62 protein-coding genes and 1 pseudogene (2 of these 63 only partly in view) are annotated in these 53956 nt (G+C 67.1%); 27 read left to right on the forward strand and 36 right to left on the reverse strand.

All coding sequences use genetic code 11. From position 1 onward, the window contains the following. Window positions 1–871, forward strand: the 3' end of a protein-coding gene (gene leuS / locus NKJ34_RS07375; RefSeq protein ID WP_253737649.1) for a leucine--tRNA ligase. 2015 nt of this gene lie to the left of the window's left edge; 871 of the gene's 2886 nt are visible here — the last part of the coding sequence; its start codon lies off the left edge, out of view; it ends in the stop codon at window positions 869–871. A gap of 13 nt (window positions 872–884) precedes the next feature. Here leuS and NKJ34_RS07380 read toward each other — a convergent pair whose 3' ends face one another. Both NKJ34_RS07380 and NKJ34_RS07385 read right to left on the reverse strand, forming a co-directional pair. After that, window positions 885–1166 carry a DUF7536 family protein gene (locus NKJ34_RS07380; RefSeq protein WP_253737650.1) on the reverse strand — a complete coding sequence of 94 codons (282 nt, stop codon included), beginning with the start codon at window positions 1164–1166 and terminating at the stop codon, window positions 885–887. A gap of 50 nt (window positions 1167–1216) precedes the next feature. After that, window positions 1217–2566, reverse strand: coding sequence for an MFS transporter (locus NKJ34_RS07385; RefSeq protein ID WP_253737651.1), 1350 nt, complete (start codon window positions 2564–2566; stop codon window positions 1217–1219). Between the two features lie 109 nt (window positions 2567–2675). Between NKJ34_RS07385 and NKJ34_RS07390 the strand changes: the two genes are divergently transcribed. Further along, the gene (locus NKJ34_RS07390; protein WP_253737652.1) at window positions 2676–3635 is read left to right on the forward strand and encodes a succinylglutamate desuccinylase/aspartoacylase family protein; all 960 of its coding nucleotides are present in this window, start codon (window positions 2676–2678) and stop codon (window positions 3633–3635) included. Here the strand turns inward: NKJ34_RS07390 and NKJ34_RS07395 are convergent, their stop codons facing one another. Then, window positions 3636–4991, reverse strand: a complete 1356-nt coding sequence (locus tag NKJ34_RS07395; protein WP_253737653.1) for a tRNA(Ile)(2)-agmatinylcytidine synthase — start codon at window positions 4989–4991, stop codon at window positions 3636–3638. A 154-nt stretch (window positions 4992–5145) separates the two neighbouring features. Here NKJ34_RS07395 and NKJ34_RS07400 point away from each other — a divergent pair, with 154 nt between their 5' ends. Then, window positions 5146–6114: a transcriptional regulator gene (locus NKJ34_RS07400; RefSeq protein ID WP_253737654.1), complete on the forward strand. Its 969-nt coding sequence runs from the start codon at window positions 5146–5148 to the stop codon at window positions 6112–6114. Between the two features lies 1 nt (window position 6115). Here NKJ34_RS07400 and NKJ34_RS07405 read toward each other — a convergent pair whose 3' ends face one another. The 6 genes from NKJ34_RS07405 to NKJ34_RS07430 all read right to left on the reverse strand — a co-directional run bounded on the left by NKJ34_RS07405 (window position 6116) and on the right by NKJ34_RS07430 (window position 10629). Continuing rightward, window positions 6116–6361, reverse strand: a complete 246-nt coding sequence (locus NKJ34_RS07405; protein WP_253737655.1) for a glutaredoxin family protein — start codon at window positions 6359–6361, stop codon at window positions 6116–6118. A 64-nt stretch (window positions 6362–6425) separates the two neighbouring features. Continuing rightward, window positions 6426–7139 carry a phosphoribosyltransferase family protein gene (locus NKJ34_RS07410; protein ID WP_253737656.1) on the reverse strand — a complete coding sequence of 238 codons (714 nt, stop codon included), beginning with the start codon at window positions 7137–7139 and terminating at the stop codon, window positions 6426–6428. Between the two features lie 180 nt (window positions 7140–7319). Further along, on the reverse strand, window positions 7320–8162 hold the full coding sequence (locus NKJ34_RS07415) for a polyprenyl synthetase family protein (protein ID WP_253737657.1): 843 nt from the start codon (window positions 8160–8162) through the stop codon (window positions 7320–7322). Between the two features lie 64 nt (window positions 8163–8226). Beyond that, window positions 8227–9399: a helix-turn-helix transcriptional regulator gene (locus NKJ34_RS07420; protein WP_253737658.1), complete on the reverse strand. Its 1173-nt coding sequence runs from the start codon at window positions 9397–9399 to the stop codon at window positions 8227–8229. Window positions 9400–9490: 91 nt separating this feature from the next. Then, entirely contained in the window at window positions 9491–9802 is a 312-nt protein-coding gene (locus tag NKJ34_RS07425) for a hypothetical protein (protein WP_253737659.1), read from the reverse strand. A 74-nt stretch (window positions 9803–9876) separates the two neighbouring features. Continuing rightward, complete coding sequence (locus NKJ34_RS07430; RefSeq protein ID WP_425491805.1) at window positions 9877–10629, reverse strand: DUF5806 family protein; 753 nt, start codon at window positions 10627–10629, stop codon at window positions 9877–9879. Between NKJ34_RS07430 and NKJ34_RS07435 the strand changes: the two genes are divergently transcribed. Further along, window positions 10630–10998: a universal stress protein gene (locus NKJ34_RS07435; protein WP_253737661.1), complete on the forward strand. Its 369-nt coding sequence runs from the start codon at window positions 10630–10632 to the stop codon at window positions 10996–10998. Beyond that, window positions 10995–11540, forward strand: a complete 546-nt coding sequence (locus tag NKJ34_RS07440; protein ID WP_253737662.1) for a GNAT family N-acetyltransferase — start codon at window positions 10995–10997, stop codon at window positions 11538–11540. Before NKJ34_RS07435 ends, NKJ34_RS07440 begins: the two co-directional genes overlap by 4 nt. Before the next feature lie 35 nt (window positions 11541–11575). Here the strand turns inward: NKJ34_RS07440 and NKJ34_RS07445 are convergent, their stop codons facing one another. Further along, a complete protein-coding gene (locus NKJ34_RS07445) occupies window positions 11576–12025 on the reverse strand; it encodes a universal stress protein (protein ID WP_253737663.1) in 450 nt (149 codons plus the stop codon). A gap of 88 nt (window positions 12026–12113) precedes the next feature. Here NKJ34_RS07445 and NKJ34_RS07450 point away from each other — a divergent pair, with 88 nt between their 5' ends. Together NKJ34_RS07450 and NKJ34_RS07455 are read left to right on the forward strand one after the other, a co-directional pair. Then, complete coding sequence (locus NKJ34_RS07450; protein ID WP_253737664.1) at window positions 12114–12548, forward strand: universal stress protein; 435 nt, start codon at window positions 12114–12116, stop codon at window positions 12546–12548. A gap of 77 nt (window positions 12549–12625) precedes the next feature. Further along, a complete protein-coding gene (locus NKJ34_RS07455) occupies window positions 12626–13867 on the forward strand; it encodes a DHH family phosphoesterase (protein ID WP_253737665.1) in 1242 nt (413 codons plus the stop codon). A 30-nt stretch (window positions 13868–13897) separates the two neighbouring features. Here the strand turns inward: NKJ34_RS07455 and NKJ34_RS07460 are convergent, their stop codons facing one another. After that, entirely contained in the window at window positions 13898–14932 is a 1035-nt protein-coding gene (locus NKJ34_RS07460) for a PAS domain-containing sensor histidine kinase (RefSeq protein WP_253737666.1), read from the reverse strand. A gap of 291 nt (window positions 14933–15223) precedes the next feature. Between NKJ34_RS07460 and bioB the strand changes: the two genes are divergently transcribed. After that, window positions 15224–16294 carry a biotin synthase BioB gene (gene bioB, locus NKJ34_RS07465; RefSeq protein WP_253737667.1) on the forward strand — a complete coding sequence of 357 codons (1071 nt, stop codon included), beginning with the start codon at window positions 15224–15226 and terminating at the stop codon, window positions 16292–16294. Between the two features lie 62 nt (window positions 16295–16356). Here the strand turns inward: bioB and NKJ34_RS07470 are convergent, their stop codons facing one another. Continuing rightward, window positions 16357–17148: a bacteriorhodopsin gene (locus NKJ34_RS07470; protein ID WP_256488650.1), complete on the reverse strand. Its 792-nt coding sequence runs from the start codon at window positions 17146–17148 to the stop codon at window positions 16357–16359. Between the two features lie 225 nt (window positions 17149–17373). Then, window positions 17374–17556, reverse strand: a complete 183-nt coding sequence (brz, locus tag NKJ34_RS07475; protein ID WP_253737668.1) for a transcriptional regulator Brz — start codon at window positions 17554–17556, stop codon at window positions 17374–17376. Window positions 17557–17663: 107 nt separating this feature from the next. Between brz and NKJ34_RS07480 the strand changes: the two genes are divergently transcribed. The 3 genes and pseudogenes from NKJ34_RS07480 (at window position 17664) to NKJ34_RS07490 (ending at window position 22319) form a co-directional block, all read left to right on the forward strand. Further along, a complete protein-coding gene (locus NKJ34_RS07480) occupies window positions 17664–18734 on the forward strand; it encodes a Brp/Blh family beta-carotene 15,15'-dioxygenase (RefSeq protein ID WP_253737669.1) in 1071 nt (356 codons plus the stop codon). Window positions 18735–18783: 49 nt separating this feature from the next. Beyond that, window positions 18784–20313, forward strand: a pseudogene (locus NKJ34_RS07485) (phytoene desaturase family protein); the annotation flags it as partial. 23 nt (window positions 20314–20336) lie between these two features. Further along, entirely contained in the window at window positions 20337–22319 is a 1983-nt protein-coding gene (locus tag NKJ34_RS07490) for a bacterio-opsin activator domain-containing protein (protein WP_253737671.1), read from the forward strand. 3 nt (window positions 22320–22322) lie between these two features. On the opposite strand, the gene NKJ34_RS07495 is transcribed toward NKJ34_RS07490, so the two are convergent. Continuing rightward, entirely contained in the window at window positions 22323–22754 is a 432-nt protein-coding gene (locus NKJ34_RS07495; RefSeq protein WP_253737672.1) for an SRPBCC family protein, read from the reverse strand. Window positions 22755–22881: 127 nt separating this feature from the next. Here NKJ34_RS07495 and NKJ34_RS07500 point away from each other — a divergent pair, with 127 nt between their 5' ends. Together NKJ34_RS07500 and NKJ34_RS07505 are read left to right on the forward strand one after the other, a co-directional pair. Beyond that, window positions 22882–24951 carry an AAA family ATPase gene (locus NKJ34_RS07500; protein WP_253737673.1) on the forward strand — a complete coding sequence of 690 codons (2070 nt, stop codon included), beginning with the start codon at window positions 22882–22884 and terminating at the stop codon, window positions 24949–24951. An 87-nt stretch (window positions 24952–25038) separates the two neighbouring features. Beyond that, window positions 25039–25206 (forward strand): DUF7533 family protein, encoded by a 168-nt coding sequence (locus NKJ34_RS07505; RefSeq protein WP_253737674.1) that lies wholly within the window; start codon window positions 25039–25041, stop codon window positions 25204–25206. On the opposite strand, the gene NKJ34_RS07510 is transcribed toward NKJ34_RS07505, so the two are convergent. Further along, the gene (locus tag NKJ34_RS07510; protein WP_253737675.1) at window positions 25185–25958 is read right to left on the reverse strand and encodes a bacteriorhodopsin; all 774 of its coding nucleotides are present in this window, start codon (window positions 25956–25958) and stop codon (window positions 25185–25187) included. The genes NKJ34_RS07505 and NKJ34_RS07510 overlap by 22 nt on opposite strands. Before the next feature lie 207 nt (window positions 25959–26165). Between NKJ34_RS07510 and NKJ34_RS07515 the strand changes: the two genes are divergently transcribed. Both NKJ34_RS07515 and NKJ34_RS07520 read left to right on the forward strand, forming a co-directional pair. Further along, entirely contained in the window at window positions 26166–26498 is a 333-nt protein-coding gene (locus NKJ34_RS07515; protein WP_253737676.1) for a hypothetical protein, read from the forward strand. Window positions 26499–26638: 140 nt separating this feature from the next. Continuing rightward, a complete protein-coding gene (locus tag NKJ34_RS07520; protein WP_253737677.1) occupies window positions 26639–27460 on the forward strand; it encodes a lycopene cyclase domain-containing protein in 822 nt (273 codons plus the stop codon). A gap of 14 nt (window positions 27461–27474) precedes the next feature. On the opposite strand, the gene NKJ34_RS07525 is transcribed toward NKJ34_RS07520, so the two are convergent. Further along, on the reverse strand, window positions 27475–27927 hold the full coding sequence (locus tag NKJ34_RS07525; protein ID WP_253737678.1) for a DUF5807 family protein: 453 nt from the start codon (window positions 27925–27927) through the stop codon (window positions 27475–27477). Between the two features lie 271 nt (window positions 27928–28198). Here NKJ34_RS07525 and NKJ34_RS07530 point away from each other — a divergent pair, with 271 nt between their 5' ends. Continuing rightward, on the forward strand, window positions 28199–28765 hold the full coding sequence (locus tag NKJ34_RS07530; protein WP_253737679.1) for an archaellin/type IV pilin N-terminal domain-containing protein: 567 nt from the start codon (window positions 28199–28201) through the stop codon (window positions 28763–28765). Between the two features lie 166 nt (window positions 28766–28931). Here the strand turns inward: NKJ34_RS07530 and NKJ34_RS07535 are convergent, their stop codons facing one another. From NKJ34_RS07535 to NKJ34_RS07550, 4 genes are all read right to left on the reverse strand, one after another. Beyond that, on the reverse strand, window positions 28932–29366 hold the full coding sequence (locus NKJ34_RS07535; RefSeq protein ID WP_253737680.1) for a DUF7112 family protein: 435 nt from the start codon (window positions 29364–29366) through the stop codon (window positions 28932–28934). Between the two features lie 16 nt (window positions 29367–29382). Continuing rightward, window positions 29383–29772, reverse strand: a complete 390-nt coding sequence (locus NKJ34_RS07540) for a 30S ribosomal protein S6e (protein ID WP_253737681.1) — start codon at window positions 29770–29772, stop codon at window positions 29383–29385. 139 nt (window positions 29773–29911) lie between these two features. Continuing rightward, a complete protein-coding gene (locus tag NKJ34_RS07545; RefSeq protein WP_253737682.1) occupies window positions 29912–30442 on the reverse strand; it encodes a hypothetical protein in 531 nt (176 codons plus the stop codon). Window positions 30443–30498: 56 nt separating this feature from the next. Next, complete coding sequence (locus tag NKJ34_RS07550) at window positions 30499–31083, reverse strand: cupredoxin domain-containing protein (RefSeq protein WP_253737683.1); 585 nt, start codon at window positions 31081–31083, stop codon at window positions 30499–30501. Window positions 31084–31333: 250 nt separating this feature from the next. Between NKJ34_RS07550 and NKJ34_RS07555 the strand changes: the two genes are divergently transcribed. The 4 genes from NKJ34_RS07555 (at window position 31334) to NKJ34_RS07570 (ending at window position 33839) form a co-directional block, all read left to right on the forward strand. After that, window positions 31334–32242: a decarboxylating 6-phosphogluconate dehydrogenase gene (locus NKJ34_RS07555; RefSeq protein WP_253737684.1), complete on the forward strand. Its 909-nt coding sequence runs from the start codon at window positions 31334–31336 to the stop codon at window positions 32240–32242. A 71-nt stretch (window positions 32243–32313) separates the two neighbouring features. After that, complete coding sequence (locus NKJ34_RS07560) at window positions 32314–32895, forward strand: 2Fe-2S iron-sulfur cluster-binding protein (RefSeq protein WP_253737685.1); 582 nt, start codon at window positions 32314–32316, stop codon at window positions 32893–32895. A gap of 141 nt (window positions 32896–33036) precedes the next feature. Continuing rightward, window positions 33037–33309 (forward strand): helix-turn-helix domain-containing protein, encoded by a 273-nt coding sequence (locus NKJ34_RS07565; protein WP_253737686.1) that lies wholly within the window; start codon window positions 33037–33039, stop codon window positions 33307–33309. A 47-nt stretch (window positions 33310–33356) separates the two neighbouring features. Then, window positions 33357–33839, forward strand: a complete 483-nt coding sequence (locus tag NKJ34_RS07570) for a dihydrofolate reductase (RefSeq protein WP_253737687.1) — start codon at window positions 33357–33359, stop codon at window positions 33837–33839. Window positions 33840–33867: 28 nt separating this feature from the next. Here the strand turns inward: NKJ34_RS07570 and sufS are convergent, their stop codons facing one another. From sufS to uvsE, 5 genes are all read right to left on the reverse strand, one after another. After that, window positions 33868–35145: a bifunctional cysteine desulfurase/selenocysteine lyase SufS gene (sufS, locus tag NKJ34_RS07575; RefSeq protein ID WP_253737688.1), complete on the reverse strand. Its 1278-nt coding sequence runs from the start codon at window positions 35143–35145 to the stop codon at window positions 33868–33870. 158 nt (window positions 35146–35303) lie between these two features. Continuing rightward, window positions 35304–35603, reverse strand: coding sequence for a DUF424 domain-containing protein (locus NKJ34_RS07580; protein ID WP_253737689.1), 300 nt, complete (start codon window positions 35601–35603; stop codon window positions 35304–35306). Further along, window positions 35603–36346: a tetratricopeptide repeat protein gene (locus tag NKJ34_RS07585; RefSeq protein ID WP_253737690.1), complete on the reverse strand. Its 744-nt coding sequence runs from the start codon at window positions 36344–36346 to the stop codon at window positions 35603–35605. Before NKJ34_RS07585 ends, NKJ34_RS07580 begins: the two co-directional genes overlap by 1 nt. A 71-nt stretch (window positions 36347–36417) precedes the next feature. Next, window positions 36418–36846, reverse strand: a complete 429-nt coding sequence (locus NKJ34_RS07590; protein ID WP_253737691.1) for a universal stress protein — start codon at window positions 36844–36846, stop codon at window positions 36418–36420. A 76-nt stretch (window positions 36847–36922) separates the two neighbouring features. Continuing rightward, the gene (gene uvsE, locus NKJ34_RS07595) at window positions 36923–37879 is read right to left on the reverse strand and encodes a UV DNA damage repair endonuclease UvsE (RefSeq protein ID WP_253737692.1); all 957 of its coding nucleotides are present in this window, start codon (window positions 37877–37879) and stop codon (window positions 36923–36925) included. A gap of 122 nt (window positions 37880–38001) precedes the next feature. On the opposite strand from uvsE, the gene radA reads away from it, so the two are divergent. After that, a complete protein-coding gene (gene radA / locus NKJ34_RS07600) occupies window positions 38002–39036 on the forward strand; it encodes a DNA repair and recombination protein RadA (protein WP_253737693.1) in 1035 nt (344 codons plus the stop codon). Here the strand turns inward: radA and NKJ34_RS07605 are convergent, their stop codons facing one another. Next, window positions 39037–39906 (reverse strand): CheF family chemotaxis protein, encoded by an 870-nt coding sequence (locus tag NKJ34_RS07605; RefSeq protein WP_253737694.1) that lies wholly within the window; start codon window positions 39904–39906, stop codon window positions 39037–39039. 173 nt (window positions 39907–40079) lie between these two features. On the opposite strand from NKJ34_RS07605, the gene fer reads away from it, so the two are divergent. From fer to NKJ34_RS07630, 5 genes are all read left to right on the forward strand, one after another. After that, on the forward strand, window positions 40080–40469 hold the full coding sequence (gene fer / locus NKJ34_RS07610; protein ID WP_253737695.1) for a ferredoxin Fer: 390 nt from the start codon (window positions 40080–40082) through the stop codon (window positions 40467–40469). A gap of 126 nt (window positions 40470–40595) precedes the next feature. Next, complete coding sequence (locus tag NKJ34_RS07615) at window positions 40596–41585, forward strand: A24 family peptidase (protein WP_253737696.1); 990 nt, start codon at window positions 40596–40598, stop codon at window positions 41583–41585. Between the two features lie 56 nt (window positions 41586–41641). Continuing rightward, window positions 41642–42010: a phosphoribosyl-AMP cyclohydrolase gene (hisI, locus tag NKJ34_RS07620; RefSeq protein WP_253737697.1), complete on the forward strand. Its 369-nt coding sequence runs from the start codon at window positions 41642–41644 to the stop codon at window positions 42008–42010. Window position 42011: 1 nt separating this feature from the next. Beyond that, a complete protein-coding gene (locus NKJ34_RS07625; protein ID WP_253737698.1) occupies window positions 42012–43199 on the forward strand; it encodes a DUF7118 family protein in 1188 nt (395 codons plus the stop codon). Window positions 43200–43235: 36 nt separating this feature from the next. Then, on the forward strand, window positions 43236–43388 hold the full coding sequence (locus NKJ34_RS07630) for a hypothetical protein (RefSeq protein ID WP_253737699.1): 153 nt from the start codon (window positions 43236–43238) through the stop codon (window positions 43386–43388). An 11-nt stretch (window positions 43389–43399) separates the two neighbouring features. Here NKJ34_RS07630 and glmM read toward each other — a convergent pair whose 3' ends face one another. The 5 genes from glmM to NKJ34_RS07655 form a co-directional block, all read right to left on the reverse strand. Further along, complete coding sequence (glmM, locus tag NKJ34_RS07635) at window positions 43400–44767, reverse strand: phosphoglucosamine mutase (RefSeq protein ID WP_253737700.1); 1368 nt, start codon at window positions 44765–44767, stop codon at window positions 43400–43402. Window positions 44768–44892: 125 nt separating this feature from the next. After that, window positions 44893–46302 carry a dihydrolipoyl dehydrogenase gene (gene lpdA / locus NKJ34_RS07640; protein WP_253737701.1) on the reverse strand — a complete coding sequence of 470 codons (1410 nt, stop codon included), beginning with the start codon at window positions 46300–46302 and terminating at the stop codon, window positions 44893–44895. Window positions 46303–46339: 37 nt separating this feature from the next. Continuing rightward, entirely contained in the window at window positions 46340–47587 is a 1248-nt protein-coding gene (locus tag NKJ34_RS07645) for a dihydrolipoamide acetyltransferase family protein (RefSeq protein ID WP_253737702.1), read from the reverse strand. 90 nt (window positions 47588–47677) lie between these two features. Continuing rightward, complete coding sequence (locus tag NKJ34_RS07650) at window positions 47678–47917, reverse strand: hypothetical protein (RefSeq protein WP_253737703.1); 240 nt, start codon at window positions 47915–47917, stop codon at window positions 47678–47680. 50 nt (window positions 47918–47967) lie between these two features. Beyond that, window positions 47968–49503: a GAF domain-containing sensor histidine kinase gene (locus tag NKJ34_RS07655; RefSeq protein ID WP_253737704.1), complete on the reverse strand. Its 1536-nt coding sequence runs from the start codon at window positions 49501–49503 to the stop codon at window positions 47968–47970. Between the two features lie 138 nt (window positions 49504–49641). On the opposite strand from NKJ34_RS07655, the gene NKJ34_RS07660 reads away from it, so the two are divergent. Then, window positions 49642–50169, forward strand: a complete 528-nt coding sequence (locus NKJ34_RS07660) for a GNAT family N-acetyltransferase (RefSeq protein WP_253737705.1) — start codon at window positions 49642–49644, stop codon at window positions 50167–50169. Window positions 50170–50244: 75 nt separating this feature from the next. Here NKJ34_RS07660 and lysA read toward each other — a convergent pair whose 3' ends face one another. The 5 genes from lysA to dapB all read right to left on the reverse strand — a co-directional run. Further along, the gene (gene lysA / locus NKJ34_RS07665; protein ID WP_253737706.1) at window positions 50245–51480 is read right to left on the reverse strand and encodes a diaminopimelate decarboxylase; all 1236 of its coding nucleotides are present in this window, start codon (window positions 51478–51480) and stop codon (window positions 50245–50247) included. Window positions 51481–51549: 69 nt separating this feature from the next. Continuing rightward, window positions 51550–52449 carry a diaminopimelate epimerase gene (gene dapF / locus NKJ34_RS07670; protein WP_253737707.1) on the reverse strand — a complete coding sequence of 300 codons (900 nt, stop codon included), beginning with the start codon at window positions 52447–52449 and terminating at the stop codon, window positions 51550–51552. Window positions 52450–52632: 183 nt separating this feature from the next. Beyond that, window positions 52633–53475 (reverse strand): 2,3,4,5-tetrahydropyridine-2,6-dicarboxylate N-succinyltransferase, encoded by an 843-nt coding sequence (locus NKJ34_RS07675; RefSeq protein WP_253737708.1) that lies wholly within the window; start codon window positions 53473–53475, stop codon window positions 52633–52635. Window positions 53476–53549: 74 nt separating this feature from the next. Then, window positions 53550–53747 carry a hypothetical protein gene (locus tag NKJ34_RS07680; protein WP_253737709.1) on the reverse strand — a complete coding sequence of 66 codons (198 nt, stop codon included), beginning with the start codon at window positions 53745–53747 and terminating at the stop codon, window positions 53550–53552. 101 nt (window positions 53748–53848) lie between these two features. Next, window positions 53849–53956, reverse strand: partial view of a 4-hydroxy-tetrahydrodipicolinate reductase gene (gene dapB, locus NKJ34_RS07685; protein WP_253737710.1) — the 3' portion only. It continues 657 nt past the right edge of the window; the window shows 108 of its 765 coding nt (coding positions 658–765); its start codon lies off the right edge, out of view; it ends in the stop codon at window positions 53849–53851.

Genomic DNA, 53956 nt, shown 5'->3' on the forward strand with positions numbered 1-53956 from the left:
CGATCAGGTCGCGGGTGTCGAAAACCAGCTCCGACGGTTCTGGAACCGCGCCCAGGAGCTGATCGACGGCGACGAGCCCGATGTCGACCCCGATACCGACCTCAAACACATCGACCGCTGGCTGCTGTCGAAGCTCCAGTCGACCATCGAGTCGACGACCGACGCGCTCGACAACGCCGAGACGCGGAGCGCCTCGCAGGCGGCCTTCTACGGCTTCGAGGAGCACCTCAAATGGTACCGTCGTCGGGCCGACCTTGATCGTTCGGGTGCCCAGTGGACGCTCCGACACGTCCTCGAAACGCGGCTCCGGCTGCTGGCTCCGTTCATCCCCTTCATGACGAACGAGCTGCACGAACAGCTCACCGGGACGCCGGCCGAGGACGCGCCGTGGCCCGAGGTCGACCCCAAGTGGCAGTCGACACGCACCGAAACCGAGGAGCGACAGATCGAGCGGCTCACCGACGACATCCAGGACATCCTCAACGTCACCGAACAGGACCCCGAGACGATTCGCGTCTACGCCGCTGCCAACTGGAAGCAGTCGGTCTTCGAGACGGTCCGAGAGACCGGCACCAACGTCGGCGACGTGATGAGCGAGGTCATGCAGGACCCCGACCTCCGGGAGCGCGGCAACGAGGTCAACGACCTCGTCGGGGATCTGGTCGACCTCGTCCGGAGCCTTGACGACGAGACGCTCGCCGTGCTCGACGAGGTAGACGAGATCTCGACCTACGAGACGGCCGTCGAGTTCCTCGAACGGGAGTACGACGCCACCGTCGAAGTGTACGCCGAGGACGACGAGGGGATCGTCGACCCAGAGGGTCGGGCCGCCAAGGCGGTACCGTTCCGGCCGGCGATCCACATCGCCTGATTCTCGACGTCTCTCAGACGGATCGGGCCAGCCGCGCCGCCCGAATGGCGGTCAACACGAGGATAACCAACAGTGCCGTCGACACCGCGAAGACGACCGCCAGCAGCAGGAACCACCCTTCGGGCCCGACCACCGGGTACTCGCGTGTAGTGACGACGGGACCGAGCAGTTCGAACACCCGCACGGCGTAGGCCACTGCCGCCACCAGTACCCCGACGACGAGTCCGACAGTCACGTTTCGTCGCACTCCGAGGGCGTCGATCAGCGTCTCCGGTCGGTTGTCAGCGTCGCTCACACCCTACGTAGTCACCGACTAACTAAATCGACTCCGACTTGCCGCCGTCATCATTGGTAGGCCCCGAACTCTTCGCCTTCGAGGAGGAAGTAGCCGGTCCCGACGAGACCGATGGCACTCGCCAGCCCGAAGGCCACAAGCGGGCTTTCGGGGACCAACTGGCCCGGGCCGAACGGGTCCGCGAGGCCGCCGTAGATCGCGCCGCCGACCGCACCGCTGGGGATCACGATCAGGTTCCGAAGCAGATAGTAGGTGCCGGTGAGTCGGCCGCCACCGCCCGATTCGGCCGGGCCGACGATCAGCGCTTTGTGCGCCGGCAGTCCCGCAAACCGGAGCCCAGAGAGCGCGAAGAGCGCGACCATCGCGGCCGCGCTGGCCGGGGCCGAAATCAACAGGATCGGGAAGATCGCGTACACCGCGAATCCGGTTGCGACCACCGGCTTGAGGCCGACCCGCTCGGCGGCGGCCGCCGCTGGAGCCATCACCAGTAGGGCGACCGCCATCTCGACGCCCAGCAGCAGTCCGAAGAAGGCGTCCGGCGAGAGGTCGACACCGCCGACGACCGGGAGGGTGACCGCGAGGCCGACCCCGCGGAGGTCGGTGACGACGATGATGAAGAAGACGTACACCATCCCGTTGGCGAACCGAACCAGCGTGTCGCCGATCAACAGCGGCCGCAGTGCCGACGGCATGCGTCGCAGATCCGCCCGGATCCGTGCGAGGCCGGCAAAGGAGTCGCCGAACGAATCGTCGCCCGCGTCGTACGAGCGGTGCTGGACGAGGGTTGCGACCGCGCCGAAGACGAGGGCTACCCCCAGCACGTAGCGGAAACTCACCGCGAACTCGGGATGGAGGGTCAGCAGCCCGGCCGCAATTATGGGACCCAGTAGGAACGCACTCCGGCGGAAGGTTTCGGTGCTGGCGAAGCCGCGAGCCAAGCGGTCGGGTTCGACGCTCTGTTTGACGATCGCGAACGTCGCTCCCAGCCCGAACGATTTCCACGCCTGAGCGAGGACGAGGCCGACGAACACCCAGAGCCACGCCGGGATCGCCACGCCGCCGACGGTGAGCGTTCCCAGCGAGGGAGCGACGAGCCACAGGCCGAACCCCAGCGTCGACGCCAGCCCGAAGACAGTCAGGGCGTACCGCGAGCCGATCCGATCGGAGACCACCCCGCCGGGGTACGGGTAGACGGCGCTGATCAGGTTGCCGAAGGTGCCGAAAAGGCCGATGACGAACGCGCTCGCGCCCAGCACCTCCAGATAGCGCGGTAGGAACCGTGTGGTCATCTGGAAGCCGAGGCTGAAGGCGAACATCGCCACCGAGAGTACGAGTACGTCGCTGTCGAGTCGGAGGAACTGCCGGTAGCCGGCCAGCGGTCCGGACGACCGATCGCTCATTGGGTTGACATCGGCCAACGGGGGAAAAACGCTACCGAAACCCCCGCTGGGGATGGCTGGTTCGCCCGGATCGAACCCCTAAAGGTCGGCCCGTCCGTCAGTGCGAGCAATGACGATCTCGCTCGGTACCGCGAGTGCAGCCCCCGGTGAGTCCGACACCGGTCGACTCGACGTCGGCGACACCCGCGACGGTAGCAGCGTCGGCCTCCCAGTGGCGGTGATCAACGGTGCCGACGACGGCAAGCGGCTCTATCTCCAGGCAGTCAGCGACGGCGACGAACTCAACGGGCTCGGCGTGATCCGCCGGGTCGTCCCCAAGATCGATCCGACCGAGCTTTCGGGGTCGATCCTCGTCGTCGGCATCGTCAACTACTTCGGCTTCCAAGTGGCCGAACACCGCAACCCGATCGACGACCGGAAGCTGAACCGCACGTTCCCCGGCGACCACAACGGCAGTTCCAGCGAGCGCATCACGGCAGCGGTCTTCGATGCCGCCAAGACCGCCGACTACATTCTCGACCTCCACCAGGGCTCGACCAGCCGGATGATCGACGAGGTCAGGGTGCGGTGTGGCCGCCGCCACGGCCTCCACAGCGAGTGTCTCAAGCTGGCGAAGGTGTTCGACTGCGGCCACGTGCTTGACCAGAAGGGCCCCGAGGGCCAGCTCGCTCGCGTCGCCCCCGACGAGGGCGTTCCGACGATCGACCCCGAGCTCGGTGGCGCGGTCGGCTTCGACGAGACCAGCATCCAGCGGGGCGTCGACGGTGTGTTCAACGTGCTCCGGTACTACGGCTTTCTCGACGGTGACGTCTCGACCAACCGCCAGACGCGAGCCAAACGGTTCGACCAGTACGGCGCGCCAGCCGGCGGCATCGTCGACTTCCGTGTCGAGTTGGGGGCCCGCGTTTCCGCGGGCGATACCCTCTTCGAGGTGACCGATCCCTTCGGCCGGATCGAGGCCAGCGTCACTGCCGACACCGACGGCGTCTTCTGGCGCTCCCGGCGGCTCCCGCAGGTCGCTACCGGCGAGTACGTCTGTTCGGTCGGCACCAACGTCGACAGCTACTGATCAGCGTTCGGGATGGGTCGCCGCGTCGAACCCGCCCCGAACGAGGGGTTTGGCGATGTGGCGGCGGGCGACCGGCGGCACCTCGTACCAGCCGGCTTCGAGCTCGCGATCGACTTCGCGGTCGACTTTCGCCGGCTCCGTGGTCCCACAGTCCCGACACCGATAGCCCTGGCCGCGGCCCGCGGATTTCATCCGTCGACCGCAGTCCGGACAGGTCGGTGTGACCCGTTCGGTATGGTTCAGTTCGCGGACGGCGAACTTTTCGAGCTTGATCGTCCCCTCGCTGTGCTCGCCGCAGACGGTTAGCCGGTCGCCGATCCGGAGGGCCCGCACCCGGTCGCGGAACCGCTTGGTCGGCTCGAAGGCCACGCAGTCGACCGTCTCGACGTCGGTTGTCCCGGTCGACGCCGCCATATCGGCCGTCTCCATCGACGCCGCCGTATCGGCCGCGGCCAGTTCGAAAAAGACGTGGCCGCCCTGTCGGGTTTCGGGCGGCGATTCGACCACGCCGTCGACCCGGTAGCCAGCACCCTCCCGGAGCGCGCCGATCGAGCCGGCGGCGAGGTGGGCGTCGGTCCCCTGATTGGTCAGGAAGGTCGACCAGCGGTCGACGGTCTCGGTCCCTGCGGCATCGGCGATCCGGTCGGCGACCCGCCGGGTCGCCGCCGGGTCGTCGCCCCGGATCCCATATAGGATCGGCCCCGGTGCGTTGGGGACACAGACCGCCGCGCCCGCCTCGCGGTCGACGGTGTCCCACACCTCGGGGTAGCCGTCTTCGGCGGCCGCGAAGACGGCCTCGCGGTCGACCGCCCGCGGCGTCCCACAGCGGTCGAAGGCACGGTAGGCGATCGTCTCGTGGGTCCATGCCTCGAAGGCCGCCCACGCGCCGACAGCCGCCAGCGCGCCGATCCGCCCCCGCCCTCGGACGTCACAGCCGGTTCCTGCCCAGCCGCGGTGGCGGTAGCCCGCCGCGTCGATAGTTGCGCGGGCCTCCTCGAGTATGAGCCGGTGGCGGATCGCCCGCCGGGCGTGGTCGACGACCGCTTCGGGTACCGCCTCGGGGCTGCCCGGTGCGACCACGACCCCCGGACTGGTGCGGCTGTCGGCGTTGATCGCCAGCGACTCCAGCCGGTCGCAGGCGAGTTCGAAGGCGCGGTCGGCCGCAAGGTCGGTGTGGAGTGCGAGGGCGGCGTTCCCCCGCGTTTTGTGTTTCACTGCAGGATTCAGACGAATCAGCAGGCGGCGGTCGACGCGGCCGCCGGCGTCGGCGATGGCCTCGGCGAGCCGGGTTGCGAGGTAGGTCGTACACATCCCCTCGCTGCGGGAGTCGGTGTCGTCGAGGCCGATGACGGTCATCGACCGCGGTAGTCGGCGGCCGCGAAAACCGCTTTCGGCTCCAACCGGGTACAAAAACCTGCCGACGGCATTGGCGACGAATCAGGAGACGGAGGCCGGATGGGAAACGCAGTCGACGCAACACATATATGGCTGAAATCGCCTAGAACCCGGTATGTCACGGACAGCACTGGTCGGCAACATCACCGCGATGCTGGAGGATGCGGGGTTCCTCGTCAGCGACCGGTGTTCGGTCCGGCCCAAGAGCTTCGACCTTGCGGCGCGGCGCGGCGAGGACCTCGTGCTCTTGAAGATCCTCGGCAATATCGACGCCTTCACCGGCGAAACGGCTGCCGAGTTGCGGCGACTGGGCGACTACCTGTCGGCGACGCCGCTGGTGATTGGCCTGCGGACGCGGAACGAGGACCTCGAACCGGGGGTCGTCTACTTCCGCCACGGGGTGCCCGTGTTCAACCCCGACACCGCCTACGACCTGTTCATCGAGGAGGTACCACCCCTCATCTACGCCGCGCCGGGCGGCCTCTATGTCAGTATCGACGGCGACCTGTTGGCCGACGAACGCGAGGAACGCGGCTGGAGTCTCGGCCGGCTGGCCACCGAACTCGGCGTCTCCCGGCGCACGGTGTCGAAGTACGAAGACGGGATGAACGCCTCTATCGAGGTGGCGATCAAGCTCGAAGAGCTGTTCGACCAGCCGTTTTCGAACCCCGTGTCGGTGTTCGAGGGGGCCGAGGACGTCCGGGACGCCGATCCCATCCCCGAGGGGCCGGACGTCGACCCCGACGACGAGGACGTGTTGACGCGGCTCACCAACGCCGGCTTCGACGTCCACCCCACCAACCGCTCGCCGTTCAAAGCCGTCAGCGAGGACAACGACGGCCGCGAGCGGACCGTCCTGACCGGCCACTCGCCGTTCACGCCGAGTGCGAAAAAGCGCGCCCGGCTGATGAGTTCGATCGGCCGCGTCACCGAAACCCGGTCGATCTACTTCACGACCGACCGGGTCAAACAGGAGTCGGTCGACGGCACCGCCATCGTCTCGACCGAGGAGTTGGCGGCGATCGACGACCCCGATCGTATCCGCGAACTGATCCGCGAGCGGGCCGCCGAGCCCGAGGCCTGAGTTAGGCGTAGTGGGTTTCGAGGTGGTCGACGATGTCGGTGCTCTCGGCCATCCCGTTGACGTCGTTGGCCTCGTCGATCAGCACCGGCACACCGGTCTGACCGCTTACTTCCTCGACTTCCGTGCGCTCGCTGTGGGCGCGTGGGACCTCTCGGGACTCGTAGTCGAGACCGAGTTCGTCGAGTTTGGTGATCACTTTCGCGCAGTACGGACAGCCGGGCAGTTCGTACAGAACGAGCTCTGACATACGCCGTTGTAGAACTGCCGTATAGAAGAATCCCGTGATCCGGTGTGTCGGTCCCACATAACTGCTACTCGAACGCCGATAGTGCCCCGACCGGCGCGTCGGTCAGCTCCCGGGCCCGCGACAGTCCCCGGTCGCCAACCGCGATGAGTGCGAAGACGCCGGCGACGCGGGCCTCGGCTCGGTGGGCAATATCCAACAGCAGCTCTTGGGTCTCCCCGGACCGAATGAGGTCGTCGACGATCAACACCGAGTCGCCCGCCGAGAGCGCCCCGGCAGGGAGGTAGTAGGTGAGTTCGATCCCCGAGGCGAGCCGTTGGCGGGACTCGATGAACTCCTCGACGGCGGTCTCTTTGGATTTCTTCGCATACGCGAGCCGGGCGTCGAAGTAGGATGCCATCGCCGCGCCGGTCGTAATGCCGTCGGTCGCCGCCGTCAGCACTACGTCGGGGCGCTCGAAGCCGAAACTGTTGGCCGCGACCGGGGCGACGAGGTCGAGAAACGACTGATCGAAGACGACTGCCGAGTTGTCGACGTATCCTTCGTCGTCGAAACTAACTCGGGCGCGGAGTTCGTCGGCCAGCGCCTCCCGGCCGATCCCCTCGACGACCTCACGGGCCCGCTCGGCCCCCGGCAGCACGTGGCCGTTGACGTAGCGGTTGAGATCCCCCGCCGGCAGGCCGGTGACCTCGGAGAGTTCCTCGTAGGTCCGGGTCTCTTTGAGCATCCGGAGAACCGCCACGGCCTGTAGCTGGAGTGCGGCCTTCTCTGCTCTGTTCATAAACAGATAATCGCTGTTGTGCAAGTATGAGGATGTCGATCCATGGATCTCGCCGAGATACACAGCTCCGTGGATAGCTTCTGGGACCCCTCCTGGTCGTTGCAGCCACCGTCGTACCTATTGGTGGTCGACGATTACCGTCCAGTAGCCACCGTCTACTGTCGCTTCCCGTGGCCGCGATCAGCGGTCCCGGACCACGACGAACTCCGCGAGATCCCGAAGATAGGCTTTGGCGTCGGTATCGTCGACGCCGGTTCGGTCCAGCGCCTCTAAAGCGAGCGTCGACTGCTCGCGGGCGCGGGCGTCGGCCTCCTCGGGGGTGAGGTCGGTGATCTGGACCAGCGAGGGGCGGTCCATCACCTCGTCTTGGCCTGCGGGTTTGCCGAGGTCGCCCGACTCGGCGGTCGCATCCAGCACGTCGTCGCGGATCTGGAAGGCGACCCCGACCCGTTCGGCGTACTCGCCGAAGGCCTCGACGGTCGCGGCGTCGGCCCCTCCGGCGACCGCGCCGAGTTCGGCGGCCGCCCGGAACAGCGCGCCCGTCTTTCGGCGGGCGAGGGTCATATACTCCTCTTCGGTGGTCGGGCGGTCGACCAGCTCGGTCGCTTCGCCCTCCCCAAGTTCGACCATTGATTCGGCGACGATCCGCATCGCGCGGTCGTTGCCCAAAAAGAGGCCGAAGGCCTCGCCGAGCAGGCCGTCGCTGGCGATGATCGCCGGGCCGTAGCCGTAGGCCGCCCACGCGCTGGGGGTGCCGCGGCGGACTTCCGAGCGGTCGATGATGTCGTCGATCACCAGCGAGGCGTTGTGGACGAACTCGATCCCCGCCGCGAAGTCGACCGCGTCTTCGGGCTCGCCGCCGAGGGCCTCACAGGCCAGCAACGTCACTGCCGGTCGGACGCGTTTGCCGCCGGCCAGCACCACGCTTTCGAGCTGGGCGGCGAGCTCGTCGGGCTCAGTCGACTCGATCAGCGCCTCGAGCCGACTGTTTACCAGCCCGACCCGACGCTCCAGATACTCCATCGATACTCCGTAAGAACTCTCGGCGCAAGTAGGTGACGGAACGGTGGTTGTACGTTGCCGGCGACTACTCCTCGTCGTCCCGGGAGCCGTCGAGGGCGTCGACGTCGGGCAGCGAGATCAGGTTCTCCCGGCCGATTCGGAGCTTGGTGATCGCGTCGTCGTCGGCCATCGACGACAGCAGTTGGGAGACCTTGGCGTCCGACCAGCCGGTCGACTCGACGATGTCGGCCTGCCGCATCCGGCCGCCGTTGCGCTCCAACAGGCGGAGCACGCGCTCGTCGTCGGCCAAAAGCGAGAGGTCCTCCTCGGGGCGGTCGTCCTCGGCCGGCGCCTCCGACGGCTCGTCGGCGTCGGCTGGCTCGGGGTCGTCGACTTCGCTGTCGGCCGTATCGACGCCGCCGTTGGTGTCGACGGCGGGGGGTTGGGTGTCGGCCGTTTCCTCGCTCCGACGGAGGAGGAACGCCCCGCCGATGATGGCGACACCGACGACGATCGCCGCGGCCAACAGCTCCCACGAGGGACCGGTGATCGCCGACTCTTCGAGGGTGATCTGGATGTACTCGTCGTCCGCGAACGTGTGGGGACCGGTGACGACGACGGTGTTGTCGGAGAAATCGACGTTGGCGCTGGTGATGGCGTACCCCTGTGGGGTCGTGATCCGCACTTCCTGTCGCTCGGAGAGCGTGGTGAGCCACGCGTTTTCGTCGCCGGCGGCGATCGCGTCGTCGAAGATCAGCCGCTCGCCGTCGGCTTCGAGGAACCCCGTCCAGCGGAACGAGAGGACGAGCCGGCCGACATCGCCGTCACGACTACTCGACCGCTCGACGTCTTGGATCTCCATGTCCCGCCCGGTTTCGGCGCTCGTTCGGGCCGCGAGGTTCTCGTACAGTGAGACGTCCAGCCCGTCGGTCCCACCATCCGACTCGAAGTCCGCGGCGATCTCGTCGAACGCCGCCTGCTGGCTGTCGGTCGTGAGTTCGTACTCGGTGGTCACCGTCCACTCGGCGCTCCGGTCTGCCTGCAGGTCGATCCGGAACGTCGTCGACGGCGTCAACTCCCGGTCGGTTTGAAACAGTTGCCGGTCGCCGCCGAGCGACGCTTGGGGCGCTGGCTCTTCGAGTGCCGCCGACGTGTCGGCGGCGAGGCTCCCACTGCGGGGGCCATCGACGGCTCCTGCGGGGGCGACGCCCGCCACGAGGAGCACTACGAGGACGACCGAGAGGACGACAGGCCGCATATCAGGCAACTCACAGTCGTCGGGGAAAACGCTTTCCATCAGGCCAGCGCCGTGCCGTAGCGGGGTTTTTCGAACGTCCGCTGTCGGTCGACTACTCGCCGAGGAGCCGCCGGATCGAGTCGAGGCCGCCGGGCGACCCCAGCAGCGACTGGTCGAGTTTGTCGAGGATCGCCCGCTGGTTGAGGTAGCTCGAAAACGCGAGGATCGTCGGCGGCCAGAGGCCGATAAACAGCCCTCGGGTTTTGTTCCCCTTGAGGTAGAACTGGTGCCACGCCAGCAGGACCGAGGCCGCCGAGGCGATCAGCGCCAGATCCGCCCCGCGGGTCTCGGCTGTCCCCTCGCTTCCCTCACCGCTCGACGTCTCGGTCTCCACGGCTCCGGACTCCGATTGCAGTAGTGTCATGCACCCGATGTTCGGGGACTCGCCCTATCAAAACTCTTGGTGGTTGGCATGACTGTCGCTGGCGTTGATGAATCTCAGGTCGACTCCTCGGGGACGTGGCTGTGGCCACAGTTGGGACACTCGACCTCCTCGGCCCGGAGTTCGGCGCTTTCGGCCCGGACTTCTCGCATCACCGAGGAGATCCGCTCTTCGGCGTCGAGTTCCTCGCTGACCCCGAGGTCGACGCCCTCGACCTCCAAGAGGAACTTGGCGACCTCGGTGACTTCGTACATCAGGTCGTCGAGTTCTTCGGCCGTGAAGAAGCCCGACATTGCGCCGTAGAGGAAGGTCGCGCCCGCGGTCGTCACCTTGTCTTCGAACGACGACCGGGCCTGATTGACCGCCTGCGGCGTGTAGGTGTCGGTCATGAAAGGGACCAGCCGGGGGAGGTTCTCGCCGATCTTGGTCATCTCGACGCCGGTCTCGGTGCGGAAATCCGCACAGAGCCGGGCGATCGCCCACTCGCGGGCAGTGACGTACGTCCGATCCCGAAGGAACTCGTTGACCCGGTCGTACTGCGCGCCGTCCATCTTGGTGAACCGCTCGTATTTCCTGACGTCCTCGGGGACGGCCTCCTCGCCGCCCTCGGTGGTCGCAGCGCCTTCGTCGACCACGTCTTCGTCGACCGCGTCTTCGTCGACCGCGTTCGCGGCGTCGTCCATACGCACCCTCCGGACGGCCCTCCCAAAAGGGTTGTCGTGGGGCGGCTCGGGACCGCTGTGCCGGTGGCACCGAACCTGTGAGTCGACGGATAACGTTTTTGCGGGGTCGCTCCAAGGGGAGTGTATATGAAGGTTCTACTGGCGTTCGACGGCAGCGAGGCGTCGGTCGACGCGCTCGAACGCACCGTCGAGCGGGCAGCCGACGCCGGCGACGAGCTTACGGTCGCCATCACCGATCCCGACCCCGAGGCCGACAGCCGGGAGGCGCTCGCCGAGCGCGCCGAGTCGCTGGTGGCCGACACGGAGCTGTCGGTCACGGTCCGCCACGTCGAGGGGCAGCCGGGAAGCGAGCTGGTTGCGATCGCCGAATCCGAGGCGTTCGACGAGATCGTCCTCGGCGGCAACACCACCAGCCCGATGGGGAAGATCAGCATCGACCAAACCGCGGAGTTCGTCCTGTTGAACTCCCACATCACGGTGACGCTCGTCCGATGACTGGCGACCGTCGCTACCCGGAAGCCGCCTCGGGGCCCTTCGAGGAGCCGCCGCTTTCCTTCACCGACCGCGAGGACAGGAAAATAGAAATCCGCCCCTACGATGGGTCGACCGCGGCCTTCGAGGCGCTCGTCGAGATGTACACCGCCTTCGATCCCGCCGACCGCGCCCAAGGGATCCCACCGGGCAAGGAGTCCCGCGTCCGAACGTGGCTCGAAGGGATCCTCTCGGAGGACTGTCTGAACGTGATCGCGTGGGACGGCGAGACCGTCGCGGGCCACTCGACGCTGGTCCCCGACGGCGACGACGACTACGAGCTGGCGATCTTCGTCCTGCAAGCCTACCAGGAGGCCGGCATCGGCACCCACCTCATCGAGTCGCTGCTCGGCTACGGTGCAACCCACGGGATTCACAAGGTCTGGCTCACCGTCGAGCGCTGGAACCACCCCGCGGTCTCGCTCTACGAGAAGGTCGGCTTCGAAACCACCGGTGCCGAGAGCTTCGAACTCGAGATGGCGATCCGGCTCGGCGAGACCGATTGACTACCCGTATAAGTAGTCGACGCCTACTCCCGTCGTTACACCGACAGAACGGGCTGGCTCGCGTACAGCAACACGTATTCGGCCGCCGTTTCGAGGACGTCGCTTTGAGCGTCGGCTGCGGGTTCCCGCGGGACGACGATGAAGTCCGCCTCGACCGCCTCGGCCGTATCGAGAACGACCCCGCCCGGATGGAGCGTCTTGACCGCCGTCGAAAAGCCCGCCGCGATCGAGGTGGTGAGTTCGACGCCGGCCTCGGCGGCGAGATCGGTGATCGCGTCGCTGACGGCTTCGGTGTCGTCGGCGACTTCGGCCTCGGCGACCGCGCCGTCGTCCAGTGCCCGGACGGTCGGCTCCCCGAGGACGTACAGCGCGTGGACCGACGCGTCGTACCTGTCGGCGATCGTGATCGCGTACTCGACGGCCGTCCGTGACTCCTCGCTCCCGTCGATCGGCACGACCACCAGGTCGACTTCGAGTTCCGCCATATCCTCCGATTACACCGAGGGCTTCAAAAACACTCCCCTCCGTCCCTCGATGTCGTCATTTATATCATCGGCGGTCGAACGCCCGTCCATGTTCGAGACGATCGTGATTGCGACCGACGGCTCCGACAGCGTCAGCCGGGCCGTCGCGGTGGCACTAGATCTCGCCGAGCGGTTCGACGCGACGGTCCACGCACTGTCGGTGGTCGACGCCGACGAGGTCAGCTCCTCGCCGGAGACGGTCCGCGACCAGCTCCGGGAGGCCCTCTCCGAGCAGGCGTCCGAGGCGCTGTCGGCAGTCGCCGAGTCGACCGGCCAGCCGGTGACGACCGCCGTCCGGGAGGGTCGCCCCGCCACCGAGATCGGCAGCTACGCCCGCGAAGTCGACGCGGACGTCGTCGCCACCGGCACGCGGGGCCGCCACGGCGAAAACCGGTTTTTGATCGGGAGCGTCGCCGAACGCGTCGTCCGTACCTGTCCGGTCCCCGTGTTGACCGTTCGGCAGCTCGCGGGCGACGACGCGTAGTCGTCGACTACCGACACGATAGATCGGTAGCCGTCGACTAACGGAGGCTTTTCACGGTCGGCCCTCCGTCTACTGCCATGGACGACCAACTTATCGACAGCAGCGAGCTGCCACTCCGCCGCCGGTCGCTGCTGCCGGGAACCGGCTTCTTCTATCCCGACTCGCTCGACGAAGACCGCACCGAGGAGCGCGCACGGGAGGCGATCGACGGCGCTGAGGCCGTCGTCGTCACCGATTCGGACGCCGACGGACTGGGTTGTATCGCCCTCGTTCGTGAGGTTTACGACGCCGCTCTCGATGTCGACCCCTTCCTCGAGGAGATCGAGGCCCGACTCGACGACGACGATGCGGCCGACGACGCCGACGAGGCCGACGAGGCCGACGACGCCACCGACGAGCCGGAGCCGGAATCGCCGGTCGCACTGCTGGCGTCGGGGCCACACTCGCTTTCCGAATCCCTCGAATACGTCGCCGAGTACGCCGCCGCGGGCGTCGACGTCTTCGTCTGCGATATCGCGCCCGACGAGTACGACGCCATAGCCGAGCCGCTCGAAGCGATCGTCGACCGGAGCGGTCGCGTCTCGTGGTACGACCACCACCAGTGGCCCGACGCGGTCGCCGAGGCGGTCGGCGAGGCCGGCGTCGACCTCGTGGTCGGCGACTCCGACGAGGAGTGTAGTACCGACGTCGCCCTGCGGTCGCTGGCGTACGATTTCGACGAGCGGTTTACCGAACTCGCCGAAGTGACACGGGACCACGACCTGTGGCTCAACGACGATCCCCGGAGCAAGGACCTCGCTGACTACGCCTACTGGACCTCAGCCGAGGAGTACGCCGCGGTAGTCGGTGCCTACGGCGCGGAACTCCCCGAGGTAGTCGACGACTACATCGCCCACCGCCGCGTCGAAAAGGAGCAGTTGATCGAGCTGGCGGTCGACCGCGCTGCGTACAAATCGGTCGGCCCGTGGACCGTCGGCGTCACCTACGGTCGCTGCTCGCAGAACGAGGTCGCCGACGGGCTCCGCGAGGCGGGGGCCGACGCTGCCGTGATCGTCAAACCGTCCGGTAGCGCGTCCATTCGCGGCAGCGAGGATTTCGAGGCGGCCCATCTGGTCGCCCGGCAGGTCAACGGCGGCGGCCACCCGAAGGCCGCGGGCTGTAAACCCGACATCTACGACGACATGATGGACTATGCCGCCCACTGGACGACCGAGGGCGAGACGGCCAAACGGGTCATTCTGGCTGCCTTCGAGCGCGTCGCCGAGGAAGCCGACTCGTCGGCCGACCGATCGGAAGCCGAAGACGCCGACAGCGAGTAGTCGAGACGGTCGACGTTCGTGGTCGAGTCGTCAGGTAGCTTCTTCGCACGCGTGGTAAGTGAGCCGAACCCGGACGACAGTCCCGCCGCTGTCGGGGGTTTCGATGGCGAGTTCGCCGTCGTACATCTCGACGATCCACTTGACGAGCCACAGCCCGAGCCCGCTGCCGTGTTTGAGTTGGCTGATCGGCTCGGCGGTCGTGATGATCTCCGTTTCGGCCTCCGGGATCCCCGGCCCGTTGTCGGCCACGGCGAGTTCGATCGTCGATCGGTCGACCGGGGTGGCGTCGATCCGTACGTGTGCCGGCTGGCTGTTGTAGCGGACCGCGTTGTCCAGTAGGCTCTCGAAGACGGCTTCCAGTCGGCTGTCGGCACGGACGACCAGCGACGACGGGAGGTCGACGACGATCTCGGGGTCGTCGAACTGTCGTTTGCAGTCCGCGACGACTTCGTCGACGATGGGCACGACGTCGACTGCTTCGAGCTCTGGCGGGCTCCCAAGCACGTTCTCGACGGTTTTGGCCTCGTCGCTGAGGCGTGCGAGTTTCGTCGCGGCCTCCTTTGCGACCGCCGCGTCACGCTGGAGCTCCGGCTCATCGGTCTTGGCGATGATCGATTCGGCCTTTCCGAGGACGACGTTGACCTCGTTGCGGAGGTTGTGCCGGAGGATCCGGTGGAGCACGTCGATATGCCGCTTCCGGCGGAGTTCGTCGCTGACCTCGGTGTAGAACGCGAACCCGTGGTCCCCGGTCGTCGAGGCCCCTTGATAGATGAACGTCCGGCTCCCGTCGACGGTGAGCCCGCGGACGAAGCCGACCGTTGAGAGCCCGCCCGTGGCCCGCTGGTCGAACTCTTCGGCCTCGTGTCGTTCGGTTATCGGGACGATGAAGTCGTTCAACGGCCGCCCCTCGATCTCGTCGGCCTCGTAGCCGAACACCTCCGTGAACGTCCGGTTGACGTCGGCGATCACCGGCACGCCGTCGTCGACGAGGAACTCGACGACGGCGTCTTCGATCCGATCGAACAACCGCCGAAAGCGGTCTTCGGTTGTGATATCTGGATTCATGACTGGGTCGTCGGTCTATCGGCTCGGACTCGTCGGGGACCGCCTCCTCCGAGCGGCCCGATCGGTGCGCCGCCGGCCGCTATCTCGGACTGTATTGTATTTCGACACAAAAATCTGTATTATTATGACAACTCATGGTTCGATCGAACACAGGTATGCCATTAAATACCAATTAATGGATAACTCACCGACTGAGTTCCCGTCGACACGGTCGACGGCGGTCGGCTACTCCACGCCGATAGCGGTGTGCCCACCCCGACGTTTATAATTCTGTAAACTGCCATCCAAACTGTGGTTTACGAAACTGATAACCGGACGATCGCCGCCGCCGTCGACCGCGTTCTCGATGGTGGCCGGCTCGACCGGACCGATGCGATCGCCCTGTTGGCCCAGCCGGTCGACGACCTCGCGGCGGCCGCCGACGCGGTCCGAGCGGCGTTGGGCGACGGTACCGTCGACGCCTGTAGCATCGTCAACGCGAAGGCGGGCAACTGCGCCGAGGACTGCGGCTTCTGTGCCCAGTCGGCCCACTTCGACACCGGGATCGACACCCATGGCCTGCTCGATCCCGAGGAGATCCTCGACGCCGCAAAACGCGCCGAACGGGACGGGGCCCAGCGGTTCGGGATCGTCGTCGCCGAAAAGGGCGTCAGCAGGGAGCAACGCCCCGAGGAGTGGGCTGACGTGGTTCGGGCCATCCGGCTCGTCCGGGACGCAACCGACGTGGCGGTCGACGCCTCGCTGGGCCTGCTCACCGAAGAAGAGGCCGAGATTCTCGCCGAGGAGGGGCTGAACCACTACAACCACAACATCGAGACCTCACCGCGCTACTTCTCGGAGATCGTCTCGACCCACAGTTTCGCGGATCGGCTCAAAACCCTGCGCCGGGCGAAAAACGCCGGGCTGGACCTCTGTGCGGGCGTCATCGTGGGGATGGGCGAGAGCCCCGCCGATCGGGTCGACGCCGCGCTCGAACTCCGAAAGATCGGCGTCTCCTCGCTGCCGGTCAACATCCTGAATCCGGTCGCGGGCACCCCGCTGGGCGATCGGGAGACCGCCGCGATCTCGACGGTCGACCTCATCAAGACGATTGCCGTCTACCGATTGTTGCATCCCACGGCTCGCGTCCGGCTGACGGGGGGTCGGGAGGTCAACCTCGCCGAAGACGACCAACACTGGCCCTTCGAGGCGGGTGCCGACGGTCTGTTGACCGGCGACTACCTCACGACCGACGGCCAGTCGGCGGCCACCGACATCGAGGTGATCGAACGGGCCGGCCTGGAGCCGAACATGGCCGAACACGAGTTCGATCCCGAAGCCGTCACGGCCGATCGGTCGACGCCGCCTGCGGGTACCGACTGAAACGGCTGCGGGGTCGGACCCCGCAAAAAGGAGTGTGGTGATCGTCCGGTAGTCGGTGCCGATCAGTCGCCGGCTGCGGCGGCCGCGCCCTCGGCCGACGGTTCGGGTGCGCTCGTATCACCGAAGATGGCGCGGCTACGGAGCAACAGTAGCCCGAAGCCGACCTTCGCGCTCACGTCGAGGATCATGAACAGCAGGGTCTCGACGCTGAGCGGAATCGCGCCGACGCCTTCGGTCCCGAACAGCCAGACCACGGGGTAGGCCGACCAGAGAATGATCGTCAGATTCCGCAGGACGCGGAACGTTGAGCCGACGTCTTCCCGCATCGCCGCGGCTTTGCGAGTGAAGCCGAAGAACAGCACGTACAGGATGTACAGCATCGCTGCGGTGCTGATGGCCCACCAGACGAACCGGTACTCGTAGACCTCGGTCAGCGCGCCGATCAGGCCGGTGACGATCATGATGCCGTCAGCGCCAACGAGCCCGATGATCGTGCCGCGGTCGGCGTCGACCAACAGCGCCAGGTCGAGCAACAGCAGCGGCGTGGTGAACAGCCAGTCGGCGTACCGGGCCCAGTAGATGTCCAACATCTGCCCGGCGACCTCGACCTCGGTGAGGCCGAACCCGAGCAGCATTGCGAGGTACATCGTGAACGCGATAGCCGGGATCAGCGTCGTGATCGCGTAGAACTTCTTGGCACTGGGATCTTCGACACCCATGGCGCGTGCCATGAAGTACAGCGTCCCGAGTCCCATCAGTGCCGTCCCAAGGGCGAGCCAGATCCACTCCGGCCGCGCCGTTATTTCTCCGAACTGGAGTACGACACTTGCCGCCGTTGGTGTGAGTCCCGACATACAAGCTATGCTTGTTGCTTTCCGGGAGTAATTCTACATCCCAAACAGTACGGTATTCCAACACACCCTCGACCCTCCCCGAACTGCCGCCGTCCGACGCGCTGCCGCGTCGACCCACGGCATACCGAAACAGTACACCGGGTTAATAGGTAACTACCACAGGTCCCACCCGTCGCGGCTACCGGTAGTCAGCGCCTACTGTCGACTCGCAGACAGTCTCTCCGATCACCACTCGAAGAGGACGAAAAACTCGTGGTCGTTGTGACACGTGAGCTGACGGGCCTTCTGTCGCGGTCCACTCGTGTCGGGGCGGTCGGCTGCAGTCACCGACTTCACGACCGACTCCTTCGGAAGTCCCATCCGAACGTCCGCCCCACACTGCGGGCACTGGAGCTCCGTGATTCCCACGGTTGATACAGGCCCGGCGCTGGGTTAAATATTACCTACCTGTACGTATCAGCATACCCCACTAATTTGGACTGTTTTTAATTCTCCGTCCGCTCCCATTGACAACCATGAACACCGAGCGTTATCGCGGACTCCGAGCGGTGGTTCGCCCGTCGACCGGTGGGATTTCGCTGACCGTCTCGCGGGTGGTGATGATCGGGCTCACGGTCGGCTTCCTCATCGGCCGACTGGCCGGCCTGCGGGTTCCGCTGACCACGCAGGCGGGGATCTACCTGTTGGGGATGGTCGCGATGAACCTCCCCCACGGCGGCTACGAGCATTTCGCCAACCTCCGGCGGCGGGCGGCGGCGTTTCAGGGTCGGTACATCGTGACCTACCTGCTCGGGATCGGGCTGTTCGTCGGGCTGTTCTTCCTCTCGCCGGTGGCGGGGCTGATCCTCGCGGTCGGCGTCGCCATGGCCAAAGGCGGGTTCGGCGACGTCCACGTCGTTGAGGCGCTGTACGGCACCGACCACATCCGCTCGCGGCCCCAGCGCTGGCTGGCGGCGGCGGTCCGTGGCGGCGCCGTGATGATCGTGCCGATGGTGTTCTGGCCGGAGACGTTCTACGCGTTCAGCGACATCATGGTGAGCATCTTCGATCCCGCCGCGATGATCGGCTTCGCCGAGTTCCAACAGCGCAGCCTGCTGGCCGGTGGCGGCTACGCCGCGCTGGTGGCCGCCCATCTCGGCGTCGGCTACTGGTATGTGACGGGGTCGGGCTCGTTTATCGCTGACGCCGCCGAGTCGCTGCTGTTGGTCGCCTACTTCGCGGCAGTGCCGGTCGTCATCGCCGTCGGGCTCTACTTCCCGCTGTGGTACTCCGCCCGGCAGGTCGCCCGCACGACCGCCGTCGACGACCGGCTCGACGCCGAGGCCGACGGCCTCCTTTCCGGGCTCGAATCCGACGATCCCGAGCGGGTCGCGCTGGTCTCGTGGGGCGTGTTGATCGCCGGCAGCATCGCCACCTTCGGGCTGGCGGCCGCGCTGTGGGTGTGGTCACCACAGCCCCTCGGCGGGGCCGACCTGTTGTCCGGACTGGTGGCGTTCTGGAGCGTCTTCATCAGCATCATCGCGCTGCCCCACGTCGTCGTCGGCGCGTGGCTCGACCGCGAGCGAGGGATCTGGTACGTGCCGTGAGCCACCCCCGGCGGTCGCGGAGAACCGGGCGGACCGAACGACAGCGAACACGAGACCAATGAGAGACGGCACCCCACACCACGACGAGACCGTGACGGTCGTCGGCGGCGGGATCGCGGGCCTGTCGGCGGCCTGTTATCTCGCTGACGCGGGCGCGACCGTCACGGTCGTCGAACAGAACGACCAACTCGGCGGCGTCACCGGTCGACTCGAAGCCGAGGGGTTCAGCTTCGACACCGGCCCCTCGTGGTACATGATGCCCGAGACCTTCGAGCGGTTCTTCGGCCACTTCGGCCGGTCGCCGGGCGACTACTACGACCTCGAACGACTCGACCCCCAGTACCGGGTGTTCTTCAAGGACGGCGACCGCCTCGATATCACCCCCGACCTCGACCGCACCCGCCGGCTCTTCGAGTCCTACGAGGAGGGGGCTGCCGCCGCCCTCGACGAGTATCTGGCGAGCGCCCGGCGGACCTTCGAGATCGGGATGGACCGGTTCGTCTACACCGACCGCTCGCGGCTGCGGGACCTCGTGGATCCCGAGATAATTCAGGCAGCCCCGGCGCTGAAGCATCTCGGCTCGATGCAGTCGTTCGTCGAAGGCTACTTCGAGCATCCGAAACTCCAGCAACTGCTCCAGTACACGCTGGTGTTCCTCGGGGGGTCGCCTCACGACACCCCCTCGCTGTACCACCTCATGGCCCACGTCGACTTCGAGCACGGCGTCTACTACCCCGAGGGCGGCATGTACAGCCTCGTCGAGGCGCTGGTCTCCCTTGGCCGGGAGTTAGGCGTCGACTACCGTACTGGGGAAGCGGTGACCGCGCTCGAACCGGTCGCCGATGGGATTCGAGTCGACAGCGATGCGGGGAGCCACGTCGCCGACAGCGTCGTCGCCAACGCCAACCCGGCCCACGTCGAGCGGGAGTTGCTCCCGGCCGACCGGGGTCGGGACCCAGCCTACTGGGACGAGCAGACCTACGGCCCCTCGGCGTTCATGCTGTATCTCGGCGTCGAGGGCGACGTCGACCCGCTGGCCCACCACAGCCTCGTGTTCCCCGACGACTGGGACCCTCATTTCGACCGGATCTTCGAGGAGCCGGGGTGGCCCGAGGACCCGGCCTACTACCTCTCGGTGACCTCGAAGACCGACGACTCGGTCGCCCCCGATGGCCACCACGCGGTCGTCGTCCTCGTCCCGATCGCGCCGGGACTCGACGACGACCCCGATCGGCAGGCGTCGTTCCGTGATGCGGTGTTGGCCGACCTCGCCGCCCGGATCGGCGTCGACCTGCGCGGTCGGATCGTCGTCGAGCGGTCGGCGTCGGTCTCGACGTTTGCCGACCGGTTCAACACCCCCGGCGGCACCGCCCTCGGGCTGGCCCACACCCTCGATCAGACCGGCCCGCTACGCCCCGCCCATCACGCGCCGGGCGTCGAGGACCTCTACTACGCGGGGGCGTTTACCTCACCGGGCGTCGGCCTGCCGATGGCGATCATCAGCGGCGAACACGCCGCTGCGGCGGTTGCTCGCGGGGTCGACCCCTCGCCGTTCGCCGATTTCGCCCCAAATCTATAGTGGTATCAGGCCGAAGATCTATCATGTCGAGTGATTCTCCGGCGATCAAGGTGCTCTTCGCGGGCGAAGCGCTCCCCGAGGGGCCGACTGCGGCGGATCTCGCGGCCGACGACCGGTTCGTAGTCAGCCGGTCGCGGGACTTCCTCGATGCCCGCGACCACGCCACCGACACGCCCGTCGACTGCGTCGTCGCTACCCACTGTGAGGCGGGGTTCGACGGAGTGGCCTTTCTCGAAGCCGTCCGTTCGGTCGACGCCGACCTCCCGGTCGTGGTGCTGGCGTCGTCGGTCGACGCGGAGTTGACCCGCCGGCTGGTCGCCGCCGACGCCAGCGCTTTCGTCGTGGCCGCGGCGGCCGACGCCCACGAGGCGGTCGTCGAGGCCATCGAAGCACACGTCGACGCCGCCCGCAAGCGGAGCGATCGGCTGCCCATCTCGGACCTCTCGGTCGAGGCCGAGCGCCGACTGAAGGAGCGTGCTCTCGACGAGGCCCCGATCGGGATCACCATCGCCGACGCGACGGCCCCCGACATCCCGTCGATCTACATGAACGCCGCCTTCGAGGACGTGACGGGCTACCCGCCGGCCGAAGCCGTCGGCGTCAACCACCGCTTTCTGCAGGGTCCCGAAACCGACCACGAGCAGTCGGCCGAACTCGCCGCGGGGATCGACGCCGAACGCGACACCGAGGTCGTTTTGCGGAACTACCGGCGCGACGGGACGCCCTTCTGGAACCAGGTCCGGGTCAGCCCCATCTACGACGACGACGGCGAGGTCTCTCACTACGTCGGTTTTCAGATGGACGTCACCGACCGCGAGCGCGCCCAGCGAGAACTCCGGGCCGAACGCGAGTCGCTGAACCGACTGCTCGATCGGGTCGAGGGGTTGTTGAACGACGTCACCGATCTGCTGGTCCGGGGGGAGTCCCGGACCGAGACCGAGCGGCTGTTGGTCGAGCGGGCCGCCGAGACCTACCTCGCGGCGTGGCTCGGCCGCTACGATGCGGCCGACGAGCGGCTCACCGTCTCCCAACAGGCCGGCGACCGGGTCGTCGACGCCGATCCGATCGCCCTCGACGCCGACGACCCGGCCCTCGAACCTCTCCAGGAAGCCGTCGCAGACACCGAACCCCAGGTCGTCACCGAGGACGACCGGCTCCACGATCTCGCCGCCGACGAGGTCTGTGTGCTCGTCCCGCTGGCCTACCGCTCGACGACCTACGGGGTGTTGGGTATCGTCGCCCACGCGGACAGCTTCGACGACCGCGAGCGGGTGTTGCTCGGCTCGCTGGGCCGGAGCGTCGGCACCTCGATCAACTACACGCTGACCAAACGGACGATCACGACCGACACCGTGCTCACCATCGGGGTCGAACTGTTCGACGACGACCTGTTTTTCGTCCAACTCGCGGCGGCTCTGGACCTCCAGTTCGACTACGAGACGATCGTCTCCAACGAGCGGGACCCCGGGGTGCTCGCGCTGGTCAGCACCCAGTGTGCGGACGCCGACGCCGTCGTCGACCGCGCCGTGGAGTACGACGGTGTCGCGGCCGCCGAGGTGATCGCCGACACCGACGACCGGGCGGTCCTCCAGTTCCGGCTGACCGACTCGCCGCTGGTCGACGTGCTCGCGGAGTTCGGGAGCCGGCTGACCGAACTCCACGCCGACAGCAACCGGCTGGCCGTGGAGTTCTGTGTCGGCACCGAGGAGGCCGCCCAGTCGGTGCTGGGGGCCCTCCGGGAGACCTACGACCGCGTCGACCTCGTGGCCTACCACGAGAGCGATCCCCAACAGACCTCCTCGGGGTTCCGCGAGGAGCTACGGAGCCAACTGACCGACCGCCAGCTCACCGCCCTGAAAAAGGCCTACGTCAGCGGCTACTTCGAGTGGCCCCGCCGCGTCGAGGGCAAACAGCTCGCCGCGTCGATGGACATCGTCCCCTCGACGTACCACCAGCACCTCCAGTCGGCCAAACGGAAGCTCGTTGCGGCCTTCTTCGACGAGTAGCGGTCAGTTCTCCATGAACGTCTTGAGGTTCTCGACGGTCGCCTCGGCCTCCCGACGGTTGTACGCCTCGGCGATCGGCGCGAGGACGGTCTCGATGACGGTATCCGGGAGGCTGTACTCCGCTTCGTAGTGGAGTTCGGTCGACCCGTCGTCGCCGTCGAGGTCGTAGCTGATCGTCCCGTCGATCGCCCCCGAGAGCCGCTGGACGAGCCGGGACCCCGGCGAGCGGTCGACGTCCTCGACCGAGCCGGCGAGGGTGACTCCCGCGAGCTTGTAGCGGTAGTCGGCGCGTTTCCCGCCCTCGGGCAGCGCCGTCACGTCGGTGACGTCGACCAATCCGGGCGTGATCTTCACGTGGTTCCGCGGGTCGTCGAGGAACGAAAACACCTCCGCTGGCGGTGCGTCGATGCTGGCGTGGTGGGTGACGGTGAACATAGGCCCAATCGGGTTGACGTTCGGTCCCCGCCCGGATAACTCCGGAGCCGAATCTGTGTGGCACGCCCCACTGATTGGGCCCGCTGTTTTGGGTGCTCGGCCCGTTTGTCTCCCTACCAACGCCCCTATGACGACTCGACTCACCCTCGCCGACCCCGACCGCAACGGCCTGTCGGTGAGCACCGACGCCGTCCGGCTCTCCCCCGGTGCCCGGCGCGCAGTTGGCGCCGACGTCGGCGATCCGGTCGCCGTCGAGGGCGGCGCGCGAACCGTCGCCGTCGTCGGCGACGACGCCCCCCAACTGCCGGACGGCGTGGTTCTCGCCGGCGATACCGTCCGCCGGAACGCCGAGTCGACCGTCGGCGCGTCGGTGACCGTCGCGGCCGTCGAGCCGGTCGCCGCCCGATCGGTGACCGTCGCCCCGACCAATTCGGTCTCGCTTTCGGGCGACAGCGAGGCCCTCTCGCGGGCGCTGGCGGGCCGCCCCCTCTCGGTCGGCGACCGTATCGGCGTCGACCTCTTCGGCGGCAGCCTCGACGTCCGGCTGACGGTCGTCGACCTCGACCCCGACGGCCCGGCTGTCGTCACCGACGAGACGACCGTCTCGATCCGCCCGGCCGACCCCACGGGGGTCGACGGGGCGGTCCCGGCGGTCCCTCCCGACGGGGTTGGCGGTCTCGACGAGCCACGGGCGGCCCTCCAGCGGCTGGTCGCCCGGCCGCTGGCGGATCCCGAGGGGTACGCCGCCGTCGGTGCGCGACCGCCCGCGGGGGTACTGCTCGCCGGCCCCTCCGGGGTGGGGAAGACGCGGCTCCTCGGCGCGGTCGCGGCCGACGCCGGGCTCCCGATTCACGAGGTCCCGCCGAACGACTGCGGGAGCCGGGAGTCGCTGGCGGCTGTCCTCCGGGCGGCCGACGACGACGCCCCAGCGATCCTCCTGATCGAGCGCCTCGAAACGGTCGCCCCTTCCTCCGACGAGGGAGCCTCCTCGGCGGTCGCGTGGCTGCTCGATCGGGTCCGCGACCGCGATGACCTCGTGGTCGTCGGCGAGGCTTCCAGCGCCGACGCGGTCGACCCCGCGTTGCGTCGCGGCGGCCGTTTCGACAGCGAGGTTCGGGTCGATGTCCCCGACCGGGCGGCCCGCCGCGAGGTGTTGGCGGTCCACGCTGCCGACCTTCCATTGGCTGACGACGCCGACCTCGACTGGCTGGCGGCCCGCACCCACGGCTACACCGGCGCGGACCTCGAAGCCGTGGTGGTCGAGGCCGCGACGCGGGCGGTCGACCGGGCCGGCGACGGGCCGGCGACGGTCGGCCGCGCGGAGTTCGATGCGGCCGTCGAGGCGGTCGGTCCGTCGGCGCTCCGCGAGACGGTGGTCGAACGCCCGTCGGTCTCCTACGAGGAGATCGGCGGCCTCGATGAGGCGATCGAGACGGTCGTCCGGACCGTCGAGTGGCCGCTCCGCTACCCCGAACTCTTCGAGCGACTCTCCATTACGCCGCCGACCGGCGTCCTGCTGTCGGGGCCGCCGGGCACTGGCAAGACGCTGCTGGCGAAGGCGGTCGCCACCTCCACGGCGGCGAACTTCCTGTCGGTCGACGGCCCCGAGTTGATGAACCGCTACGTCGGCGAGAGCGAACGCGGCGTCCGGGAGCTGTTCGACCGGGCCCGACGCAGCGCTCCCGCGGTCGTCTTCCTCGACGAGCTGGACGCGCTGGCCCCCGCCCGTGGCTCGACCGACACGGGTGCCGCCGAGCGGGTCGTCTCCCAGCTGTTGACCGAACTCGACGGTCTGTCGGCCCGCGGCGAGGTGGCGGTGCTCGCGGCGACCAACCGACCCGACGCGATCGATCCGGCGTTGTTGCGCCCCGGCCGCATCGAGAGACAGGTCGCCGTGCCGCTGCCCGACCGGGCGGCCCGCCGGGAGATCCTCGCCATCCACCTCGCCGACGTCCCGACCGCCGGCGTCGACCTCGATGCGCTGGCCGCCGCGACCGCCGGCTACACCGGCAGTGATCTCGCGGGCGTCGTCCGCGAGGCCGGCCTGCTGGCGATGGGCGAGGCCCTCGGCACCGACCGCCCGACGGCTGCCACCGACGAGCCGGTCGTCGAACACCGCCACCTCCGGGCGGCAGTGGAGGCGAGCCGGCCGTCGGTCGACGACCGCGCCGACGACTTCGAGTGGCAGGATCCCTGAGAGACGGGTACGGTTGACGAGGTCCTATCGGCCGATGACCAGTTGGTTCGGTATCGGGTTGATATCCCCCCGGCTCCGAGACGCACCATGGATCGAGACACCCTCGTTTTCGCCGTTCACCTCGTCGTCGCCCTCGGGTTGGCGACGTTCGGTGCCTACCGGATCTCCCTCGGTGCACCCGTCGCTGGCGGGCTCAACATCGTGATGGCGGCCGCGATCGTCGCCGTCGGTCGCTACGTCAGTCGGCTCGCCTGATCGCCCGCTCCCGGTGCCGGCGCCGCCCCCCGGTCGGAAACCGCCGGGCTCCGGAGCAACACGAGCGCGAAGCCGATCGTCGCCAGCAGATCGAGGGCGACGAACCCCGCCGTCGCGGCCGTCGGCGACACCACGCCCGCGCCACCGGGACCGGCAATCCACCACAGCGGATAGCCAACCCAGCAGACGCCGAGCAGCGTCGCCAGCCTGTCGACGGTCGCGGTCGTCTCGGTAGCGAGGCCGCGCGTATCGGCGCGTAGCCCCACGCCGAGGAAGTAGCCGACGCCGCCCACAGCCAGCGTGGCGATCCCCACCCAGACGTACCGGTAGCCCCCCAGCACCGGTCCCGTCGACACGATCCCCGTGACGACCACGAAGACGGTGGTGGCGACCGCACTCGCCAGCGTTTCCCGGTCGACCCCCGCGACCGAGCCGAGGGCAGCTACTAGCAGCGGCATCGTCACCAGCCAGTCGACGTACCGCGCCCAGTAGAGGGTCACCGCCTCCCCATCGGGTACGGCCACGTCGACGGTTCCGACGCCGGACAGCAACAGGGCGTATGCCCCGACGCTGGTCGCCGAGACGACGGCCACGAGCGCGTGGCTCCGCCTGGTTCGGCGGTCCTCGCTGCCCGCCGCGCGCGCTGCCACGAGCAGCGACGCGAGGCCGAACACCACCGCGCCGCCGACGAGCCAGCCCGCTGCCGGTCGACCGCCGAGCGTCGCCCCGACTGCTGCCAGTAGTGCCCCCATACGTGCATTCTACGGGTTGTGACGTGTTATCACCGCCACCAAACTCATGGGGTTGGTTTTAGTCGTCGACCGCTCTGTGCCGTCCCGTTCACGCCGGCCCGACGCCTGCCACGGGGGCGGCGAACCGCTGGTCATCAGTCACGGGCCCTGTGAGGGCGAACTAGCTGGGGTCGGCATTGATACCCCCGAAGAAACGTATCACTGGCTATGACTGACGAGGACACGTCGACCGACGCCGACACTAAAACCGACACCGACGCCGACACCGATGCCGAGACGGCCGAGGACGTCGTCGTCGACCTCGACTCGGCGGCGGCCTACGACCAACGCGTCGACGAACTTCAGGAGACCGTCGAACAGCAGGCCGAGCGGATCGACGAACTGGAGGACCTCCTGTTGGACCTCTCGGTCCGGGCGGCCGACGACCGCGGGATGGGGGTCTGTCCGGAGTGTCACGGCCCCGTCGAGAAAGTTCGCCGATGGTTCGGCCCGACGACCATCGAGTGTCGTCGCTGCGGGGAGACCTTCCACGAGTACTAACCGAACTGTGTTGGTATCGGTTTGAGACCGCTGGCGACCGTCGATACACCCGTCGTGAACCGAATCCACGCCGGGTCGTCGAGGGCTATCGAGCCGTCGGGAGCCACCGGACTACCGGCGGCTCTCGGGGGTGAGTGTCCGTGATCGACCTCTCCCAGCTGGTCGCGGCCGTCTCCGGGACGTATCTCGCCTACCTCGCGGCCACCGTCGGCGTCCCGCTGGTCGTCCTTGGCGCGGCCGCGTGGGGCCGTGGCAGCCTCGGGACTTGGGTCGACGCGCTGGGGGTCGTCGCACTCATGGCGATCGCCTTTTCGTACACCTACGTCTGGGATGGCACCCTCATCGAGCAGGGTGTCTGGTGGTATGGCGAGGGGGTCGTAACCGGGCGCGTCTGGGTTATCCCGTTCGGCGAACTCGCCTTCTTCCTCGTCCAGACCGCCCTTGCCGGCGTCTGGCTCCTGTTCCTCGACCCCTCGGTCGACCCCGACCGACCCACGACCGTCCGGTCCCGACCGGCCGGCCTCCTCGCCGTCGCCGCCCTCGAACTCGCGGGGTTCGGGCTGTACGTTACCACTGCCGGCCACTATCTCGGGGCGGTCCTCGTGTGGGGCGCGCCGATCCTCGGCTTCCTGTGGTTTCTCGGCGGCCCCGTCATCTGGCGGGTACGCCGTACCGTCGCGGCCGCCATCGTAGTCCCCACGGTCTATCTCTGGGTCGTCGACCGCCTCGCTATCGGGCTCGGTCTCTGGTCGATCTCGTCGACCCACACCACCGGTCTCGCGGTCGCCGGCCTCCCGATCGAGGAGATGGTATTTTTCCTCGTGACGAACACGCTCGTCGTCTTCGGGCTGACACTCTACCTGTGGGTCGTCGCCCGCACCGAGCGGCGGTCACTGGCCGCGAGCCTGCGTGGGCTACTGCCCCGCGGCGGTGTCGGCACACCGCCTGCCGGCCGGGAGTAGCCACCGACTACTTATTAGTCGTCAGTGTGCGTGGGCCGCTCGCGGCTGCCAGCGAGCCACTTCTGGCTGAAGTTGACGCCGCACGAACAGTGGGCGTAGGCGTGGATCACGTCGCCTTCCTCGTAGAGGCCACCGACCTCCTCGTTTTGGGCCTCGGCAAACGAGAGGACGAACTCGATGGTGTGCTCGGCGCCGTCGCCGTCGGCCGGACAGACGCCGCCGTCGAGTGCTGCCTCGATCTCGCCGTCCCGGTCCATCGCCTCCTTGGCGAACTCCATCGCGCCGATGCCGGTCGCCTGTTGGAACGCGTTGCGTCCCGCCTCGCCGGGCACGACCAGCACGATGCCGGTGTCGACTGCCGTGCCCGCGTCCCCGAGGCTGTGGTCGTCGCCGAGCAGTCCGTCGTCGATGTAGATCGCCACGTCGTCGAGTCGCTCGCCAGCAAGAAATGCCTGTAGCTTCTCCATGCGTCGGCTCCGACCGCCGTCCGTATCAGTCGTTTGGAATCGGCCGCGACTGCTCGGCTGTCGTGTGAGTGAGCTCCTCCGGATCGGTGTGTCGACGGTCCCTATACTGAACCCGACCGACTACTATTCGAAAGATAGAAAATTTCACATCATCAAATGACTAACTCCTGCTGTTATCAGAATCAATAAAGAGGCTGTAACACTTATATGACCATTCCGTCACGTAATATTTACTGTCTGTAAATCAGTCATACAGACTATACCCACACACATGTTCGAAACTAGTAATCGAGGTCAAGTTGGTATCGGGACACTCATCGTGTTCATTGCCATGGTCCTCGTGGCGGCGATTGCGGCGGGCGTACTGATCAACACGGCCGGGCTGCTCCAGACACAGGCCGAAGCGACTGGTGAGGAGACACAGGAACAGGTCAGCGACCGAATCGAGATCCAGAGCGCAACCGGGAACGTTACTGGTGATGAGACCATCGACCGGTTCAATCTCACGCTCACGAAAGGAGCAGGTGCGGGCGATATCAAGCTCAACGATACGAGCTACGAGATCGTCACGTCCGACACGGTTTCGAGTGGTGTGCTCAACAGAAGCGGCGTTACGATCGGTATCATCGACTCCGCTACGACCGATAACGTCATCACCGAGAGAGGCGACCGATACGAAGTCCAATTCAACCTCACTGGGACTGGCGGCGTTCTTGACAGTAATCTCGAAGGCGGCGACAGTGTGACGATCACCCTCACTACTGCCGCTGGCGCGTCGACCGTCAAGGAACTCCGCGTTCCCGACTCGCTCGTCGATCGGTCGGCAGTGAAACTCTAAGTCCGGCTCTCGGACTCGTCGACTGTCGGTTCTATCAGTCGGCATCCCACCTATTTTCGGTCCCGGATCGACACCGACAGCGGCCAGCTTCGCGTGTGACTGTTGTTCGCCGGCCGTGTCGCCGACTCGTCGGGGCTGTCAGTGTCGTCGACTCGACTACCGAGTTCTACCCGTCGAGGTCCTCGGCGATGCCGGCCAGCGAATCGCGGGGCCCCTGTCTGACCGTGTAGATGGCCCGTTCGCCCGGCGTGCGGAGGCCGTACTGCTCGCCGTCGACCACCGTGTCGAAGGCGACGCTGTTGCCCGATTCGCGGCCGAGATCACGGAGCCACGCGGCCAGTCGGTTGTCGCCTTCGCCGGTCGACCGGGCCAGCCGTCGGTTGTCGTAGGCTCCGTGGAGCACCAGCCCGCGGCTGTCCTCGGCGACGACAGCGTGGTGTTCGGTGTCGTCGAACACGAGCCTGATCACGTCGTCGGCATCGAGCTCATCGCTTGCGGCCTCCGGGAGCCTGATCCCCTGCCGGCGGGCGCTGCCGAGTCGGACGAGTTCGGCGCGGGCGGTCTCGACGGTCTCGCTGTCGCTGGGGAGTCTAGTGGGCATAAAATACGAAGGAGGGTTACTCGTCGTCGCTCTCGCCGAAGGCCTCGGCGACACCGTCGTCACTGTCGGTCACCGTGGCGTTGATCTGTGCGGTGGCATCCGAGACCGTGCGGCCGCGGACGGTGACCCGTTTTCGCTCGCCGTCACGGCTGGGCTCGAAGCCGACCCCACCGTCGAGGAGGCGTTCGGCGATCCCCGTCCCCGGCACGTCCTCCCGCATCGGTCGACCGGTCTCGTCGGATCCGCCGGTGAGTTCGAGGGTGTAGCCGTCGAGTCCGACCGCGCTGCCGTCTACTTCCTCGCCGATCTCTCGGCTGATAAATCGGTTGGCGTCCTGTCCGTCCACGTCCCGCTGGTAGGTCGACCCGTCTGCAGGGTCGGCGACGACGACTGTGAAATCTGCCATACGTGATCTCTCTGGATGAGCAATAAAAAGCACGTCGAAAGCAGGTCCGACTCCGGCGGGGAGGCCACGCCTGCCGGTATCCGACGACTTCTGGCTGCCGCCCCCCGGGCGACTCCTCCCGTTCCCGCCGCTGACCGACTCACGACGACTCGCAGTCGCCGCCGAGTCGACCCTTGAGATAGAACGTCTCGACGTCACAGTAGTCGTTCCACCGGCATTCGAGCCCCTTGGTCATATACAGCGAGTAGAACGCCTCGCCGGCCGCCTGGACCTCGGCTGCGGTGTACGGGACCAACTGTTTGTCGACCACGTCGTCCTCGCTGGGATAACACTGGGTGGACAACGAAAACCGGTGGTGGCAGGACGGACAGGTCAGCGGCCGGTGGAACGCCAGTTCCTCGGCGTACTGGTTGCGTGGGACGGCCGTCGCCGTCCCCTGCACCCACGTCGTTCCACACCGATCGCAGCTCCCGGTCGCCGTCTCGAAGCCGGGCCACGCCTCGTACTCGGCCTGCAGTTCCGCACACGCCTCCTCGTCGTCGCTCTGACACCGTGCGTCGTCGCCGAGGATCACGTACTGCTCGGCCCGCATCGGGATCGTGACCGTCCCGCCACAGTCACACTCGTGGTGAAACAGCTTTGCGGCGGCCTCGACACTCGTCTCGCTCATCGTCCGGTTGTTCGCGCCGCAGACGAATATAGCTGGCTGGGACCGTCGACCGGTCGCTACTCGCCGTCGACCAGCAGTCGGCCGACCAGCGGCTCGATCGGCCGGGTCAGCGTTTCGACCGTGTAGCCGTAGGCTCCCCCTCCGAGTTCGTCGACGACGACCGTCTCGACGTCGCCACCGTAGACGGTCACGCCGCGGCCGTCGGCCCGCAAGCGGTCGCCGTCGCCGTCGTCGCTCCGGAGCGTGAAGCTGTAGGGTACCGGCGTCGGGTTCCGGAGCGTCACCGTCACGGTCTCGCCCTCGCGTGCCCGAAACGTGACGCCGCTCCGGGCGGCCCGGCGGCCGCCGACCCGCCACGCCGAGTTGCCGACCGAGTTGCCGTCGTCTCGGTTGAGGTCCGCGACCACCCGTTCGTAGGCTCCCAGTCGGACCGTCACCCGGCCGTCACGCTCCGAGAGGTCGACCCGGCTGACGACCTCCTTGGTCCGCCCCCCGCCGTCGCCCCCATCACCGCCGGAGCCGTCGCCGTCTCGGGGATCTTCGCTCACGTCGGCCGACCGGATCGCCGGCTCCTCGTCGTCGTTGTGCTCGTCGGTGACGAGGCTTGCGACCTCCTCTCCACCCGTCCGTGCGGTCGTCACACCCACTAGTCCGGCAGCCCCGAGGAGGGCCCCCCTGATCAGTGCCCGCCTGGAGCGTTCGGTCTGCCCGGTGAGAGAATCCAATCGATCCATCTGCCGCCCAGTTAGTGACCCCTCTATAGCCGCCGTCGACAGTTCCCATTTCATGAGAATCGTCTTAGTGAATATATACTATCCCGTAGCCGGCGGCGAGGCGGGCGTTCCGTGACCAATCACAACCCATAGGTCGCCCCGCCGTGTCGGATCGCCCATGGAACTCGGTGTTATCGGTCTCGGACGCATGGGACGGATCGTCGTCGACCGAACGCTCGCGGCGGGCCACGACGTGGTCGCCTTCGATCTCGACGACAACGCGGTCGCCTCGGCCGCCGACGCGGGGGCAACCCCCGCGGACTCGGTGGCGGATCTCGCCGACAGGCTCGGCGCCGACAAGCGGATCTGGCTGATGGTCCCCGCGGGGAAGGCGGTCGACGCCACCCTCGACGATCTCGATCCCCACCTCGACGAGGACGATGTCGTGGTCGACGGCGGCAACTCCCACTTCGAGCGGTCGGTCGAGCGGGCCGAAGCCTGTTCGGGGACCTACCTCGACTGCGGGACCAGTGGCGGCCCCGCCAGCGCCGAGGAAGGATTTTCGCTGATGGTCGGCGGCCCCGAGTGGGCCTACGAGGAACTCGTCCCCGTTTTCGACGCCGTGGCGACCGGCCCGGATGGCCACGGACGGATGGGACCGTCGGGGGCGGGCCACTACGTGAAGATGGTCCACAACGGCGTGGAGTACGCCTTGATGCAGGCCTACGGCGAGGGGTTCGAACTACTGGCCGACGGCCGCTACGAGCTGGATCTCGAAACGGTCGCCCGGACGTGGAACAACGGCGCGGTCATTCGGTCGTGGCTCTTGGAACTCTGTGAGGAGGCCTTCATGAAGGAGGCCACCGCGGACGACGCACTCGGAGACGTCGACGATTACGTCGCCGGTGGGTCGACCGGGACGTGGACCGTCAAGGAGGCCCTCGAACAGGAAGTGCCGGTTCCGCTGATCTATCAGGCGCTCGCCGAGCGGTTCGACAGCCGCAACGAGGGCCGGTTTTCCCGGCGGCTGGCCAATCGGCTCCGCTACGGCTTCGGTCGACACGAGGTCGCCCGGCGCGAGGACTGACCGGCCGATAGGCGGGATCGCAGTCCCGCGGTCTCGTAACCTAATTAAACCCCGATTTCGTAGGACCACATATGGTTGACATCGTGGCGTTCAGCATCGCAGCGGGTTTGGTGTCCGTGCTTGCCATTCTCCATTTCACCAAGGGGACCGGCTGGGAGTCGACCCCCGATATCTCTCAAGAGATCCTCGATCGCCGGGCCGCGACCGTCCCCGAGACGAGCTTCCCCGAACCGATGAACCGCGCCATCGGCGGCGGTGGCGGCGCGGTTCCCGCGGTCGGTGAGGCCGGCGGCGAGGAGGGTGCCGAACTCGAAGAGGCCGAAGAGGAATCACAGAGCCCGGCCGATATGCCGGAAGACGAGGTCGAATATCACGAGATCGAACTCACAAAGCAAGGCGAGACCATCGAGGTCGCCAGCAACGAAACGATCCTCGACAAGGCCGAGGACGAAGGCTTCGACCTCCCCTACGCGTGTAGACAGGGTCAGTGTGTCTCCTGTGCGGCGTACACTCCCGACGGTCCGTCCGAGGACCACGTGATCCACTACGAGCAGGAAACGTTCACCGACGACGAACTGGAAGAGGGCTATATGCTGACCTGTGTCGCCTACCCGATCGACGACTTCACGCTCGAAACCGGCGAAGCGCCCTAACGCCGTCCGCTGATCGTCACCCGTCTCGTTCTTGGACCCGGCCGACGTCCGTATATTCGCCGCTCTCGTCGACCCGGCTGTCTGTCGGCGCTACTGCACAACCGCGCAAGGACTTATATATCCCGCGGCGAACGGGCGGCCATGAACGACGCGCTACGCTCGCGGCTCGAATCGCTGCCGCCGAGTGCGAAACTGGTGTACAAGACCCTCGAATACGAGGGTCCCTTGACACAGGGCCAGCTCGCCGACCGGTCGTTGCTGCCGGCCCGGACCGTTCGGTACGCCCTCTCGACGCTCGAAGACGAGGCGGTCGTCAGCGAGGAGCTCTACATTCAGGACGCCCGCAAACGGCTCTACTCGCTGTCGACCGACGACGCACGGTCCGACCGCTCCGAGCCAGCCTTTTCGATCTGAGCGCCCCCGTAGCAAACGGTTTGTACGACCGTCCCGAAACCGTGGCAATGGAACTCGTTTCCGTGGCCGCCCTCGCCGACAACCGGGTGATCGGCGACGACGGCGAACTCCCGTGGCCGTCGATTCCGGCCGACAAACGGCAGTACCGCGAGCGGATCGCCAACGATCCCGTGATCCTCGGCCGACGCACCTTCGAGTCGATGCTCGACGATCTGCCGGGCAGCCACCAGATCGTTCTCAGCCGGAGCCGTGATTCCTTCGAGGTTCCCTCGGCCGTCCACGCTGGGAGCGTCGAGGAGGCGGTCGACCGCGCGACCGAACTCGGTGCCGATCGGGCCTACGTGATCGGCGGCGGCGACATCTATCGGCTCTTCCAGCCTCACGTCGACCGGATGGTGTTGAGCCGGGTCGACGGGAGCTACGCTGGCGACAGCTACTATCCCGAGTGGGACCCTGCCGACTGGCGGCTCGACTCGGAGACGGCCTACGACCGGTTCGTACTCCAAGAGTGGGTGCGCGTCGACGGGTAGCCGGCGACTACCGTACGGTAGGCACTGGCTACGCGAACAGGTCGCGCGCGCCGTCGACCGCTTCGACCAGTGCGTCGACCTCCTCGCGCGTATTGTAGATGTAGAACGAGGCCCGCGCCGAGGCAGCCGCGCCGAGGGTGTCGTGGAGCGGCTGGGTACAGTGGTCGCCCGCCCGGATCGCCACCGCGTAGTCGTTGAGAATACTCGAGAGGTCGTGGGCGTGGACGCCGTCGATGTTGAACGCCACCAGCCCGCCGCGGTCGTCGCCTGGTGGGCCGTAGATCTCGACGTCGTCGTGTTCGCTCAGCTTGTCGTAGGCGTACTCCGCGAGCAGTTCCTCGTGGGCTTGGACGTTGTCCATCCCGATCTCCTCGAGGTAGTCGATCGCGGCATGCAGGGCGATCCCTTGGGCGATCAGCGGCGTGCCGGCCTCGAACTTCCACGGCAGGTCCTCCCACGTCGACTCCTCGTAGGTCACCTTCCGGATCATGTCGCCGCCGTAGAGATACGGCTGCATCGATTCGAGGATTTCCTGTTTGCCGTACAGCACGCCGATCCCCGTCGGCCCGAGCATCTTGTGGCCGGAGAACGCATAGAAGTCGGCGTCGATGGCTTGGACGTCGACCGGGCGGGTGGGCACCGCCTGTGCGCCGTCGATAAAGGAGTAGGCCCCGACCTCGTGAGCCATGTCGGTGATCTCGGCGACCGGGTTGATCGTGCCGAGGGTGTTGGAGACGTGGACCAGCGAGACCATCCGTGTCGAGTCGTCGATCAACTCGGCGGCGTGATCCATGTCGAGCCGACCGTCTTCGTCGACTTCGATAAAGCGGAGCTCCGCGCCGGTGCGCTTGCAGATCTGCTGCCACGTCACCAGCGAGGCGTGGTGTTCCATCTGGGTGGTGACGACCGTGTCACCGGGTTCGAGCTCTTCGAGCCCCCACGCGTAGGCGACGAGGTTCATCGACTCGGTGGTGTTCTTCGTGAAGACGATCTCTTCGCGGCCCGCGGCGTTGATAAACGCCGCCACGCGGTCGTGGGCCTCTTCGTAGGCGACCGAGGCCTCCTGACTCAGCTGGTGGATCCCACGGTGGACGTTGGCGTTGTAGCCGTAGTAGTAGTCGACGATCGCGTCGACGACCTGCTTCGGAGTCTGGCTCGTCGCGGCGTTGTCGAGATACACCAACGGCTCGGTGTCGTCGTCCCCCTCGCCGGGGGTCGTGACGTCGCCGCCGACCTTGCGGTCCAGCACCGGGAAATCCTCCCGGATCGCCTCGACGTCGATGGGGTAGCTCTCCTGTGTACTCATTGCGTCTGTGTAGGGGAGCCGGGGGTAACACGTCTTCGGTCTCCCGAAGCCGATGTAACGAGTTCTCGTTTCAATCGAAGGAGAATGACGACGAATTCGGGTGTTAGCCACCGCCTACTGTGGTCTCGACCGCCCTTCGCGTCGCTCACGCCCGACGGCTACATCCAGAGCAGTTGGGCGTGGCGCGTCCCGTCGACGTCGAGGACGCGGTCCTCGTCGATGATGCCGGCCTCGATAGCGACCCCGACCGCCTCGCGGCCGACGATGTTGGCGACGTCGGCTCGCGTGAGCCCGTCGACCACGGCATCGTCGTCGGCTTCGACCGCTTCCTCGCCGCCGTAGAACGCCTCGGTGACTTCGAGTCGTACCGGATCGTCGACGTAGGTCTCGCCGAGGCACTCCTCGTCACAGACCGAGACGAGCAGGCCTTCGGGGGTCTGGCGCTCGCGCAGCAGCATTAGAACTCCTCGCGGAGCTCGTCTTCCGCGGCTGCCCGGATCTCGTCGGCCTGTTCGATCGCCTCCTGGGCGGCCTCCTGCTCGCCGAGTTCTTCGAGCGCCAGTGCCTTTTCTTCGAGGATGTCGGCGTTCCGCATTCCCAGTCGGAGAGCGTTGTCGAAGGCGTCGACGGCGTCCTCGTAGAGCCCCCGCTCGGAGAGGAAAAAGCCCCGGTTGTACCACGCTTGTGGGAACCGGGGATCGATCTCGACGGCGCGTTCGGCGTGTTCGAGTGCCTCCTCGGTGCGACCGTACTCCCACAGCGCGTAGGCGAGATTGGTCTCGGCGCTGGCGGCGTGTTCCGAATCGTCGTCGATCCGCAGCGCTTCCTGATAGGCCCCGATCGCCTGATCGTACTCTTCGAGTTGGGCGTGGGCCGCGCCCTTGTTGACCCACGCCTCCTGGGCGTCGAGACTCTCGTCGTCGGCGAACCGCGCGGCGCGCTCGAAGGCTTCGGTGGCCTCCTCGAAGCGCTTGATCCCCATGTAGGAGAGGCCGACCTCGATGAGTTGTTCGACGTCGACCTCGTCGGCCGAGATGTTGTGTTCGTCCAGCAGGTCGGTCAGGGCGTGTGAATCGACCGGGTCGACCTGCGAGGGATCGCCGGCCAACTCCTCGGGATCGAGGCTGAACTCCGCGTAGTCCTCGTCGATCCCCTGTCCACGGGAGAACTCGTGGGCGTCCCGCTCGGAATCGTCTGTCATAGGAGAGTTTGGGAGTCATCTCGGGTAAGGGTTACGTCGACGGGGCGACTCCCGTGGTCACCGACACGTCGTCACCTGACCGTCGTGACTGCCACCGGTGAACGCCGGAACACCTTCCGTGCGACGTTGCCGATCAGGAAGCCGCGGGTGACGTCTTCGCTGTGCTTGCCGTGGCTCCCCATCACGACCGTGTCGTACTCGCCGGCCCGGTTCACGATCGCCCGGGACGGATCGCCGACAGCGACGACCGTCCGGATCTCCGTATCGTGGTCGGCCGCGAGACGCCGGGCCCGCTCGAAGACCGGTTCGGCGCGCTTTCGGGCCGCCGCGTCGACGTCGTCTTCGAGGGCGAGACTGACCGCATCTCCCATCATCATCGTCGCGCTCCCGACGACGTGGAGGACCGTGATTTCGGGGTCGACACAGGTTTCGATGGCGTATTCGAGCGCTCGCTCCGCCATCGCCGAGTCGTCCATCGGGACGAGAATCCGAGTGGCCATACACCTCCAAGGAGTCGAGTGCTCATAATCCCGGGTGTCGCGGGCCTCGTCTCTCAGTCGATTGGCGGCTCACCGACTACGCGCCCCGCTGCTGCTGGCGGTACTGCAGGACGGCCCGCTCTTTCATCTTCGCCTCGATCATCACGTCGACCTCGCGGCCGTAGGTGTCGATCGGCCCTGCCACGTAATCCGAGTGGTTCCGCGGCGAGATCGACGAGTCGGCCTCGTGGAGCCGCCTCGGTTCGCTGTAGTGGACGATCGGCCGCACGTCGCCGGGCCACGTGTCGACGGCCGCTTCGAGGGCTTCCCGGCCGGTGAGTCCCCGGTCGGTGAACTGGTGGTGCAGTGCGTCGTAGACGACGGGCATCCCGATCTCGTCGTGGACCGACTCGACCAGTTCGGGGACGCTCCACAGCGACTCCTTGTCGTCGTTCTCGACCGTGAGGCGGTCACTAACTGCGGGTGGGAGCCGGTCGACGGCTTCGCAGAAGCGGCGGGCGGTCGCCGCCTTGTCGCTGTAGTAGGCCCCGATATGGACGTTGATCGAGTTGTACGGCGACCGCGACAACCCCATCGCGTCCATCAGATCGCCGTGACATTCGAGGTCGACGACCGCGTTGTCGACGACCGATTCGGTCGGGCTGGCGAGTTTGACGAAGTGACTGGGGTGGAACGTGAGCCGGAGGTCGTGTTCGGCGGCGAACTCGCCGATGTCGGCGAGGATATCGAGGACCGTATCGCTGTTGGGGAGTCCTTCGAGGTCGTACTGGCTGTACCACGGGATGAGATCCGAGGTGATGCGGTAGAAACGAATGTCGTGGTCGACGTTCCACTCGATGATCCGGCGCAGCCCACGACAGTTCTGTTCGGCGAGTTCTCCGGCGTAATCAAGACCGCGCTCCTCGAAGGTCGCCTGTTGCATACCTCGATTAGTCCGCACCTCGTCTTCGCGGAGCGTCCGATTGAGTGCCGCGTAGCCGAACTGTGGCGTCGCGTTCGGACGCTCGCCCGAATGTGTAGAATCAGTCGACACGATTGCGTTCCATAGGGGTTCGCCGAACCTATGGGTTCCGTTCTCCGCGATCGCTGCCCGGCGTTTCACCTTCACTCCGCAGTTAACGCTCTTTTATATCCCCACGGAGCGTAGCCGACGTAATGGCCACACAGTCAGATATCGAAGGGCTTCCGGGTGTCGGTCCGGCGACCGCAGACAAACTCAGCGACGCGGGGTTCGACACCTACGACGGACTGGCGGTCTCGAGTCCCCGCGAGTTGGCCGACGCCGCGGATGTCGGACAGGGCACCGCCTCGGACATCATCAACGCCGCCCGCGAAGCCGCGGATGTCGGCGGCTTCGAGAGCGGCTCTGCGGTTCTCGAACGCCGCAACGAGATCGGCAAGCTCTCGACGGGCGTCCCCGCGGTCGACGAACTGCTGGGCGGCGGCGTCGAGTCCCAGTCGATGACCGAGGTCTACGGCGAGTTCGGTGTCGGCAAATCCCAGATCAGCCACCAACTGGCGGTCAACGTCCAACTCGGCCGTGAGCACGGCGGCCTCGATGGGCGGGCCGTCCTCGTCGACACCGAGGACGCCTTCCGCCCCGAGCGGATCGACGACATGGTCCGGGGACTCGACGACGAGATCCTGCAGGCCGAACTCGACCGCCGGGAGATCAAGGGGACGCCGGACGACGACGAAGCGATGGACGCGCTGGTCGACGATTTCCTCCAGTATATCCACGTCGCCCGTGCGTTCAACTCCGACCACCAGATGCTGCTGGCGAAGACCGCGGCGGATCTCGCCAGCGAGTACGCCGACTCCGACCGACCGGTCCGACTCGTGGTCTACGACTCGCTGACCGCCCACTTCCGCGCGGAGTACGTCGGCCGGGGCGAACTCGCCGCCCGCCAGCAGAAACTCAACCGCCACATCCACGACCTGCTACGGATCGCCAGCCTCCACAACGCCGCCGTCCTCGTGATGAATCAGGTCCAGAGCAACCCCGACTCCTATTTCGGCGACCCGACCAAGCCGGTCGGCGGCAACATCCTTGGCCACGCCTCGACGGTCCGGGTGTATCTCAAGAACTCGAAAGGTACCAAGCGTGTCTTTCGGCTGGTCGACGCGCCCAACCTCGCCGACGGCGAGGCGATCATGCGGGTCGAAGGCGGCGGCCTCCGTCCCGAATAGCTACATGTTGACGTCTTCGATGTGATCGGAGACGACCGCCTGCCCTTTGGCGGTGAGCTCCATGGCGTCGTCGACGTCCCGGATCAGTTCCTTGTCGCGGAGCTGATCGAGGATGACCTGGGTTTGGTTGACATCCCCCGTCAGCAGCTGGCTGAGGTCGGCCCGGCCGCCGGCGCTGTACAGCGTGACGAGTGCCTCGATCTGTTCTTCGGTGAACTCGAGATCTTCGAGCTCCTCCATCAGTTCGCTGTACTCGATCTTGAGGAACCGTCCCAGCAGGTTGAGCTTGCGGTTGTTGGGGAGGGTGATCACCGAGGTCAGGGTCGTCCCGTCGGAGGCGTGGTCGACCGACAGGGCGGGCCGAACCTTGCCGCCGAGGTCGCGCTTCTCGCGGCTGAAACTGGTCACCGAGCCGAGATCGATTTCGAAGTCGCCCCCGCCGCCCTCGAGTCGGAGGGTGCCCTCCCGCAGTTTGAGCTTCATCTTGCGGTCGCTGGCGTCGGTGACGCGACCACCGCGTTTGGCGGGGTGTTTGACGATCACCGTCTGGCCGCTGAGTAGGACCTTGAAGAAGACCGTCTTGAACCGCTCGACGTTCTCGCCTTTCCCCTCGATGATCACCGTCCGCTTGCTGTCGCCGTCGTTGTAAGCGATGGTAACGGTGTCGTTGAAGAACTCCGCGAGGGCTGGCGGGACCGTCCCGAGGTTCGTGTCGATGACCCTCGACAGCGGGACCGTCGTCTTGAAATCGTCGGTGGCGAGCACGAGCTGTTTGTGGCTCAACAGAATCCGCCCCGTCACGGGTTCGGCCGCCCCCACGTCAGCCGTGTGGAAGCGACCGACGAAGTCCGCCACCACTGTCTCGCTCATTGTTTCCCTTTGTTTGTTGTGTCCTCTTGACTGTTTCGTGCCGCTCAGATCGTTCATATTTAAACCTTCGGGACCGCCCCATCGTGAGCCGGCTGTTCCGGCCGTCCCCGCGTTCGGTCGGCGGGATGACCGAACAGCAAACTCTAATGGGATGGGTGTCCAACCGTGAACTGATGCCCACGGTAACCTACCTAAACTACGAAGTACTCGACGACGAAGGATGGGAACTCGACGACGACGATCTCTTCGAGAAAGCCGATGACGCCGGCCTCGACGCCGAAGACTTCGGCTCACTCGACGTCAACGAAGGCGAGTACATCCTCGAATCCGCCGAGGCACAGGGCTACGACTGGCCCTTCTCGTGCCGCGCCGGTGCCTGTGCGAACTGTGCGGCGATCGTCAAAGAAGGCGAGATCGACATGGACATGCAGCAGATCCTCTCCGACGAGGAAGTCGACGAGAAGAACGTCCGCCTCACCTGTATCGGCAGTCCTGCTGCCGACGAGGTCAAGATCGTCTACAACGCCAAGCACCTCGATTACCTGCAGAACCGCGTTATCTAACGCCGGCTGCACACCGACCTCCCATTTTTCACCGTCCCTGAGCGGCAGCACTCGGTGTCGACCTAGTCTCCGAGCGAGACGGTCACACCTAAACACCTATCAGCCCTGACGTTCCGAACAGACATAATGATCGCTTCGGGACCGGATCTGCTGCGGCTCGTCGTGCTGCCCGTCTTCGCGTGGGCCGCGTGGCGGGACATCAACACGCGTCGACTCCCCAATCGGCTGTGGCCGCCGCTGGTCGCGGTGGGTGTCGTCGCCCTCGCGTGGGAGGCCATCCAACTCCCCGGCTTCGGGACGGTCGAAGGCCGGCTGTTCCTCGTGCAGGTCGGCGTGAGCCTGCTGTTTATCGCCCCGTTAGGCTACGCCTTCTGGTGGCTCGGCGGCTTCGGCGGCGCCGACGCCAAGGCGCTGATCACCCTTGCAATCCTGCTGCCGACGTTCCCGACCTACAGCCTCGGAGGCCTCTCGCTGCCGCTGGTCGACACCCCGCTCGGCGTCTTTTCGCTCACCGTGCTCACCGATACAGTCCTGATCGCGACGGTCGCGCCGATCCTCCTCGGCGTCGGCAATCTCGTTCGGGGCTATATCGAACCGAAGGCGATGTTCTTCGCCCGGCCGGTCACCGTCGACTCGATCCCCGACCGCCACGGCAAACTGTTCGAGACGCCCGACGGCGTCGCCCGCGGACTCGATCTCGACGCCCTGCGGATGTACTTGCGGTGGCGTGGGTCGACGCTGGCCGATCTCCGGGCCGATCCCGCGGCCCACCGCGATCCCACCACCGTCGACGAAACCCACGAGCCGACCGACGGCGGCACCCACGTCGGTCCACGGACCGACGGCGGCCTCGCGCAGTCGGTGGCCGACTCCGCGGCCGAGTTCGACGACCCGTGGGCCGCCGAGCGGTTCTTCGAGGAGATCGACGGCAGCGCCTACGGCTCGACGCCCGATGGACTTCGGGACGCCCTCGAACTGCTGGCGTCGACCGACCGCGAGACGCTGTGGGTCTCTCCCGGCCTCCCCTTTGTCGTCCCGATGTTCGTCGGCCTCGTGGTCGCCTTTACCTACGGCGACCTGTTGTTCGGCCTCTTCGGCTGGCTCGGGGTCTTTTAAGTAGCCGCCGACTAACGAAGCAAACCCTATTGGCCCGCCGTGCCTCGTCGGATCTAATGCCCAACCAGATCGACGTCGACTTCGGCGAGAACGGCCTCGTCCCGGCGGTCGCACAGGACGCCGACTCGAAGGACGTACTCATGCTGGCCTACGTCTCGCCCGAGGCGCTGGAAGCCACGTTAGAGACCGGCTACGCCCACTACTACTCCCGGAGCCGCGAGGAACTCTGGAAGAAAGGCGGCTCCAGCGGCCACCTCCAAGAGGTTCAGGAGGTTCGGGTCGACTGCGACGCCGACACCCTGCTGTATCTCGTCGACCAGGAGGGCGGGGCCTGCCACACCGGTCACCGGAGCTGTTTCTACCGGACCGTCGACGGCGAGAACGTCGGCGAAACGGTCTTCGACCCCGACGACGTCTACGAGTAACATGGCCGACCCCGCCACCGCGGCCGAGTCGACGCCTGCGGCCGACGTCGTCGACGAGTTAGAGACCGCCTACCGCCGGGTTCGGGATATCGAATCCGAGATCGATGAGATCGGCGAGGCCAACGTCGAGGCCGCCGCGGACGCCTACCGGAACGCCACGCGCCTGCTGGACAACTACGAGGACAGCGCGACCGGCACCGGCGACTTCACGGCCTACCTCCAGTTCCAAAACGAGTTCATCGCGCTCGCCGAGGGGTTGCCCGAGGATGCCCTCGCCGCCGATGCCTTCCAGCGGGCCAGCGACCGGATGGACAAGCGACGGCTCAACGAGTCGGATTTCGAGTTCGCTCGCGAGGAAATCGAGGCCGCCGCCGAGGCGGTCGACCTGCTGGAGCGCCGCGAGGCGGCCCACAGCGAGTACCGGCAGGCCCGCCACGACGCCAAAGCCCGAGCGGACGAACTCGATTCGGAGGCCGACCGGCTCCGCCGCGTCCGCGACCTCGGCGGCGTCGACCTCGATACCTCCCTCGATCCGCTCCGGGAGCCAGTTGAGGCCTACAACACCGCGGTTCGGGAGGCGTTCGACGAGTTCCGGCGGACCGAGAGCGCCCGCGGCCTGTTCGAGTTGCTGGCGGCCGCCGCCGAGCGGCCGCTGGTCGGTGCCGACCGGCCGCCGCGGGACCTCATCGAGTACATCCGGTCCGCGCCCGCGGGCGAGGAGCCGCTGGCGACGCTTCGGGAGTACGCCGACTACTCGCCGTCGAAACTCGACCACTACGTCGACGATCCGGGCGCGCTCCGGACCCACGTCGCGGTCCACCAGACCTACCTGAACCGGCTGGGTCCCGAACCGCTGCTCGTCGACTGGCCGCCCGCCGAAGCCGGGGTGTTGCGGGCCCGCTTGCGGGAACTCGCACCGTTCGTCCGGCGGTTCGATGCGGCACTCGACAACGAGGGGGCGGCGTCGGACGCCGACGGCGAGTCGATCGAGTACCACCGCCGTCGGCTCGCGCGACTGACCCGAACCGACGACTACGACCGGCTCCGACAGGTGGCGGTCGCCGACAGCGAACTCTCCGCCGAGGAGTTCGACATGCTCGCCGCCGGGCGGGTCGACGAGGAGTTGGCGGCCATCGAGGACGGCATCGAGGCGATCGACACCGCACTCGACAGCTACGCCGTCGAGTAAAGCAATCTATTTGCCGCTCACCGACCGACATCCGGTATGCCAACCTGTCCTGAATGCGAACACAGCGAGTCGACGGTCAAACAGTGGCTCATGTCGGGCGAGGATGCCACACTCGAAATGGGATCGGTACTCGTCGTCTGTCCCGCCTGCGACGCCGTACTCGGCGGCGGTCGCTACGTCAGCGACTAATTTTGTAGCCTTCACCGGGCGGCTTCGAGGGCCGCTTCGACCGATTCGGCGAGTTCGGTCGCCCGGTCGGGGGTGGTGGCCTCCGCGGCGATTCGGACCTTGGGTTCGGTGCCGCTGGGCCGGACGAGCACCCACGCGTCGCCGTAGTCGAGCCGGTAGCCGTCGATCGTGGTCACCTCGGCCTCGCCGGCCGCGCCGACGCTTTCGGCGTACTCGGTGGCTGCCTCGAGTAGTGCCTGTCGCTCGCCTTCGGCGTCGTAGGTGAGGTTGATCCGCTCGTTGTGGTAGGCCTGATACGGCTCGACGACCTCGCTGGCCGATCGATCGGCGAGCAACTCGAGGAACTTCGCGCCGATGTAGGGGCCGTCCCGGACCAAGCGGTGGTTCGGGAAGAAGATCCCGCCGTTGCCCTCGCCGGCGATCGGCACCGACCGGCCGCCGGCCCACAGCTCCTTGATCCGGGTGATGATATGGGTCGCGCCGATCGGTGTCAGCTCCAACTCCGCGCCGGCCCGCTCGCAGACGTCGACCAGTCGCTGGGAGACGTTGACCGCCGCGACGGTCGTGTCGCCCGCCGAGAGTTCGGCTTCGGCCAGCGCGGCCAGCGAGGCGTCGCCGTTGATGTAGCGGCCGGTCTCGTCGACGAACACCGACCGGTCGGCGTCGCCGTCGTGGGCGATGCCGACGTCGGCGTCGGTCGACCGGACCAGCCGGCCGAGATCGTCGAGGTTCTCGGGGACCGGCTCGGGGAGCCGGCCGGGGAACCGGCCGTCGGGCTGGGCATTGACCGTCACGACCCGACAGCCCAGTCGGCGATAGAACTCGGGGCTGGCGAACGCCCCTGCGCCGTGGGCCGGATCCAGCGCGACGGTCAGCTCGGCGTCGGCGATCGCCTCCCGGTCGACCGCCGCCAAAAGCGAGTCGACGTAGTCGTCGGTAGCGGTGTCGACGCGGGTCGTCTCGCCGACCGACAGCCAGTCGGCGGTCGAAAACTCCTCGGCGAGGACGTGCTGTTCGATCCGTTCGAGTACCTCGACGGAGAGTTCGACCCCGTCGCTGCCGATGAGTTTGACGCCGTTGTACTCCGGGGGGTTGTGCGAGGCCGTCAGCAGGACCCCCGGAATCGACTCCCGCTCGCAGTAGTGGCTGACCGCCGGCGTCGGGGCCTCGCCCAGCCGGTCGACGTCGAGGCCGGTGCTCGCGAGTCCAGCGGCCGAGGCGTCGGCGAACAACTGTCCTGTCGTCCGGGTGTCGGTGGCGACCGCGGCCCGGTCGGCCTCCCAGACCGTGCCCGCGGCCGACGCCACCCGCAGGACGAACTCGGGGGTGAGGTCCGTCCCCGCGACCCCCCGAGCGCCACTGGAGCCGAATACCTTCATACGTTCCCGTTAGTCGGCGGCTTCAAATCGGTTCCGAACCGGACGCTTCCCGGTTCGGCCCCGTGTGTCTCGGTCGACGCCGGCTCGAACCGGGATCTCCATCCGAAACGGAGGGGTCGAGCGCTCTACGAGTTCATCGTGTGGATCGCCTGCCCCGCGGCGTTCTCGGCGGCCTCCATCACCGCTTCGGCCAGCGTCGGGTGGGTGTGGACCGTCGACGCCACGTCTTCGAGCGTCGCCCCGAGTTCGATAGCGAGCGTCACCTCGGCGACCAACTCGGAGGCTTCGGGGCCGACGATCTGCCCGCCCAGTACGAAGCCACTCTCTTCGTCGGCGACGATCTTGACGAAGCCGTCGGTGTGGCCCGTCGTCAGCGCCCGACCGGAGGCCCGGAACGGCATCTCGCCGACGACCGGCTCGAAGCCGGCCTCCTCGGCCTCCGAGACGCTCATCCCGACGGTACCGATTTCGGGGTCGGTGAAGACGGCTGCGGGGATCGCCTGGACGTCCATCGCGGCCGGTTCGCCAGCGGCGACCTCGGCGGCGACGATCCCCTCCTTCGAGGCGGCGTGGGCCAACATCGGATCACCCGCCACGTCGCCGATGGCGAAGATGTGGTCGACGTCCGTCCGCATCCGGTCGTCGGTCGGGATGGTTCCGCTGTCGGTGGTTTCGATCCCCGCCTCACCGAGGTCCAGCGTGTCGGTGACGGGGGCACGGCCGACCGCGACGAGGACGTTGTCGGCCTCGTAGGTCGACGACTCGCCGGCCTCGGTCTCGCTTTCGACGACGATCCCGTCGTCCGTCTCCGTCCACTCGCTGGCTCCCTCGCCGAAGTTGAACTCGATGCCGAGGTCTTCGGCTCGCGACCGAATGATCCGGGTGATGTCGGGGCCGTACTGCGGGAGGATGTCGTCGAGCATCTCGACGACCATCACCTCGGTGCCGAGTTTGGCGTAGACCGTCGACAGTTCCATCCCGATGTAGCCGCCACCGACGACGACCAGCCGGTCGGGGATCTCGGTCGCGGCCAGCGCGTCGGTCGAACTCCAGACCGGTTCGTCGGCGTAGCTGAAGCCCGGAATCTCGATCGGCCGGGAGCCGGTAGCGATGATCGCGTTGTCGAAGGCGATCGACTCCACGTCAGCGCCGTCGACGCGCAGGGTGTGGTCGTCGACGAACCGCGCGGTCCCCTCGACCAGATTCACGCCGTTGGCCTGACAGAGCTTCTCGACGCCGCCGGTGAGCTGGTCGACCACGCCGTCTTTCCACTCGGTCATCGTCTCGAGGTCGACCTCGGGGTTCGCCGAGACGCCCATCAGCTCGGCGTTCGAGGCCTCGTGGGCGATATCGGTGGCGGTGATGTAAGCCTTCGAGGGGATACAGCCCGTGTTCAGGCAGGTCCCGCCGAAAGCGTCCCGCTCGACGAGCGTGACATCGAGGTCGTACTGTGCGGCCCGGATGGCGGCCACGTAGCCGCCCGGTCCCGCGCCGATAATCGCCAGTTCGGTGTCGGTTGTCTCTCCGTCGGCCATACCGCCTCTTCGCACGGCGGGAGTAAAACACCGACCCTTAGACCGAACCCAACAGCAGCCGGTTCGGCGACTCCAGATAGCCGACGACCCCCTCGACGAACGCCGCCGCCTCGGTGGGGTCGACCACACGGGAGTCGACCGCCAGCGACAGCGGCAGCGTCTCGCTGGCGACGACCTCGCCGTCGGCGACGACCGGCCGGTGGTCGATCGCCCCCAATGTGAGACTCGCTGTCCGGTCGCCCTCGATCGGCAGCGTCGCGTACTCGTCGCCGATCGCGCCGGGGGTCGTCACCGTGAACGTCGCGCCATCGGCCTCCGCGGCGGTCAGATCGCCCGCCTCGGCCCGGTCGACGAGATCGCCGATCTCGGCGGCCAGATCGACGAGCGCCGTCTCGTCGGCGTCTTCGACGACCGGCACGGCGAGGCCGTCGTCGGTCGCCACCGCGATGCCGACGTGAGTGGCCTCCCGCTGGTCGACCGTCCCATCGGCGTCGACCGTCGCGTTGAGCGCCGGCACGTCGGCCAGCGTTCGGATGACGGCCTTGATCACGAGCGGGAGTAGCGTCAGTTCCACGCCCTGCTCGGCGGCGTGGGGGTCGAGTTCCGCCCGGAGCGCCTCGAGGTCGTTGACGACCGCAGTGTCGTACTGGCTGGTGTAAGCGACCGCCGCCGGTTCCGCGTCGTCGCTTCCGGCCGGCGACACCGCCGCCTCGCCGCTCGGGGTGACCGGTTTCGGCCCGTCGACGCCGGTGTCGCTGTCGGCCTCGCGCTTCGACACCGCGGACTTACCGCTCGGAGTGAACGGCTTCGGGCCGCTGTCCTCGGGTTCGGCCTCGCGTTCGGCCGCCGCGCGAACGTCGGCTTCGCCGATGCGGCCGCCGGCCTCCGATCCTTCGACGCCGGCGATGTCGACGCCGAGTTCGCGGGCCAGTCGCCGGACCCGCGGTGGCGCGAACACCCGCTCGTCGGGGACGCCGACCTCGTCGGCCGGCGCGTCGTCCTGCTCGGCCGGAGTGTCGACCGCGTCGTCGGTCGGTGTCGACTCCCCGGGCTCGATCCGGCCGATCTCGGCGCCGACTTCGACGGTCGACCCCGCCTCGACGAGCCGTTCGGTTACCGTCCCTGCGGCCGGGGCGGGAACCTCGACGACCGACTTTTCGGTCTCGACTTCGGCGATCGGTTGGTCGTCTTCGACGGTCTCGCCGGGCTCGACGAGCCACGCCACCAGTTCGCCCTCGGTCGCGCCCCCGCCGAGCTCCGGGAGCGTGATCGGATTGCCTGCCATACGTGGAGTAACGTCGACCGACGGGATACTTGCACCGGTTCCGGCCGTCCCGTCGGCGCTGCTTCCGTTCGGGGGCCTCCCGTCGCGCCGCTATCGCTCGAAGACCTTCTCGCGGCTGCGCGCGGTGGACGTCGAATCCGAGACGAACGTGGTGTAGCCCCAGTAGAGCCCATACACCAGCAGTCCGACGAACAGCAGCGTCAGCGCTAACTGGACGAGTCCGAAGACGATGCCGACGACGACGCCGAGGAGCCAGATGACGAGGCGGGCCACGATCAGCCCGGCCACGGCGAGTCCGGCCCATCTGAGGAGGGTTTTCGTGTCAACCATACGTTTCCTGGGGGGCTCGCGGCCCAAAGCCGTTGTGGAGCGGGCTGCGGTCACCTGACGTTGTGGAACTCGAAGCGTACGCCGCCGTCGAAGCTCTCGGTGAGGCTCACCGTCCAGCCGTGGGCCTCGGCGATCCGGCGGACGATCGAAAGCCCGAAGCCGGTCCCTTGGGGATTGGTCGACTCGCCGGGCTCGAAGACCTCCTCCCGCTGGTCGGCGGGGATCCCCGGCCCGTCGTCTTCGACGTAGAAGCCGAAGGTGCCGTCGGGCTCGACGCGGGTGGTGGTGAACATCACGTCGAGGCGGCCGATCCGAACCGTCACCGGGCTATCGCTGTGTTCGACCGCGTTCCGAACGAGGTTCTCGAACAGCTGGTAGAGCCGGTGGCGGTCGGCCTGCATTGTGAACTCGTCGACCAGCCGGAGCTCGGAGTCGCCGCTGACGACGATCTCCCGGCAGTGGTCGACGACCGACTCGATGCCCACTGGCTCGATCTCTTCGGGGTCGACGGTCTGGCCCTGTCGGGCCAGCGTGAGGGTGTCCTCGATGATCGCCTCCATCCGGTCGAGCGCGCGGTCGACTGTCGCCACGTGTTCGGAGTCGTGTGCCTCCCGAACGATATCCAGCCGCCCTTGGGCGATGTTCAGCGGGCTGCGCAGGTCGTGGGAGACGACACCGGTGAACTCTTCGAGCCGGTCGATCTGCCGTTGGAGCTCGCGTTCGTACTGGTGGCGGTCGATCTCGTAGCCGACCCACTGGGCCAGCGTCTCGACGATCACCAAGTCGTCGTCGACGACCGACGGCGGTCGCGGGTCGTCGCTGCCGAAACAGAGCGTCCCGTAGACGTCGCCGTCGACGATGATCGGCGCGCCGACATAACACCGGAGTCCGACCGTCCGGAACGCCGCCGAATCGGTCCACTGCTTGTCGGTAGCCGCATCCCCGACCGACAGCGGCTCGCCGGTGTCGATCGTCGTTCCGCAGTAGGTCGAGCCCGCCGGCAGCGTCTCGTTTTCCTGGATCACCTCGTGGTCGCCGCTGACCGAGACGATCTCGACTGACGACCCTTCGCGGTGGGTGATGTACGCCAGCGGGTAGTCGAGTTCGGACACTCCCAGTTCGAGCCCGCGGGCGAGCTTCTCCTCGAGGCTCAGATCGCCCTCGTCGAGCATCCCGTAGAGCCCCGAGATGATCGCCGCCGACTCGGTCAACCGCCCCCGCAGCTGTTGCCACTCCCCGGCGATCGTCTCGGCGATCCGGTGGGCCAACACTGCATCCTCATCGCCGGACCGGGCGACGTAGTCGGTCGCCCCCGCCTCGATCGCCGTGGAGATCGCGTCAGCCGACCCGGCATCGTCGGCAACGACGACCGGAACCTCCGGATGATCCGACCGGATCTCACGGACGAACGCCGGCCGCAACCCACAGACCAGACAGTCGACGGCGGTCTCGGCGAGCGCGGTCCGGGCCGCCTCGTCGCCCTCGACCGTCCGAACCGAGGCCGCCCCCTCGAGGAACGATTCGAGCTGGGTTTCGAGGGAGCCGTCGGCCTCGTCGCCGACGTGGAGGACTCGAAATGCTGTCATTACCTGCTGTTACAGATACAGTAACATAAATATGCGTTACATATTCGATGGTATACACTTCGGCGGCGGTGTACTCCTGGCGGCCGTATCGCCCCCGACACACGAGGTGTTTTGACCGCCGGGTGTCTACGCCGGCCGATGACTGTCGTGAAACGGATCGACCGGCCCGCGGCGTACGCGGGGGACGTCCGTCGACTGCTCGCGGCGACCGACGAGGAGTTCGTCCCGCCGCTGACCGCTGCCGCCCGTCGGGAAGTCTCCCGGACCGGCGGGACCGCGGGGCCGACCAGCATCGAGGGCTATCTCGCCGACTGTCTCGACGGCCCGCTGCTGGGTGCGGTCGACGACGACCGGCTGGTCGGCTTCGCTGCCCTCAGGGAGGTCACCGACAGCGACGTGCTGGGCGCGTACGCGCCGTCGACCCACGTGAGCGTACTCGTCGTCGACCCGTCCCACCGGGGGGATGGGATCGCCACCCGGCTCTACGAGCACCTGCTGGATTCACCACCCGCGGCGCTCCCCGCGTCGGCGCTCTCGACGAAGACGTGGCACACCAACCGCGCCCACATCGCCATCCTCAAGTCGCTAGGTTTCGACTGCGTCGAACGGATCCTCGACGACCGCGAGCCGGGCGTCGACACCGTTTACTACGCCCGCGAACGGTAGGCGACCGCACCTCCGTGGTTCAGCCGGTGAGTAAGAGTCGACTAACGGAGCGGTAGCCGCGCCTACTCGTGGCGATTACTGCTCGACACGGGTCACGTCGTCGAGCGTCTCCCGTCGACGGACGACACGAGCGTCGCCGTCTTCGAGGGCGACCTCGGCGGGCCGCGGCTGGGAGTGGAACTGCGAGGCGAGTTCGTAGCCGTAGGAGCCCGCGTTCCCGATCGCGAGAGTATCGGTCCGTTCGGGTCGGGCGATCGGCCGGTCGGTCGCAAACACGTCGGCGCTGGTACAGACCGGGCCGCCGACGGTGACCGGTTCGGGTTCGCGGTCGGGCGCGCTGACGTTCCGCATGGGGTGGTAGGAGCCGAACATCGCCGGCCGGATCAGGGTCGCGAGGCTGGCGTCGACGCCGACGACCGTCGCAGTCGGCGTCTCCTTGATCGTGTTGACCTCGGTGAGGATCAGCCCCGCGTCGGCGACGATGTAGCGCCCCGGTTCCAGTTTGAGCTGGGCGTCGATCTCGCCGACCGCCTCCCGAACCATCGCGGCCGTTTTCTCGAGATCGAGCGGTGGCTCGTCCTCGTGGTACGGCACGCCGAAGCCGCCGCCGATGTCGACGAACTCCAAGCCGCCGACACGACGGGCCATCTCGCCGACTCGCTCGATCGCTTCACAGTGGTCTTCGAGATCGTCAGTGAGGACGCCGCTGCCGGCATGCGAGTGGATCCCGACGAGCTCGAACTCCTCGCGGACCCGATCGGCGACGTCCGGGACCTGCTCGTACGGGATGCCGAACTTGGCGTCGTTGCCCGTCGCCACTTTCTCGTGGTGGCCGGTGCCGATTCCCGGGTTGATACGGATGGCGACCCGGCCGTCGTACCCTCGTTCTGCGAGGCGGTCGAGGGTGTCGGTCGCGCCGATGGTGATCGTCAGTCCTGGCGCGTCGGCCGCGAGGTCGACGGCGTAGTCGAGGTCGTGATCCGGCGGGTTAACCGCCGTATACTGAAGTGTGTTCGGGTCAGCGCCCGCCTCAATCGAGCGCTGGAGTTCGCCCCACGCCGCACACTCGATGTCCGCGCCGACCGAGAGCAGGGCCTCCAGCACCGATCGACCGGTGTGGGCTTTGGCGGCGTACATCACGTGGGCGTCGGGGAACGCCGCCGCAAACCGGCGGTAGTTCGCTTTGATGCGGTCGAGATCAGTGACGTAGAGCGGGGTGCCGTACTCGTCGGCGAGTGATTCGAGCGTGTCGTCGTCCCAGTCGGCGAGTCGACGAACGAGCGGCGAGTCGGCGAGGTCCGTATCAGCCATTACTCCGTCTGGGGTCGCTCAGGCGTTCAATGCTTTGGTTTGTAAGCCGCACCCGCCGCCACAGGCGAGTTAGTCGTCGACTACCGCCGCGGCGTCGCCGTCGAACTCGTGGGCCACTGCCCCGGTCAGTTCGAGTCCCCCGCGGTCCGTCCGCGTGACCTGTAGCTCACCACCGGGCACCGCGACGTCGACCGCGTCGGTTGGTTCGATCAGGCCGAGCCGGGTGGCAGCGGCGACGACCGCCACCGAGCCGGTGGCACAGGCCTCGGTCTCGCCCTCGATGCCGCGTTCGTAGCTCCGCTGGCGGAACCGCGGCACGCCATCGCGCTCGGCGTCGACTCGTTCGGCGAAGGTGACGTTCGCCCCGGCGGGGAAGACGCCGGCGTGTCGGACCTGTGGGGCGACCGATTCGACGTCGATCGCGTCGATATCCTCGACGCCGTCGATATCGTCGACGAACGCGACCGCATGCGGAACGCCGGTGTTGACCGCGGTGACGGTCAGCCCCTCGACGGATTCCTCGACGAGCGGCTGGTCGACCGCCAGCGGGACCCGGTCGGGGTCAAACGTCGGCTCGCCCATCTCGACGGTGATCCCGCCGTCGGCACGTGTCGCCTGTCGCGTCCCCGCTTGGGTGTCGATCATGACCGCCTCGGCGTCGGTCCGGTCCATCGCCCAGACGGCCGCACACCGCGCGCCGTTGCCGCAGATCGGCGCGACCGAGCCGTCGGGCTGGACGAGTGTCATGATGATCCGTGGCGGGGAAAACCGGTCTTCGAGATCCAAAAACAGGACGCCGTCCGCGCCGGTCGGACCGTCGCTCTCGCTGCCGACGCCGGTCTGTCGGTCGCAGTGGGCGGTTGCGAAGGCGCTCCGATCGGGAACCGGATCGGTCGCGTCTACGATAATGAAGTCGTTGCCGGTGCCGTGGTACTTCTCGAACTCGACTGCGTGGCTGAGCGTGCTCATGGTGGGTGTGAACGGGTCCCATCGAGTACCACGGCGCGGCCGTGACTGTCGACGGGGTGCTAGTCGTTACCTACCTAAGCACAGCCCTATACATATGTCCACCGGATGGAACAGCAGTTGCCAAGAATCGGACGTTCGTACACTAACAACCGTTACCGTTCGATGGACAGTCGTAGGCAGCGACTACTCCCGGAGCGCGTCCTCGCGCTGGGTCGCTTCGAGGGTCTCTTCTTCGACACTCGTGGCGACGACGGCCGGTTTGTAGGCCCCGCCGTCGAACATCTCGTGATCGCTCACAGAGGACTCGACGTACCGGGTGAAGGCGCGTCGCTCGGAGGGGAGGTGGCCGTAGATGACTTCTTCGTCGACCAGATCGTACACCGGAATTCGCGGGGTCAGCAGGGTGTTCTCGCCGACGATCGAGTTCGCGCCGATCTTGAAGCCGGAGGTGACACGACAGCCAGCGCCCAGCGAGACACCGTCCTCGATGATGACCGGTGCGCCTTCGACGGGTTCGAGGACGCCGCCGATGAGGGTGTTCGCGCCGAGTTTGACATTGCCCCCTAGTTGGGCACAGGAGCCGACCGTATCACAGGAGTCGACCAGCGTGCCGTCGCCGACGTAGGCGCCGATGTTGACGAACGAGGGGCTCATCATGATGCAGTCTTCACCGAGGTAGGCTCCTCGACGGATCGTCGTGCCGTCGGGTGTGTTCCGGGTGCCGCGGTCGTTGAGGTCGGCGGTTTGGCGCAGGGGGAGGACGTCGTGATAGTCGACGCCGCCGTAGGATCGGGCTTCGGTGTGTCGGAGGCCGAAATTCAGGAGAATCCCCTGTTTGACCCACGCGTTGGCTTCCCACGAGGTCACGTCGTCGCCAGTTTTCTCGGCCGCCCGGACCTCGCCGGCTTCGAGGGCTTCGAGGAAGACATCGAGGGTGGCCAGATCCTCGTCGGTGGCATCGTCGGCGGTGAGGCCGTCGTCGTAGCGGTTCCAGAGGTCTTGGATTTCGGATTGAAGTGTCGACATTCGATCGTGGTCCCCCTTCTCGGGCCAACAAATAAGTCCCGGCGATTGTGGGCGGCGGCCGACTGTGGCGGGGGTCAGTCCCGCCGTCGCTGTTCGATCTCGTCGGCCTGTTGTTGGATCCGCGTCAGTTCGCGGTCGACCGCTGCCTCGTTGCTACCGTGACTCTCCCGGACCGACATATCCAGCGGCGAGGGCGAAAACCCCCGATCGTCGTCGCTCTCTTCGTCGTCCGTGAACCGGCGGAGGAACCGTTGCAGCAGTGTTGCGGGCATACCGCTTCCTTCGACGCTCGGACAAATAAAACGACAGTCCCACGCGTCTCCGGGGCAAGAGGAGCACTCACTCCCGTCGACGGTTCGAACGCGCGAGCCGGCTACCCCTCGATAACCTCGAAGAAGTCGTACCAGCCGGCCTCCCGGTCGGCCAGCCAGACAGCCGCGTCGAGCGCGCCGTCGGCGAAGATGCTCCGGTCGCCGGCCCG

Origin of the sequence: Halohasta salina (genome assembly GCF_024178165.1) — an archaeon.
GTDB classification, from domain to species: Archaea; Halobacteriota; Halobacteria; order Halobacteriales; family Haloferacaceae; genus Halohasta; species Halohasta salina.

What these genes read in the sequence shown, in the direction of transcription:
- NKJ34_RS07385 (WP_253737651.1), bottom strand. Translation starts at nt 2,566, where the DNA reads ATGAGCGATCGGTCGTCCGGACCGCTGGCCGGCTACCGGCAGTTCCTC.
- NKJ34_RS07390 (WP_253737652.1), top strand. Translation starts at nt 2,676, where the DNA reads ATGACGATCTCGCTCGGTACCGCGAGTGCAGCCCCCGGTGAGTCCGAC.
- NKJ34_RS07395 (WP_253737653.1), bottom strand. Translation starts at nt 4,991, where the DNA reads ATGACCGTCATCGGCCTCGACGACACCGACTCCCGCAGCGAGGGGATG.
- NKJ34_RS07400 (WP_253737654.1), top strand. Translation starts at nt 5,146, where the DNA reads ATGTCACGGACAGCACTGGTCGGCAACATCACCGCGATGCTGGAGGAT.
- NKJ34_RS07405 (WP_253737655.1), bottom strand. Translation starts at nt 6,361, where the DNA reads ATGTCAGAGCTCGTTCTGTACGAACTGCCCGGCTGTCCGTACTGCGCG.
- NKJ34_RS07410 (WP_253737656.1), bottom strand. Translation starts at nt 7,139, where the DNA reads ATGAACAGAGCAGAGAAGGCCGCACTCCAGCTACAGGCCGTGGCGGTT.
- NKJ34_RS07415 (WP_253737657.1), bottom strand. Translation starts at nt 8,162, where the DNA reads ATGGAGTATCTGGAGCGTCGGGTCGGGCTGGTAAACAGTCGGCTCGAG.
- NKJ34_RS07420 (WP_253737658.1), bottom strand. Translation starts at nt 9,399, where the DNA reads ATGCGGCCTGTCGTCCTCTCGGTCGTCCTCGTAGTGCTCCTCGTGGCG.
- NKJ34_RS07425 (WP_253737659.1), bottom strand. Translation starts at nt 9,802, where the DNA reads ATGACACTACTGCAATCGGAGTCCGGAGCCGTGGAGACCGAGACGTCG.
- NKJ34_RS07435 (WP_253737661.1), top strand. Translation starts at nt 10,630, where the DNA reads ATGAAGGTTCTACTGGCGTTCGACGGCAGCGAGGCGTCGGTCGACGCG.
- NKJ34_RS07440 (WP_253737662.1), top strand. Translation starts at nt 10,995, where the DNA reads ATGACTGGCGACCGTCGCTACCCGGAAGCCGCCTCGGGGCCCTTCGAG.
- NKJ34_RS07445 (WP_253737663.1), bottom strand. Translation starts at nt 12,025, where the DNA reads ATGGCGGAACTCGAAGTCGACCTGGTGGTCGTGCCGATCGACGGGAGC.
- NKJ34_RS07450 (WP_253737664.1), top strand. Translation starts at nt 12,114, where the DNA reads ATGTTCGAGACGATCGTGATTGCGACCGACGGCTCCGACAGCGTCAGC.
- NKJ34_RS07455 (WP_253737665.1), top strand. Translation starts at nt 12,626, where the DNA reads ATGGACGACCAACTTATCGACAGCAGCGAGCTGCCACTCCGCCGCCGG.
- NKJ34_RS07460 (WP_253737666.1), bottom strand. Translation starts at nt 14,932, where the DNA reads ATGAATCCAGATATCACAACCGAAGACCGCTTTCGGCGGTTGTTCGAT.
- NKJ34_RS07470 (WP_256488650.1), bottom strand. Translation starts at nt 17,148, where the DNA reads ATGTCGGGACTCACACCAACGGCGGCAAGTGTCGTACTCCAGTTCGGA.
- NKJ34_RS07480 (WP_253737669.1), top strand. Translation starts at nt 17,664, where the DNA reads ATGAACACCGAGCGTTATCGCGGACTCCGAGCGGTGGTTCGCCCGTCG.
- NKJ34_RS07490 (WP_253737671.1), top strand. Translation starts at nt 20,337, where the DNA reads ATGTCGAGTGATTCTCCGGCGATCAAGGTGCTCTTCGCGGGCGAAGCG.
- NKJ34_RS07495 (WP_253737672.1), bottom strand. Translation starts at nt 22,754, where the DNA reads ATGTTCACCGTCACCCACCACGCCAGCATCGACGCACCGCCAGCGGAG.
- NKJ34_RS07500 (WP_253737673.1), top strand. Translation starts at nt 22,882, where the DNA reads ATGACGACTCGACTCACCCTCGCCGACCCCGACCGCAACGGCCTGTCG.
- NKJ34_RS07505 (WP_253737674.1), top strand. Translation starts at nt 25,039, where the DNA reads ATGGATCGAGACACCCTCGTTTTCGCCGTTCACCTCGTCGTCGCCCTC.
- NKJ34_RS07510 (WP_253737675.1), bottom strand. Translation starts at nt 25,958, where the DNA reads ATGGGGGCACTACTGGCAGCAGTCGGGGCGACGCTCGGCGGTCGACCG.
- NKJ34_RS07515 (WP_253737676.1), top strand. Translation starts at nt 26,166, where the DNA reads ATGACTGACGAGGACACGTCGACCGACGCCGACACTAAAACCGACACC.
- NKJ34_RS07525 (WP_253737678.1), bottom strand. Translation starts at nt 27,927, where the DNA reads ATGGAGAAGCTACAGGCATTTCTTGCTGGCGAGCGACTCGACGACGTG.
- NKJ34_RS07530 (WP_253737679.1), top strand. Translation starts at nt 28,199, where the DNA reads ATGTTCGAAACTAGTAATCGAGGTCAAGTTGGTATCGGGACACTCATC.
- NKJ34_RS07535 (WP_253737680.1), bottom strand. Translation starts at nt 29,366, where the DNA reads ATGCCCACTAGACTCCCCAGCGACAGCGAGACCGTCGAGACCGCCCGC.
- NKJ34_RS07540 (WP_253737681.1), bottom strand. Translation starts at nt 29,772, where the DNA reads ATGGCAGATTTCACAGTCGTCGTCGCCGACCCTGCAGACGGGTCGACC.
- NKJ34_RS07545 (WP_253737682.1), bottom strand. Translation starts at nt 30,442, where the DNA reads ATGAGCGAGACGAGTGTCGAGGCCGCCGCAAAGCTGTTTCACCACGAG.
- NKJ34_RS07555 (WP_253737684.1), top strand. Translation starts at nt 31,334, where the DNA reads ATGGAACTCGGTGTTATCGGTCTCGGACGCATGGGACGGATCGTCGTC.
- NKJ34_RS07560 (WP_253737685.1), top strand. Translation starts at nt 32,314, where the DNA reads ATGGTTGACATCGTGGCGTTCAGCATCGCAGCGGGTTTGGTGTCCGTG.
- NKJ34_RS07565 (WP_253737686.1), top strand. Translation starts at nt 33,037, where the DNA reads ATGAACGACGCGCTACGCTCGCGGCTCGAATCGCTGCCGCCGAGTGCG.
- NKJ34_RS07570 (WP_253737687.1), top strand. Translation starts at nt 33,357, where the DNA reads ATGGAACTCGTTTCCGTGGCCGCCCTCGCCGACAACCGGGTGATCGGC.
- sufS (WP_253737688.1), bottom strand. Translation starts at nt 35,145, where the DNA reads ATGAGTACACAGGAGAGCTACCCCATCGACGTCGAGGCGATCCGGGAG.
- NKJ34_RS07580 (WP_253737689.1), bottom strand. Translation starts at nt 35,603, where the DNA reads ATGCTGCTGCGCGAGCGCCAGACCCCCGAAGGCCTGCTCGTCTCGGTC.
- NKJ34_RS07585 (WP_253737690.1), bottom strand. Translation starts at nt 36,346, where the DNA reads ATGACAGACGATTCCGAGCGGGACGCCCACGAGTTCTCCCGTGGACAG.
- NKJ34_RS07590 (WP_253737691.1), bottom strand. Translation starts at nt 36,846, where the DNA reads ATGGCCACTCGGATTCTCGTCCCGATGGACGACTCGGCGATGGCGGAG.
- radA (WP_253737693.1), top strand. Translation starts at nt 38,002, where the DNA reads ATGGCCACACAGTCAGATATCGAAGGGCTTCCGGGTGTCGGTCCGGCG.
- NKJ34_RS07605 (WP_253737694.1), bottom strand. Translation starts at nt 39,906, where the DNA reads ATGAGCGAGACAGTGGTGGCGGACTTCGTCGGTCGCTTCCACACGGCT.
- fer (WP_253737695.1), top strand. Translation starts at nt 40,080, where the DNA reads ATGCCCACGGTAACCTACCTAAACTACGAAGTACTCGACGACGAAGGA.
- NKJ34_RS07615 (WP_253737696.1), top strand. Translation starts at nt 40,596, where the DNA reads ATGATCGCTTCGGGACCGGATCTGCTGCGGCTCGTCGTGCTGCCCGTC.
- hisI (WP_253737697.1), top strand. Translation starts at nt 41,642, where the DNA reads ATGCCCAACCAGATCGACGTCGACTTCGGCGAGAACGGCCTCGTCCCG.
- NKJ34_RS07625 (WP_253737698.1), top strand. Translation starts at nt 42,012, where the DNA reads ATGGCCGACCCCGCCACCGCGGCCGAGTCGACGCCTGCGGCCGACGTC.
- NKJ34_RS07630 (WP_253737699.1), top strand. Translation starts at nt 43,236, where the DNA reads ATGCCAACCTGTCCTGAATGCGAACACAGCGAGTCGACGGTCAAACAG.
- glmM (WP_253737700.1), bottom strand. Translation starts at nt 44,767, where the DNA reads ATGAAGGTATTCGGCTCCAGTGGCGCTCGGGGGGTCGCGGGGACGGAC.
- lpdA (WP_253737701.1), bottom strand. Translation starts at nt 46,302, where the DNA reads ATGGCCGACGGAGAGACAACCGACACCGAACTGGCGATTATCGGCGCG.
- NKJ34_RS07645 (WP_253737702.1), bottom strand. Translation starts at nt 47,587, where the DNA reads ATGGCAGGCAATCCGATCACGCTCCCGGAGCTCGGCGGGGGCGCGACC.
- NKJ34_RS07650 (WP_253737703.1), bottom strand. Translation starts at nt 47,917, where the DNA reads ATGGTTGACACGAAAACCCTCCTCAGATGGGCCGGACTCGCCGTGGCC.
- NKJ34_RS07655 (WP_253737704.1), bottom strand. Translation starts at nt 49,503, where the DNA reads ATGACAGCATTTCGAGTCCTCCACGTCGGCGACGAGGCCGACGGCTCC.
- NKJ34_RS07660 (WP_253737705.1), top strand. Translation starts at nt 49,642, where the DNA reads ATGACTGTCGTGAAACGGATCGACCGGCCCGCGGCGTACGCGGGGGAC.
- lysA (WP_253737706.1), bottom strand. Translation starts at nt 51,480, where the DNA reads ATGGCTGATACGGACCTCGCCGACTCGCCGCTCGTTCGTCGACTCGCC.
- dapF (WP_253737707.1), bottom strand. Translation starts at nt 52,449, where the DNA reads ATGAGCACGCTCAGCCACGCAGTCGAGTTCGAGAAGTACCACGGCACC.
- NKJ34_RS07675 (WP_253737708.1), bottom strand. Translation starts at nt 53,475, where the DNA reads ATGTCGACACTTCAATCCGAAATCCAAGACCTCTGGAACCGCTACGAC.
- NKJ34_RS07680 (WP_253737709.1), bottom strand. Translation starts at nt 53,747, where the DNA reads ATGCCCGCAACACTGCTGCAACGGTTCCTCCGCCGGTTCACGGACGAC.